A 49,253-nucleotide genomic window follows, 5' to 3' on the forward strand; every position below is an offset into this window, starting at 1 on the left:
GCGTCGGGCCGTGGCGCAGCCTGGTTAGCGCGTCCGTCTGGGGGGCGGAAGGCCGCGAGTTCGAATCTCGCCGGCCCGACCAATCGGAAAACGCCCGTCCCTTCGTGGGGCGGGCGTTTCCTTTTCCCGGCCCGCCCTGCAAGGAGAATTGCATGAATGGTGTTCTGCCCGACAGCGCCCTGCGCGACCTGATCCGGCAAGGCGCGATCCGGTCCGATACCCCGATCCTGCCCGAACAGGTGCAACCCGCCAGCCTTGACCTGCGCCTTGGCAACACCGCCTGGCGGCTGCGCGCCTCGTTCCTGACCGGGCGCGATCACAAGGTCAGCGACCGCCTGCCCGAATTCGAGATGCACCGCATGGATCTGACCGGCGGCGCCGTGCTGGAAAAGGGCTGCGTCTACCTGGTTCCGCTGAACGAACGCCTGACCCTGCCCGCCGGGCTGGACGCGGTGGCAAACGCCAAGTCCTCGACCGGACGGCTGGACCTGCTGACCCGGCTTGTCACCGACAACGGGACCGAGTTCGACCGGCTGCCCGCAGGCTACGACGGCCCGCTTTATGCCGAGATCTGCCCCCGGTCCTTTTCGGTCCTGGTCCGCCCCGGCATGCGGCTGAACCAGTTGCGCCTGCGCCGGGGCCAATCCATCCTGACCGATGCCGAATTGCACAGCCTGCATGCTGCCGAGCCGCTGGTGAACGGCCAGCCCCTGATCGACGAGGGGTTGGGCTTTTCCGTCGACCTGCGCCCCGCCGACGGCAATCTGGTCGGCTATCGCGCGCGGCCCCATACCGGCGTGATCGACCTGGACCGGATCGCCAGCTATGACGCACGCGATTTCTGGGATGAGTTGCGGGCCGAGGACAGCCACCTGATCCTGGATCCCGGCGCCTTCTATATCCTCGTCAGCCGCGAATCGGTGACGATCCCGCCCGATTACGCGGCAGAAATGTCGCCCTATCTGGCGATGGTGGGCGAATTCCGGGTCCATTATGCGGGTTTCTTCGATCCCGGTTTCGGCTATGGCGCCGCCGGTCACGGCGCGCGCGGCGTGCTTGAGGTCCGCTGCCACGAGGCCCCCTTTGCGCTGGAACACGGCCAGATCGTCGGACGGCTGATATACGAGCGCATGGCGCAGCGGCCCGAGACCCTCTATGGCGCTGGAATCGCGTCGAATTATCAGGGGCAGGGGTTGAAGCTGGCCAAGCAGTTCCGCTAGCGCCCCATGCGGCGCAGCAGCCGCGCGGCCTGGCGTCCGCGCTTGACGGCCTCACGCTCGACCCGCGATTGCGGGGTGGGTGAACCCTGTCCCGGCTTGCGCGTCGCCCGGCGAACGCCCCAGTTTACGCCTCGGCGCATCAGCATGCGAAGAAGCATATGGACAAGGCGGTTCATGCTCATGGCGGCTACTCCTTCATTCATCCTCGAACAGGTCGTCGGCGGGGGCGTCGTCCACCTCATCGGGCGTGGTCCCGGCGTCGAACAGGTTCGGTCCCAGCCCCTCGGTCCTCGGGCGCGATTCCAGCAGGCCGGCGGCGCGCAATTCGGCCAGGCCGGGCAGGTCGCGGGCGCTTTCAAGGCCGAAATGGTCAAGAAAGGTCTCGGTCACGACGAAGGTCGCCGGACGGCCCGGCGTCATGCGCCGCCGCCCGACACGCACCCATTCCATCTCGATCAACTGATCCAGCGTGCCACGGTTCACCGCAACGCCGCGAATCTCTTCGATCTCGGCGCGGGTGACGGGTTGGTGATAGGCGATGACGGCCAGCGTCTCGGTCGCGGCGCGGGACAGGCGGCGCGTCTCGACCGCCTCGTCGCGCATCAGGAAGGCCAGGTCGCCAGCCGTGCGGAAGGCCCAGCCATCGCCCACGCGGGCCAGTTGCACGCCACGGTCGCGATAGCGTTCGGACAGGCGCGGCATGACCTCGGCCGGGTCGCATCCGGCGGGCATGCGCGCCGCGATATCGCGCAGCGACATGGGCGCGGCCGAGGCAAAAAGGATCGCCTCGACCATCCGTTCCTGCTCGGGCAGGGGCGGAGGGGGGAAATGCGGCGTCTGATCCACCGGAATATGGGCGTCGTCGTTCACGATTGTCCTGTTATCTCAATGCGGCGCCGGATCGAGATGGGCGCGAAGGTTTCGCCCTGCCGGATCTCGACCGCGCCTTGCCGGGCCAGTTCCAGCGTCGCGGCAAAGGTCGCCGCCGTGGCCGACCGGCGGCGGGTGGGATCGCCCCCCCAGCCTTCGGGCAGGAAATCGGCAAGCTGCGTCCAGTCGCCCGCATAGCCGATCAGGTTGCGCACCCGCTCAAGCGCCTGTTCCATCGTGAAGACATCGCGGCGGTCGAAGGCATAGGGGCGGAATTCGTCGCGGGTGCGCAGCCGCGCATAGGCCCGCATCAGGTCCAGCAGCCCGGCCTGCCAGCGGGTCTGGCGGTGGCGCTGGACATGTTCGGGCGCACCGCGTGCAAATCGCTGCTGGCCCAGCCTGTCGCGGCCCATCAGCCGCGCCGCGGCCTCGCGCATGGCATTCAGGCGTTCGAGTTGAAAGGCCAGATGGGCGGCCATGTCCTCGGCACTTGGCCCTTCGGCCTCGGGGTCGGGGGGCAGCAGCAAGCGCGATTTCAGGAAGGCCAGCCAGGCGGCCATGACCAGGTAATCGGCGGCCAGCTCGATGCGAAGCTGGCGGGCTTCCTCGACAAAGGCCAGATATTGCTCGGCCAGTTCAAGGACCGAGATCTGCATCAGATCGACCTTCTGCACCCGCGCCAGCGTCAGCAGCAGGTCCAGCGGCCCCTCATAGCCCGAGACATCGACGACCAGCACCTCGTCGGCGAGGCGTTTCTCGACCGAGGGTTGCTCGTCGGGAACGGGGGTCAGATAGGGAACCTTGGTCATCGCTGCGCCCTGCGGGTGATCGCCGCAGAATCCGGCATGAAAGGGGCGGAGTCAACCAAGCAGCAGTTGCGCCAGTTCGGCCCGCAGGGCTGCCGCGTCGTGGTCCTGCGCCTGCCCGCGCTGGCGCAGCGCGCGATCGGCCCGCGCGGCGGCGGCGGGGGTCAGGCGACCCGAGGCGGCGACGATCCGCTCCATCTCGGGCAGGGTTTCGTTGCAACTGAGGACGACATCGCAACCCGCGCGGATCGCGGCGGCGGCGCGTTCGCCATGCGTGCCGGACAGCGCCTTCATGCCGATATCGTCGGTCATCAGCAGCCCGTCGAAGCCGATCCTTTCGCGGATCAGCGCGATCACCCGGCCCGAGGCGGTGGCGGGCGCGTCGTCCACCGCGGACAGCCGGACATGGGCGGTCATGGCCAGCGGCAGATCGGCAAGCGCGCGGAAGGGGGCGAAATCGCTGGCCTCGATCTCGGCCAGCGGGGCGTCGATCACGGGCAGGTCGTGGTGGCTGTCCACCTGCGCGCGACCGTGGCCGGGCAGGTGCTTGATGACGGGCAGGACGCCCGCCTGCAACAACCCGTCCGCCGCAACGCGGCCAAGGCGGGCGACGGTCCCGGCGTCCTCGCCAAGGCAGCGGTTGCGCAAAAAGGGATGCGTCGCCGCGCCCGCGATATCCAGGCAGGGCGCGCAATCGGTGTCGATCCCGCAATCGGCCAGTTCGCGGCCCATCAGGTAATGGGTCAGCCAGACCGCACGTTCACCCGCCGCCGCCTGCCGCCGGGGATCAGACCAGTCGGTCCAGTTGGGCGCGCGCAGGCGCTGGACGCGGCCGCCTTCCTGATCGACCAGCACGGGGGCGTCGCGGCCCACCGATTCGCGCAGATCCTGCGTCAGGCGGCGCAGGCGGTCGGGCGTATCGACATTGCGCGCGAAAAGAATGAAGCCCCAGGGATCGGCCTCGCGGAAAAAATCCCGCTCGGACGGGGAAAGGTCGGGACCGGCGATGCCGCCAAGGATGGTCGCGCCGGTCACTGGAACGGTCACTGTGCCGTGGCCGGGATGCAGTCGGTGCCTTGCGCAACCAGCGCCGCGCAGAACTGGCGGGCTTCGTCGCGGCTGTCGAAACCGGCGACGCGCAGGCGCCAGAAGGTGCGGCCACCGCTTTGCGCTTCCTGGATGACCTGCGCCTTGCCGGAAAACAACGATCCGTATTTGCCCGAGATGCGGCCCCATTCGCCTTCGGCCAGCGCGTTGCTGTCAAATGCGCCGATCTGAACCAGCGGCGCGCCCGAGGCCAGCGCATTTGGCGCCACTCGCTGGACCGGAGCCGCCGGGGGTGCAGGCGCCGCCTCGGCAGCCGGAGCAGCGGCGCTTGCCGGCGTCGCGGGTGCGGCCGATGCGACCTGGCGCGGGCGCGGGGCGGGGCGGGGCGAGCTGCTGATGCCGCCTGCCGCCGGTGCCGTGACCCCGGTCACTTCGGCCAGGACGGCGTTGATCGCGTCGGGCGCGGCGACATGGCCGTCAAGGTCGGTCACCGCCTCGTTCACCGGGCCTTCGGTGGCGGGGGCGTCCACGATGGCGGCCTCGACCGCGGCCATTTCGGCGGCGGCAGCGGCGGCTTCGGCATCGCTCAGGGCGACGACGGGGGCGGTGGACTGGTCCAGGGGCAGCTCGGTCTCGCGCGAGGGCTGGCGCGCGGTTGCGCCGAATTCGCCCATCGGCAGGTCCTCATCCCCCAGGCCGGTCGGCTCGGGCGCGATGGCCACCTGATTCGCCGGACCCGAGGCGACGCCCGCCACGACCGAATTCACGGCCAGCCCCGTGCGCGCCGCAAGCTGGCCGCCGGGATCGTCGGGGGCGGTGCGGGCCTCGCCCTCCATCGCGCGAATCACGGGAACGCCGGACACGTCGCGCATGACCAGATCATAACCCCAGAACAGCAGCATCAGCATCAGCCCGACCGAGACGACCGCGCCGACGTAATGCGTCAGCCGCCCCACGCGCCCGATGACCGAGGCATCCTGCGCCACCGGTGCATGTTCATCCGCGTGATAACGATCGTCTTCCCATTGGTCGTCATCCTGCCAATCCTGCGACGACTGATAACGAGGGTCCTGCCCATAGGGATAGTCGCGCACCTGCCGCGGCTGCGCGCCAATGAAACCGCCCGAGCGGAAATCAACCACTGCCATATCCTGCCTGCCTGCCGGTTGATCCGGCTTTAACCTGACTGCTCGTAATCCGGCCCGGCGCCTTTGTCAGCGCATTTCAGTTGCCGGAATTACGCCAAGAATACCAAGACCGGCGGAAATGACAACGCCGACGGCGCGCGCCAATGCGATTTTTGCAGCCGTTTCATCCAGATCGTTTTCCTGAACGAAGCGCAGGGACATCTCGTCATTGCCGCGATTCCACAGCGAATGCAGCTCGGAAGCGATGTCATACAGGAAAAATGCGATGCGATGCGGCTCGTTCGCGCGGGCGGCGATCTCGACGATGCGTGGCCATTCGGCAACCTTGCGCATCAGTTCGATCTCGGCCGGATGGCTGAGGCGGCCCAGTTCGGCGTCGGCCAGCGCCGTATCGGACACGTCCGCGCCCAGTTCCGCCGCGCGCCGCAGGACCGAGTTCACCCGCGCGCTGGCATATTGCACATACCAGACGGGGTTTTCCTTGCTCTGCTCCAGCACGCGCGCGAAATCGAAATCCAGCGCGGCGTCGTTCTTGCGCGTCAGCAGGTGAAAGCGGGTGACGTCGCGCCCCGCCTGTTCCACCACGTCGCGCAGGGTGACAAAGGTGCCGGCGCGCTTGGACATCTTGAACGGCTCGCCGTTCCTGAACAGGCGGACAAGCTGGATCAGCTTGACATCCAGGGCCACTCGCCCGTCCGACAGCGCCTTGACGACCGCTTGCATCCGCTTGACGTAGCCGCCGTGATCGGCGCCAAGCACGTCGATCAGCAGATCGAACCCGCGTTCGATCTTGTCCCAGTGATAGGCGATGTCGGGGGCGAAATAGGTCCACTGGCCGTCCGATTTCCGAATCGCCCGGTCCACGTCGTCGCCGAATCGGGTCGAGCGGAACAGCGTCTGTTCGCGCGGCTCCCAATCGTCCAGGATCTTGCCCTTGGGCGGCTCAAGCACGCCTTCGTAGATCAGCCCCTGCGCGCGCAGCCGGTCGATGGCGCTTTCGATCCTGCCGGTGCCGTAAAGCGCCTTTTCGCTGGAATAGACGTCCATGCTGACGCCCAGCATGGCCAGGTCGCCGCGAATCATCGCCATCATCTCGGCGGTGGCGAATTCGCGGATCTGGGGCAGCCATTCGGCTTCGGGGCGGTCGATCAGGCTGTCGCCATATTGCTCTTTCAGCTTCTGGCCGACGGGAATCAGGTAATCGCCGGGATAAAGCCCCTCGGAAATCGCAGGCTCCAGCCCATTGGCCTCGCGGTAGCGTTCATAGGCCGAGCGCGCCAGCACATCGACCTGCGCGCCGCCGTCGTTGATGTAATATTCGCGCGTGACGTCATGGCCCGCGAAATCCAGAAGCGCGGCCAGCGCATCGCCAAAGACCGCGCCGCGCGTATGGCCGACATGCATCGGCCCGGTCGGGTTGGCGCTGACGAACTCGACGTTGACCTTGCGCCCCTGCCCCATGTCCGAGCGTCCGAAATCCGCCCCCGATTCCAACGCCACGCGCAGGACCTTGCGCCACTCGTCGGCGGCGATGCGCAGGTTCAGAAAGCCCGGCCCGGCAACCTCGGCGGATGTGATGCGGTCGTCGCCTTGCAGCCGCGCGGCCAGCGCCTCGGCGATCTCGCGGGGTTTGCGGCGGGCGGGCTTGGCCAGCACCATCGCGGCATTGGTCGCCATATCGCCGTGGGCGGGGTCGCGGGGCGGCTCGACCGTGACGGCGCCCGTATCCAGGCCCTCGGGCAGTTCGCCCGCTGCCGCCATCCCGGCCAGCGCATCGATCACGCAGGCGCGAATATCAGAGAAGAGGTTCATTTTTTCCATCCACAGGTCGAGATGCGGGATAACGCCCCCGAGGCGGTCCCGTCAACCGCGGGCCGTCTCAGCCGCGTTGATGGCGGGCATGGGCAATCACCTCGGCCACGGATTTCATTTGCAGCTTTTCCAGGATGCGCGCGCGGTGGTGATCGACCGTGCGCGGGCTGATCCCCAGCCGGGCGCCGATTTCCTTGCTGGATATGGCCGAGGGGTTTTCCACCATCCGGTCCACGATTTCGCGTTCGCGCGCGGTCAGCCGGTCGAACAGGGCCGCGGCCTGCCTTTCCTTGCGGCATGTCTGCAATTTCTGCCGGATCAGGTCGAAGCCGGCCTCGATCCGTTCCAGAAGCACCGCCTGGCGGAAGGGCTTTTCCAGGAAGTCGATGGCGCCCTGCTTGATCGCCTGCACCGATTCCGGCACGCCGCCGTGGCCGGTGATGAAGATGACCGCCAGCGGGCAATCCATGCCCGCCAGATGGGCCTGCAACTCAAGCCCCGTCATCCCCGGCATGCCGTAATCCAGCACAAGGCAGCCCGCGCGCCTGCCGTCGTAGCCTTGCAGAAAGGATTCCGCGCAATCATGGCTTTCGACCTGATAGCCGCGCTTGCGCAGGGATCGCGACAGGGCGGTCCTGATGTCGTGGTCGTCATCGACGACGAAAACGGTCAGTTCGATCTCGGTCATGTCCTGGGTTCGTCCAGTGGTTGCGGACCGGCGGCCAGATGCCGGGCGGCATCGTCCGCGGTTTCCCGGTCCTGATTGACGGTAAAGCAGAAACAGGCCCCCGGCGACACGCCCTTTTCGTGCCACAGCCTGCCGCCGTTGGCCTGGATGATGGACCGGCAGATCGACAGGCCAAGGCCCATGCCCTCGGGTTTCGTCGTCTCGAATTGGGAAAAGAGCTTGACGTTCTCCGGCACGCCGGGGCCGGTATCCTCGACGCAGATATGGATCTGCCCGCCCTCGCACCGGCCCCGGATGACGACCGTGCGTTCGTTGCGGCTGATGCTGGCGATGGCCTCGATCGCGTTGCGCAGCAGGTTGACCAGAACCTGCGCGATCTGGACGCGGTTGGCCTTGACGGGCGGCAAGGGGTCCAGTCGGCGGATGACCGCGACGCCTGCCTCGGTGGCCTCGGCCCGGACCAGGTGGCAGGTCTGTTCGATCAGTTCGGCGATGTCGAAAACGGTGTCGCGCCCCTCGTCCTTGCGGATGAAGGCGCGAAGCGCGCGGATGATGTCGCCCGCGCGCAGGGCCTGGCTTTCGATCTCGGTCAGCAATTCGCGCAACTCGGCCTCATCCCGGCGAGGATGCTCCAGCGTCACCAGCGCGCTGTCGGCATTCTGCGCGATGGCGGTCAGCGGCTGGTTCAGTTCATGCGCCAGCCCGGATGCCATCTCGCCCATCGTGTTGCCCCGCGCCAGATGCGACAATTCGCGGCTGAGTTCCGAAATCTGTTCCTCCTGTTCCCTGATATGGGTGATGTCGTCCATCGTCAGCACTGCATGCAGCCGCTTGCCCGCGTGGTCGCGAATGGTGATCGCGTTCACCGAGGCCCGGAACGCCGTGCCATCCTTGCGGACGCAGCGCAATTCCCGGTTGGCGGCGAAATCGTCGGGGATCGTGCCATCCGCAGGGAAAGGGTTGGGATCGTCGGGATGGCACAGGTCGGCAAGCCGCATCCGCAGGATCTCGTCCGCGTCATAGCCCGTGATCTGGCAAAAGCGCGAGTTGGCGCGGATGAACCGCCCCGTTTCCGGTTCCGTCTGCGCCATCCCGCGCGAGGTCATGTCGAAGGTCAGGCCATATTCGCGCTCGGCCTCGCGCCGGGCGACGATCTGCTGGACCAGGTTGTCGTTGGCCTTTTCCAGTTCCTTGTAGGTGCGCGGCAGGGGTTGGGCCGGGTCCACCTCGCCCTGCGCGATCAGCGAGGAACGCACCGCGAAGGCACGGACCGGCTTGTGGATGTAATTGGCCAGCGTCAGCCCCAGCACCGCCGTCACCAGCGAGACCAGCGCCGCGATCCAGACGTTGATCGCCCGGTTGCGCTTGATCGGCTCGGTGAAATCGCGCTCGGGCGCGTAGACGGCGATGGTCCAGGGCAGCATGTCGCTGATGACGGGCAGGATCGCCGCGACATAATCCTCGCCGCCGTGACGGAAGCGGGAATATTGCTCCTGCCCCACCTGCATGGTGCCGTTCGCCAGCAGGTGTGAAAAGGCGGCGCGCGCGATGGGATCGCCGAAATTCCTGATATTGACGAATTGCAGGTTGCCGTTCTCATCCTCGCGCCGCAGCAGTTCCTGGCGGGGATGGGCGATCACGTCGCCGTTTCGGTGGATGATCGCGGCGCGCCCATGCTGCCCGATCTTCAGCAGCGAAAGGAAATCGGACAGGCTGCTGATCTCGATATCGACGCCGACGACCCCCAGCAGTTGATCCTGCTCGCCCATCACCGGAGAGCCGAGCGTGATCCCCGGATTGCGCGAAGTGAAGAAGATGTAGGGATCCGTCCAGATCGTCGTCAGCCGGTCGCGCGCGCTTTCATACCAAGGCCGGGTGCGCGGATCGTATTCGTCCAGCGGGTCGAACACGCTTCGGACCAGTTGGAAATCATAGTCGCGCCAGATCAGTTGGGTCTGGCGAAATCCGTCGCGATGGCTGACGATCTTGGTCTGAAACTCGGCCGGGCCGCGGGCGTCGCGCATGACCATGACGAAATTGCCCTGCTCGTCCCCGAAATACAGGCCGGCGAATTGCGGGGCCAGTTGCAGTTGCTGAAACAGCAGCCGCTCCAGCAAGACGGGATCGTCGCTGGCGATGATGCGGTTCTGCGCCAGCCGCGCGGACAGCTCGGCGGCGACGCGGGCGGGGCTGAGGAAACCCTTGGAATGCTCGATCGCATTGGTGCCGACATCGCGCAGCAGGTCGTGGGCATGGGTGATCAGCGCGCGCTCGGACGTCAGGTAGGACGAAAAGACCACGGCAAGGATCGCCATGAATTGCAGCCCGGCCAGGCAGCAGGCCAGAACGGCACCCAGCGAAAACCTCATGCCGCCCGGCCTTGGGGCGTCGGCGCGCCAGGAACTGGCGAAAAGGCGGTCGGGTCGGGCAAGGGCGTCGGTCCGTCAAGGCGCATGGCAGGGTTGTAGGCAGTATTGCCTAGGTAACAACGCGAACTTACGCAGTGCGCCCGCATATGCAACAAATATCCCGGTAGAGATTGCAGGCGCGGGGCAGCGGCCAATCGTTGCAGGTGCCTGACGGTTATCCAGTGCGTGCGGAAGGCAGGTGGAAAACCTGCCCGATGGTTAACGAGTAATGGGCCATCCAGCGGCCCATCGGTTGGGAGGGGCCGCCGGTTTTACGGTCTCACTCCAGAGCGAAGGCTAGCGGCCTTTCCCTGTTCGCCGTTCCGCGTTCGGGACGGCTTGTTGCCCGGTCGCAGTTGCTACCCCGCGCCGCAGGCCATCCTGTCGGCGCGGTGCTTTCTTTCGGGCGCATTTTAGCGAACATCTTGAACGGTGGCGGCAGTCCTCGCAATATCGGGGCAAAGCACCAGCATGAAAGTCGCCCCTACTTGTCCCTCGTTCCGGTTTTCCTGTCCTGTTTCCTCGTCGATCTGCTGGTCTACGGCATCCTTGGCCGGGCCGTTGGAACGGGGCCGTTCCTTGCCAATACCGCCGCGATGTCGCTGGCCGGGATCGTCGCGCTGGCGGTTTTCTGGCGTGGTAGCCGCCCTTATGGGCAGGCCGGCCGGCGGCGCCCGCTGCTTTGCCTGCTATGGGTCGCCCTGGCCGCGCTGGTGGTGGGGCAGTTGCTGCGGATATGGACCGCGCAGGGCCATTCGCTGGTCCCGGCCAAGGTGTTGGCGGCGCTTGCCTTTGCGGCGCTGACGCCCCTGGTCTTTCGCCGCCTGCTGACGGGAAGGGACGGCAAGGCCGTGCAATTCACCGCCGCCGGGCTTGGCGTGCTGGCGGCGGGATTACTGGGAACCCTGGCGCCGCCTGCCGCATCCCGCGATTCGGGCGAGGGTCTGGGGGCGCTTTACGCCACCCCGCGCACGCTGCCCGACCGGCCCCTGCGCGTCTTTCATCTGGGTCACAGCCTTGTTGCCCGCGACATGCCCGCCATGCTGGCCCAACTGGCGGGCGAAGGGCATCGCTACGAATCCCAGTTGGGATGGGGCACCAGCCTGCGCGAACATTACGAGCCGAACCTGACCATCAACGGATTCGCACAGGAAAACGACCACCCCCGCTATCGCGACGCGCATGAGGCGCTGGCCAGCGGGGAATATGACGTTTTCGTGATGACCGAGATGGTCACGCTCGCCGATGCCATCCGCTACCACGACAGCGCCGATTATGCCGCCCGCTGGGCCGGGGCGGCGGTGGCGGGCAATCCCGATATCCAGGTCTTTCTGTATGAAACCTGGCACTCGACGCAGGACAGCCCCGACTGGCTGGCCCGCCTGCCCGGCGACCTGGACGAATGGAAGGGCCATCTGCTTTGGCCCGCCGCCCGCGCCACCGGCAAGCCGATCCACCTGATCCCGGCGGGACAGGCGATGGCGCATCTGATCGCCCAGGCCGAGGCCGCCCCCGACGGCATCGCCGAGTTGAAATCCCGTCACGACCTCTTTGCGATTTCCCCCGGTGGCGAACGCGACCCGATCCACCTCAACGATCTGGGGAACTATCTGGTCGCGCTGACGCATTATGCCGCGATCTATGGGGAATCGCCCGTCGGATTGCCCCACGAGCTGCTGCGCGCCGATGGCAGCCCCGCACGGGCGCCCTCTGCCGAACTGGCGCGGCGGATGCAGGAAACCGCGTGGGCGGCGGTGCAGGAAACCGAAGCATCACCGTAATAATCAACGGTTTCGTAAGGAATCTCTGCCATCCTGCGGGCCTGACAACGATGATTCTGGACGACATGGCACAGCCGCTGGCAGACGAAACCATCCCGAATGAAGGCGCCGCCGCCGTGGCGCGCGGCCTTTCCCACAACCAGATCATGCGGCGACTGATCGCCCCGCATGCGCGCGAACCCGTCGCGAAACCCGACGAAAGCCCGCGCCTGACAGCCGAACGGCTGGCGACGACGGCGCTTGGCCGCGCAGCGGAATCGCTTTACGGGCTGGCGATTTTTCCCGAATCGGTCTCGATCAGCCCGGTTTCGCTGTCCGAACTGCCCGAATTGCTGCCCGAGCGCGCCCTGCTGGCCATCGTCGAAGGGCGCAGGGATGCCATCGGGGTCGTCGCGCTTTGCCCCAATGTCGTCGCCTCCTTGATCGAGATGCAGGCGATCGGCCGCATATCCTCGCGTCCCGTGCGCATGCGCAAGCCGACGCGGACGGATGCCTCGATCACCGCGGATTTCGTCGGCGCGCTGTTGAAAGAGCTTGCGCGCGACCCCGCGCCCCGGCCCGATCTGCCCGAATTCGCGAATTTCAGCTATGCCAGCTTTCTCGACGATTCCCGCCCGCTGATGCTGATGCTTGAGGAAGGGGCGCATACCCGGATCTCGCTGCGTTTTCGCATGGGCGCGGCGGGGCAGCGCGACGGACAGGTGATGGTGGTTCTGCCCACGCCCCGGACACCGCCTGATCAGGCCAGACCGGATACCGGCCAGCGCCTGCTTGACGACGCCCGCGCGAAAGCCCCCGCCCCGCAACCGCCGCACCCCGACCTGGCCGAGGCTGTCCAGAACGCCAACCTGGACCTGGTGGGCATTCTTTGCCGCAAGACGATGAGCCTGGCCGCCCTGAAATCGCTGTGCGCGGGGTCCGTCATCACCCTGCCCTCCAACACGCTTGACGAGGCGCGCGTGGAAAGTGCGGCGGGCCAGTTGCTGGCCCGGGGGCGATTTGGCGAAACCCACGGCTTTCACGCCATCCGGCTGCGCAAGCCGGCACGGCCACAGGCCGAACCACCCATCGCGTCATCGGCAAACCCGGCCCTGCACGAAATCGACATGACCCAGCCCGACGCCTTCCGGCAGCAACAAGCCAGCCCGCATGCCGAGACCCGGGGACATGGCTGATTCGGCGCGGACCGGCCCCGCGCCGGGTGGTTTGGCGCGAATCGCCCCGCCTTCTGGCCGAACACACCAGATTCTGCTTGAAAAATGCCAGATATGGCATCATGTAGCCTGCATTCGCCCCGACGGGGCTTCCAAACAGGAGAAAACATGGCCAAGGAAGAAATGCTCGAATTTCCTGGCGTCGTGAAGGAACTCCTGCCGAATGCGACGTTCAAGGTCGAGCTGGAAAACGGCCATGAGATCGTCGCACATATGGCAGGGAAGATGCGCAAGAACCGCATCCGTGTTCTGGCCGGCGACCGCGTTCAGGTGGAAATGAACACCTATGACCTTACCAAGGGTCGGATCAATTACCGCTTCAAGTGACATGCCTGCGCTGCCCGCACAGCGGCAAGGCAGCGTGCAGACAACCCAACCGCTGCCCCTGATCCTGGGTTCCGCCAGTCCCCGGCGGCTTGAATTGCTTGCCCAGATCGGCATCCGCCCGGATCGTGTGGCCGCAGCCGATATCGACGAAACCCCTCACCGCGACGAAGCCCCGCGCGATTACGCGCGGCGCATGGCGCGTGAAAAGCTGGCCGCGTTGCAGGGCGGCGACCGCGCAGCCGTGCTTTGCGCCGATACGGTCGTATCGGTCGGGCGCCGCATCCTGGGCAAACCGCAGGACCGGGACGAGGCGCGATTCTTCCTTGGCCTGATGTCTGGACGCCGCCACCGGGTGATGACCGCCGTGGCCCTTGGCGCCCCGTCCCGGCGGGCCGAGCGACTGGTCGAATCCATCGTGCGGTTTCGCCCGCTGGGCCGCGCCGAAATCGAAGCCTATCTGGATTCTCTGGAATGGCAGGGCAAGGCCGGGGGCTATGCGATCCAGGGCCGCGCCGCCGCTTTCATCCCGTGGATGCAGGGGTCCTTTACCGCCATCGTCGGGCTGCCGCTGGCTGAAACCGCGACGCTGCTGGCCAGCATCGGCATCACCGGAGGCGCGCGATGAAGGGCAGACAGATCATTCTTGGCCCGCTTTTCGGACGCGACGCCGCGGCGCTGGTTCAGGACGGCCAGGTTCAGGACCTGGCGTTCGACCCCGGTGCCGATATCCCTGTCGCGCCGGGCGCGATCTGCCGCGCGCGGGTCGAGCGGCTGATCAAGGGCCAGGGCGGCGTCTTCGTGAAACTGCCCGGCGGCGCAAGCGGCTATCTGCGCGACCGCAGCGGCCTGCGCGAAGGCCAGGCGCTTCTTGTCCAGGTCACGGGCGTTGCCGAGGGCGGCAAGGCAATCCCCGTCTCTTCGCGCCTGCTGTTTCGCGGGCGGCACGTCATCATCACGCCGGGCGCGCCGGGCGTGAACGTCTCGCGCCGGATCCGGGACGAACAGTTGCGCGGCTGGCTTGGCGACCTGGGCCAAACCGCGCTGGCGGATGACAGTGCCTCGCTTGGCCTGATCTTTCGCAGCATCGCCGCCCAGGCCGACGCCGAAGATATCACGGCCGAGCTGAACCAGCTTCTTGAAATCGCCAGGGCCATCCTGGCCGACAAGGGTCAGGCGCCCGAGCTTTTGCTGGACGCCCCGACACCCGCCGACATCGCCTGGTGCGATTGGGCCGACGATCAGCCGACCGATGTCGTCGAGGGTCCGCAGGCGATGGAGGATTGCGGCATCGCCCATCAGGTCGAACAGCTTCTGACGCCCCGAACCGCGCTGGACGGCGGGGCGTGGGCGGCGGTCGAGTCTGTCTCGGCCCTGACGGCGATCGACGTGAATACGGGCGCGGATCACAGCCCCGCCGCGGGTCTCAAGGCCAATATCGCGCTGGCCCGCGACCTGCCGCGGCAGTTGCGCCTGCGTGGCATCGGTGGCCAGATCGTCATCGACTTCGCCCCGATGCCCAAGCGCGACCGCGGCACGCTGGAACAGGTTCTCAGATCCGCCTTCAAACGCGAGGCCGCCGAAACCGTGCTGATCGGATGGACCGCGATGGGCCTTTACGAAATCAACCGCAAACGCGACCGCATCCCGCTGACGCGTCTGAGGACCGAAGCATGAGCGCGTCCTGCCCCATCTGCGGCAAGCCCTCGGCAGAGGCATACCGGCCCTTCTGCTCGAAACGCTGCGCCGACGTCGATCTGGCCAAGTGGCTGCGGGGCGATTACCGCATCCCCGCCGAACCCGTCCGTCCGGGCACCGAGGAAGAATGATTTTTTGCCTTTTCGCTCTGGACAGCACCCACAAGCTGGCCTAACAACGCGCCTACGCCAGCCGATGGCAAGGCGCCCGGATAGCTCAGTTGGTAGAGCAGCGGATTGAAAATCCGCGTGTCGGTGGTTCGAATCCGCCTCCGGGCACCATTTTCATTAAAGGAAAACAGGGTCCTAAGGTTTCTGCGTCGTTCGATTACGTTGCGGAATAGCATTTGGGGACACTTTGGGGACACCGGGGCATCTGGCACATCGTCGCCAAAGCGAAGCCGGTCGCCGATGATCGTTCACTGCCTCTCCTGGATCTCGCCCATCTGAAAAACTAGGAGCACGAAATACGAGTCGTCATGGGCAAGCCGAACCAGATCGGCATGCATCTGCTTGGCGGTGCGCCGGTCCTTGCGCTACTTGCGCCGCCCGTCCACCAGCCAGCCTGACAGCTTCCCTGCATACGGGTCCAGTTTGCTTGTCGGCCGTGTCGGTCGATGTGTCTGCACATGGCGCTCGTTTCGACGGAGACAGAAAAGGGATGCCCGGACATCCCGGCCGGAAATCCTGCGCCCTTGCATCAAGGCCCTCCGATCGTCCGGCTCCAATGTGAGTTTCCTTGAGGCAGCAAAGCGCATCCGCGAACAGCAGCGCATCCTCGGACGACTTCTGCCCGCAAGAGCCGTGGGAAGCCCGCTTCTGCTCAAGGCGCTATAAGGTGACGTCGCCGTCATTCTGGACGCGAACGACTTTAATCGCGATGCGGCGAAGAACAGGAAGAACCTCTACGTTGCGATGACCCGGGACTCGCGTAAGCTGGTGATCTGCTCGCCGAGCGCCATGATCGGCTGATCGGGGAGATGCAGGGCGTTCGGCGCGCCACCTACCGCACATAAAGCGGCAAGCATCGCAGGGCCGAAAAAATGCGGGCGGCGGGCCGTCCGATCAGGATTCTGGAAGAGACAGAACTCATGGCGCTGATCGGCGTAGCTGATATGTGACCCGGGCACGTCGTCGGGATGGCGTATTCAGGCGCACTCGCATCAGGTGTCGTCGCCAAAGAACTCTTTCCATTCCGCATCCATGATGGCACCGGCCATATCGCTGCGCGCGCGTTCACGGGTGGGCATCTCGAAAGCTCGGGTCCTGTAAGCCTCTGCGGTCCGCTCGGACCTCTGGCCGCAGGACCGCATGGCCAGCTCCACGCCGCGACTGCCCAGTCGCCCGACGCATCATGCAGGTGGGTTCGGGCCGCATGATAGCCCGTGGCCAACGCCTCGCCCCAGTAATAGCTGACCATGAGCTGATGGGCTGCGCTATCGTCATAGTTGACCAAGAGCAGCCGGTGCTGCTGGAAACATTCCGCACGAATATCCGCGAGATGTTCCGGCCCGCTCCCCTGCAGCACAAGCTGATCAATGAACCAGCCGAAGACCGGGATGACCAGGGCTACGAAACGCCGCTGGGTCTTGGAAACGATCAGGTCAAAGCGATATTCGCCACCATCCCAGAGAATTTGATCCCCAAAGCGCAGCTGCGTATCGGCAGCACGCAACGGGAACGGCGAAAACAGGGTAATTGCCACGGCCATATTCCTCAGCCGCTGTGCCGAGCGCGCATTGCGGGTCATGGCCGCCCGCCCGAGCATGTCGAGCGCCATGCCGAAGATCTGGGAGTAGTCCGGCAAGGTCTGGATCTTCGCCTCTTTCTGCGGAATGGCTCCCTGCGACCTTTTCTCATGAATACGAATGCGGGAAGCCAGGTAAACAAGCAGCTCATTCTCCACACCGATATAGCGGCCCAGGTCACGGATCTGGCGGATGGCCGACAGGATGGTCCTGGCACTCAATGGCTTTTCGCGCGTCCCGAGCGAGCGTTCATAAGCGATGGCTGCAGGAATAGAGAGGTCTTCCGCCAGGCCGGTATCTCGCGCATGCCGGATGAATTCGCAGGCCTTCGCCTTCATGGTCAGGATCATTGCTGGCGACGAGACGGTACCATTTTCGCCCGGATATCCGGCGTCCATATCGCGGAATGCGGCCTGCCAAGGCCCGGGAAGCTCATCCGGAAAAACCGAAAACCGTCGGGCACGACGTGGAGATGGCTTTCGATCCGAGCGACCGTGATTTGCGATGACCCGGTCAATTGCCCGCAGCAACGGCCCATTTTCAAAGATCGCAAACATCGCAGCCCTGGTGTTCCAGAGTTCGACCTTGCTCCAACCTGCGGTGAAATCGGTCACCGTTTCGAAAGCCCGCCCCTTCTCCTGCACATTCAGCATGATCGCGTTCAATCTCTGGAGCGCCGCCACGGTGAATTCGCCATTGCCGATCATTTTTTCGATGCGATCAACATCGCGGATGCCGTCCCAGTGCGGCTGCGTGAGGATGGAGTGGATATTTTCGCGGCGCTGACCGGCTCAAGACGAATTACAGCTCATCGCTGAAACCTCCAAGCTTGGCGACTTCCTGCTTGATATTGCGCATCTCGGCCCCCTCATCGATCCAGGCGTAATACTGGCGCGCCGTTTGCAGCGTATTGCACAGAAGCCTCGCGGCCCCGGCGTAATCACCGGGATGGTATTTGTCGTGCAGTGTTGCCAGGCCGTGCCGCAGATTGCGGGGAGTCATCGGCAGGCCGATTGCGCGGGTGTGATTGGTCAGCCAATCCCCCAAGGTTTTCTGGCCAATCAGGGTGCCGTGATATCCCGGGAACAGGAACGGGGACTGCTCTGCCCAAGGGGTGCGGGGCCGATTTTCATCGATATACCATTGAAGGACCTCAAGATCGCGGGTGGGGCCCTGTGAAATCGGCGCACGGATCGGCCTGCAGTTCTTGACGTCCTGCGCGCCGATCAGGATATGGGCCCGATCGCGAGATCCGTAAGGCAAAACCAGGGTGGGCTGTTTGCCCTGGTGCCGCAACCGGATCAGGTTACCCAGCCGCAGAGGCACAGCCCACAGGCCGACGGCGCAGACTGCCGCCAGCATTCCGAATTGAATGATGCGCTCGTCGTCATATGTGTCGGCGTCAGGCTTCTCGATCAGAGCAAGCGCCTGTTTTCGAACTGCAGGTGGAGCGACAGGAAGGTAAGCTCCGCGCGCCGTTCCCGGACCAGACGGCTGCAAAACAGCCACACATGCTCCGGCATACGCTTGCCATCCTCAAAGCCCTTGCCCATGTTCCGGTTCGCATTGAGCGTCTTGTCCATCAGCGGTATGATCTGGGAATTGAGCCGAACCGCGGCCATACGCAGTATTCCGACATAGGATCTCATCGAACGATCGGATATCTTCTTGGCCGTGTCCGTTTCGGCGATCCAGCCACGCAGAACGGAAACAAAGACATCCCTGGTAAATGCATCGGCGATGTCGCATGTCAGTGGCAGCAGGCCGACCTTCATGGCCGACTAAGTATTTATTGAGCGCGGCCCGATAAGTTCCAAGCGTGGCCGCGCTTTTGCCGTCAAGTTTTTTCATCAAGAACCTCGTCATATACGCCCCCGCCCAGATCCTCGACCAGCCGATCAAGCTGAACCTTCAGATGTTCCGGAAGCGGCATCTGCCCGGAGTGACGAACCTTGGCGAGATCAGGAAGAGGCCCGGACGGCAATAGCGCATCGAGAGCAAGCGAGCTCTGACGCATGATCTCCAAGTTTCGTATTACGTTGCGGACCGACCTCCGTTGCGTTCCGCGCAACGCCTCGCTGAGTCCCATCAGGAATGGCTCGGTCAATTGGTCGGGTTGTTGATCGGCCTTTCGGGACTCATCGGCCAGAAGACGGATCGGTATGAACTTCTGCATGTTGCTGCCTCCCTCCACCTCAAGCAGGGAAACGCAAACATCCAGCAGCTCCGTCCATCCGTCTTTCCGGCTTATGCGCTGTGCCTTTGACGCGAATTCGCCGTTAAACCGTTTGAGGATGGCGATCATCTTCCTGCGCCAAGCCTGATAGGCATCCGGTGTTTTGAAACCCGCAGGAAAGTGATTTCTCTTGAACCGCACAGCAAAAGAATCAACGCTGGACGGGATATCCTCCAGACGATTGGCATTATAGATTCTCGGGCAACGCTCGACTTGCGCCAGATAATCTTTCTCCGTCGTGGAACTATATGGCCTCTTGTCCTGAATCCAGTTCTTGACATCACGCGCGCGATTGCAACCTGACGCAACCACGCCCCGAAGAATGGCTGATGATCGAATGGCGCGACGATGACGCCGAACCGCTCAAGTATTGGCTGTCCGCCTTCCGGCCGACACGCCGCTGGATGAACTCGTCGCCAAGGCGAAGCTGCGCTGGAGGATCGAGCGCGACTATCGCGAACTCAAGCAGGAACTCGGACCGGGTCACTTCGAAGATCGCGGCTGGCGAGGCTTCCACCATCATGCCAGCTTATGCATCGCCGCCTATGGGTTCCTCAGCTCCGAACGGGAGACGATTCCCCCTCAGCGCCAATCGGCCCCCAAAATGGCACGGAACCTCCCATTCCCTGCGGTTCTCGACGCTGATCAGACCCGAGCGCCACGTCTGGAACTCGATCACCACCATCCGCCGACGCCTCGCCGGAGCGCTCGCCCGCAGCTTTCTCCGATGTCCCTGCTGCGCACGAGCCAACCGCGATCCGCAAAGCCGTTTGTGACGCAGTAAGACTAGATACCTGTCTGCTGGCCCTGGCGAAGGCGCATGTCGGCCAGCTTGCCACTTTCGACCGCCAGCTTTCGGCGGCGGCCCAGAATTGAAAAGCCGCGTTGCACCGGATCGGTGACCGCTGAGGGTCGGTTCTGAGCCGGCCAGCATATTCCCAATGCCCGGATCGCGCTCGAGTCGGCTGCAGCCAGGGCGCTGGCGACAGCCTGATCTTGCCCAGAGGCAGATAAAGATCCGCGATAAAGCGCGCAGCATTGATAAACCTTATCGCGACCAAGACGTTCAAGCGTGATTTCGTCCGGCAGGATGGCCGCGCGGTTCGAGTAGCCCGGCAAACCGGCCGCTGGCGGATATCCGGATCCGGGTTTCGCGGCCCTCATTCATAGAACAGCGCCAGGCGGTGGCCGTCGATCTCGCGCACGCGGATCTCCATGTCGTAGATCTCGCGCAGTGCCTGCGTGGTGATGACGGCGTCCGGCGGGCCTTGGCGGACCACCCTGCCGTCCCGCATCGCGACGATATGGTCGGAATAGCGCGAGGCGAAATTGATGTCGTGCAGCACCATGACCACGGTCTTGCCCAATTCGGTCGCGGCGCGGCGCAGAAGCTTCATCATCGCGGCAGAATACTTCATGTCCAGATTGTTCAGCGGCTCATCCAGCAGCACGTAATCGGTGTCCTGACACAGCACCATCGCCACGAAGGCCCGCTGGCGCTGCCCGCCGGAGAGTTCGTCCAGAAAACGGTCGCCGAGATCGTCAAGCGAAAGATAGTCCAGCGCCCCGTCGACATGGTCCTTGTCCTCGATGGTCAGGCGGACCTTGCTGTGCGGATAACGCCCGAAGGTGACCAGATCGCGCACCGTCAGCCGCGCGGTCATGTGGTTGTCCTGCCGCAGGATCGACAGCCGCCGCGCCAGCACGTCGCCCGGCGTGGTGGCCACGTCCAGCCCGTCCACGGTGACGCTGCCCGCATCGGGGCGCGACAACCTGCTGATGATCGACAGCAGGCTGGACTTGCCAGCGCCGTTCGGCCCGATGATCGAGGTCACCCCGCCCGCAGGCAGCGTGACAGTCACGTCATCGACGACCGGCCCCGTGCCATACCGCTTGCTGACCCCGTTTGCGACGATCATCTGGCGGCCCCCCTTATGACCAGGATGATGAAGGTGATGCCGCCCACGAATTCGATGATGATCGACAGGGCGGTGTCGAAGGCGAAGACCCGCTCCATCAGCGTCTGGCCGCCGACAAGGCAGATGACGGCCAGCAGCACCGCCGCGGGCAGGACGTAACGGTGACGGCTGTTGCCGACCAGCCCATGCGCGAGGCTGGCGACCAGCAGGCCGAAGAAGGTGACCGGCCCGACCAGAGCGGTCGAGACCGCCACCAGCACCGAGACGATCATCAGGATCGCGATGACCGCGCGCCGGTAGTTCACGCCAAGGCTGATCGCCTGCGCCCTGCCAAGCGACAGCACGTCGAAGCAATGCCCCATGCGCCACAGCACCAGCGTCAGAACCCCGACGATCCCCCATGACAGCCCCAGCAGCGTCGGGACGATGGTCGAGAAACTGGCGAAGAAGCTGTCCTGCAACACCTGAAAGGCGTTCGGGTCCAGCAGGCGCTGCATGAAATTCGACAGGCTGCGGAAGAAGATGCCGAAGACGATCCCGATCAGCACCACCAGATGCAGGCTGCGCTCTTCGCCCAGAAACAGCCAGCGAAACAGCAGGCCGGAAAAGCCTACCATCAGCGCGACCTCGAGGCCAAAGCGCAGATGCGGGTCCATCAGGGCGAAGGTGCCGGTGCCGAGGAAAAAGACGATCGAGGTCTGGACGAGGATGAACAGCGCGTCGAACCCCATGATCGAAGGGGTCAGGATGCGGTTGCTCGTCACCGTCTGGAACAGCACCGTCGAAACCGCGACCGAACAGGCGACCAGCAGCAGCCCGGCCAGCTTCTGCCCGCAGAATTGCAGCACGAAACCCCAGTTGCCGCGAACGCCCAACGTCATGAAACAGGCGATGCTGACCAGCGCCAGCGCCGCCAGCACCAGCAGGACCATGCGCGGGCGGTCAAGCGGCATTCGGGCGCCTCCGCAGTAGAAGCGCGATGAAAACACCGCTGCCGATCACGCCGACCACCACGCTGATCGGCACTTCGTAGGGGTAGCGCACCAGCCGCCCCAATATGTCACCCGCCAGCACGAAAGCTGCGCCGCCGATGGTGACCCAGGGCACCGCGCGGCGCATGTTGTCGCCGATCATCAGGCTGACCACGTTCGGCACCACCAGCCCCAGAAACGGGATCGCCCCGACGGACACGAGACAGACCGCCGCGATGACCGAAACGATGGCCAGCCCCATGACTATCAGCCGCTGGTAGTTCAGGCCAAGGTTCGTCGTGAACTCGCGCCCCATGCCAGCGACCGTGAAGCGGTCGGCGGCAAGCCCGGCGACCAGCGTGCAGACCAGCCCCAGCCACAGCAGTTCATAGCGCCCGCGCAGCACGCCCGAGAAATCCCCCATGCTCCAGACAAGGACCGAGGGCAGCAGGTTGTAGCGATAGGCGACGAAACCGGTCACCGCCCCGATCACCCCGGCCAGCATGATGCCGACCAGCGGCACCAGAACGACCTCGCGCAAAGGCACGAATTTCAGCAGGCGCAGGAACAGCAGCGTGCCCAGAAACGCAAAGCCGCCGCCACCGCCATCTTGGCCATGACCGGCCAGCCGGGGGCCAGCAGGGTCACCGTCAGAAAGCCCAGCATGGCGGATTCGGTGGTCCCGGTCGTGGACGGTTCCACGAAGCGGTTGCGCACGATCATCTGCATGACCAGCCCGGCGATGCCGAGCGACGATCCCGCCCGCATGATCGCCAGGGTCCGGGGAATGCGGCTGATCTGCAAGACCTGCGCCGCCTGATCCTCGCCGGAAAACAGCGCCGACAGGGACATGTCGGCGGCCCCGATGGTCAGGCTGATCAGGGCGAGGATGGCTGTGACGACGATGCCGAAGGCAAGGGAATACACTGGCTTTGCCTGTCTGGAGGGAGGCGCTGCCCGGTCACACGACCGGGCGCGCGGTCTCATTTCATATCATAGGCCTCGATCACCTGATCCAGCAGCAGCATCAGCGCGTCATAACCCTTCATCGTCACGTAAGAGGCGGCGGGGTCCAGATAGACGACCCGGTCGTTCTGCCAGAAATTCGTCTGATGGATCAGATCATTGTCCAGAAGCCGATGCGCGGATTCGCCACCCGAGCCGACACCGGCATCGCGATCGACCACGAACAGCCAGTCGGGATTGGCTTGCAGCAGATATTCGAAGGTGATCGCATCGCGGTCGTCCACCTCATCAAAGACCGAGGGCACGTCCAGCGTGTTGTAAAGCCACGACACGCGCGATTCGGGACCATAGATCCCGATCTTGCCGCCATTCGTTACGATCACCAGCGCCGTGCCCTTGCCAGCGGCTGCGGCCCTGGCTTCCTCGACCTTCGCGTCGAGGTTCGCGATCAACTCGCCGGCCTGATCTTCGCGGTCGAAGGCCTTGCCCAGCATCGCGATATTGGCCTTCGCCCCGTCGATCACCGCCCCGCTGTCACGGAAATGTCGATCACCGGCGCCAGTCGCGAGATGGTGCCGTAGGATGTGCGCGACCGTCCCCCGATGATCACCAGATCCGGCGCGGCAGCCGCGATCCCTTCGATATCGGGCTCCTGCAACGAACCGATGCGCTGCATCTCATCCGTCACCTTGTCCGCCAGATGGCCGGGTGCCACCGACGCGGGCACGCCCTCAACCGGGACGCCAAGGGCCGTCAGAATGTCGAAAGCGGCCCAGTCGGTGACCATGACGGATTGCGGCACCGCTTGCAGGACGGTTTCGCCTTGGGCATGTGTTACCGCGATTTCTTCCGCCAGGGCCGCACCGGCAACCGCATGGATGGTCATAAGCGCGAACGCGAAGGGCTTTATCATCGAATATCCTCACCAGAGAGGGAGACAGCTTTGAAAGCGGCACGAATGCCGCTTGATATGCCATTCTCTAATTCAGAGGATATTCGAGGTCAATAAAGCCTGAGTAAATTTTTAGATATTTTTGATCCGAATTGGAATACAAACGCATAACCGCGCGCAATCTAATGGAGTGCACGGTAAAATCTTATGGAAGATCTCCAGGCAGAGAAATTCCGCCGGATCGCTTTTGCCAAGCTGAATATTCGGTCCGTTTTCTCTCCCATCATCGGCAAGGCGGCACTCGTTTCCAACCTCTCTTCGCCTGCCTTGCAGCTTTCAGGGGCCGTAGCAACAAGTAGTAATGACTGCGGCCAGCCACTCGCCGAGGGACCGTTCTTCGCTGCAGGAATCTGGCTTTCCGTTCCTGCAAGGTTGTCTTTCCCCTTTCTGTAAAACAACATAATGTCCAGCGGGACGCATAGCGGAGCAGGAAGTGGCGTTGTTTCGAATCACGGCCTATCTCGATACCCCTGTCTGCCTGGGAAAGACCTACCTGACGCTGGATGCGGTTCTTTATGGGATATTGTCGGAAATTCGGGATCTGCGGGGCATCGATACCGATCCGGTCGGGGATATTCCCCTGATGCACGTCGATGGCCTGTTTCGCGCAAGCCGTGCTTATTTCGACAACCCGGTCCATTACGGCGGGGTCAAGACCGGAGGAATCCGGCTGGCAAAGGATCTTGCGGATGCACCGCTGTTCCTGCAACCGTCGCGGGGCCGTTATTACAAGGTCAGCACGGTGAAAGGGCCGATGAAAGCCCATCTGTCCCGTTACCGCTGCATCGGCGCGGAATCGGTTTCATGGATCGCCGAGGGCGACGCATCCCGCGTCCAGAGCCTGCTCGAATCCGCAGGCGCAATCGGGGCGCGGCGCAAGGATGGGCACGGCGCATTGCGGCGGATCGAGGTCGAACCGGCCAAGGGGCTTTCCCCCCTGATCGACGAGATGGGCGAGGTCAGGCGTCCGATTCCGGTGCGATTGTCGGGTTTTGCGAAACCGACCACGGGCTTGCTAACCGCTGTGGATACCTGGCGCCCGCCATACTGGGACGCCTTCGGCGCGGACGAGTGTTACATTCCCCGGCCCGCCTGATCCCAAAGGGCAACGGCCCCGCCATGAGGGCAGGGCCGCAAAAGAAGGGCCGCGTCATCTGCCCTGATCGACCCCTGCCGAAAGGCGGGGCTGTTCTGCTTGGTGATGATGTTCACCACGCCGCCGTTTTCGACCCCTGCTGGCAAGCGGGGCTGCGCGACGGTCCTGCGCATTACGCCGGGCGTCACCCTGTTTTCGACCCTGCCCAAGGGCAGGGCCGTGCCACTATTCCTTTTGCCGCAGAGAATTTCAAGTGTCCTGCGGGTCTGGCCCGATCTGGAAGCGGGGCGCCGAACCGGCGATCTTCCTGAAACGCCCCGGCACCGCGTTCAGCATGGCCCCCGACCAGGGCCTTGGCTGATCCAGCAGAAGCGTGTCGGCCTCGTGCTGGTTCAGAGGCCAGCGCGGATCCCCGATCCAGATCGTCACGCTGTCGTCATGCGCGCGGATGCCGCGCCCGATGCCCTGCCGCGAGCGCCTGCGCGCCTCGGCCAGCCGCCTGCCGAAGACGGCGGCCCGGCCCGCCCTTTCGCCGCCGGTCGCCTGGGCCAGATAGCGTTGCAGCACGCTGTCCTCGAATGTCTGCGGGCGGATGGGAAAGCGCGGGATGATCACATGGGCGATGGCATGGGGCAGGCTGACTCCCTCCCACGCCGAGGCAGACAGCCAGATCGCATCGGGCTTAGACAGGAAGCGGGTGATGGCGAGGTTCATCGGCAGGCCGGGAAGCTGGGCGACCAGCCGCGAATCGTCCGGATCGAACAGGTGCGACAGCGCCAAGACGTCGCGCATCGCGGGCAGCAGGATCAGGCTGCGGCCGCCCTCGCGGCTGGCGGCCTCGACCATCGCCTTCCAATAGGCCAGGGCGGCATCGTCAAGCTGCGCAGGCGCATCCTCCGGGTCGTTACTGCCCGGCGCGAAGGCCGGCGGGGCGTCAAGCGATGGCCGAACAAAGCGCATGGTCCCGAACCGCTCGGGCGCGATCAGGGCGCAGGAAGCGGCGTCGATCCTGTCCGCCTCGAATCTGCAGCTTGCAATGAACCCGGCCATCGCCCGGCGCGCATCCGTGCCCTCGCCCTGCGCCAGCGTCGAAAGCGTGGCCAAGGTGAACAGCAGCCCGCCAACCGGCGAAGCAGGCGCGGACCCAGATCCATCCAGTGCCCACGGCTGACCGCGTAACCGATCAGTTCCCTTTTGAAATAGATCGGTTTGGTGAAGGTGATGTCGTTGATATGTGTCCCGCCCCGATAAGGGTCGTTCAGCACCAGCACGTCGCCTTCGCGGATGTTTTCGGCACCGATGCCCTTGACGGCTTCCTCGGCCGAGAACTTCATCGCGGCAAGGTGGACCGGGCAGTTCGCCGCCTGGCTCAGCAGGTGTAGATCCGCGTCGTAGATGGCGTTGGAAAAATCCAGCATATCCGCGAGGATCGGCGAGAATGACGACCTCTGCATCACCGTTGCCATCCGGTCAGAGGCGAACTCAAAAAATGCTGCGCATCACCTCGAAGGTGATCGGGTCGATGTCGATGTCGTGTTGGCTCATGTCTTTCCCCTCCCTTCAGATTTCGATGTCGATGACCAGCGCACCCATCGCGTTGACATGGGCATGGGTCCGGGGCGGCAGCACCGTGCAGGCGTGATCATATTCGATGATCGCCGGGCCGTTGATACGGTGATGGGTGGTCAGCGCCTCGCCCTCATAGACATCGCAGCGGTTCCATTCGCCGTCGAAATAGACCTCGCGCTGGCCCTTGATGGCGGCCTTGTCGTCCTCGGAATAGTGCAATTCGACCGGGGGCGGATCATCCATCCCGCCAATCGCGGTCACGCTGAAGGATACGAAGGCGGGCGCGAAGTCGTCCGAGCTGACGCCGAATTCCTGCAAGTGGACGCCGTGGAACGCGTCCTCGATGCCTGGCAGGTGGCCGGTGGTCAAACGACCGTTCGGCAGCGGCGTATCCACCTCGTAGGACTGCCCCACATAGCGCATCTGAGCGCTGCGCGTGATCTGGATCTCGGCCTCATTGGTAAAGCCCTGCGCCTCCAACTCCTTTTTCGCCCGGGCCTCCAGGTCGTCAAGGATCGCATTCACGCGGTCCAGGTCGGCATTTTTCACCGGCGAATAATAGAACTGCTCGATATCCTGCCGCAGATCCATGACGGTGGCACCGAAGGCCGAGGCGACGCCGGCATGGGGCGGAACAATGACTTTCGGAATGTTCATCGACCGGGCCACGAAGCAAGCTGCGAGCGCACCGGCGCCGCCGAAGCTGGCATAGACGAAGTCGCGCGGGTCGCGGCCGCGGGCAATCAGCACCTTTTTGACGGCCTGCGCCATGTATTCGCAACCGATGCTGATCATGCCTTCTGCTGTTTCCAGCGTCGGCAGGCCGATCTGCTCGGCCAGCTTCTGCATGGCGGTCGTGGCGCCTTCGAGGTCCAGATCCAGCTTGCCGTTCAAGGTAGGGTCAAGCCGGCCAAGGATCAGGTTGGCGTCGGTGATCGTCGGCTGTGTGCCGCCACGGCCATAGCAGACCGGACCGGGTTCGGAACCGGCGCTCTTCGGGCCGACGCGCAGGCTGCCGCCGGCATCGACCCAGCCGATGGAGCCGCCGCCCGAACCGACGCTGTGGATGTCCAGCATCGGCACGACGATCGGGACTTCCCATTCCAGTTCGTGATCGCGGGTAATCAGGCCCTTGCCGTCTTCCACGATGGACACGTCAAAGCTGGTGCCGCCGACATCGGTGTGCAGGATGCGATCGAAGCCGCTTTGCTGGGTCAGGTAGCTGCCATAGGCCACGCCCCCGGCCGGACCGGATTCCAGCATGTCCTCGGGGTGGTTCCGCGCCGCCTCGGCCGACATGACCCCGCCGCTGCTTTTCAGGATCAGCAGCTTTCCGGTGAACCCGCTGGCCGCAAGGCGGTTTTCCAGGTCGTCCATGTATTTGACCATGACCGGCATGCAGGCCGCACGCACGGCGGTGGTGACGAAGCGGCCGTGTTCCCGGAAGATCGGGCGCGTCTCCGATGACAGGACGATATGCACGTCTGGGCATTCCTGGCGCAGGATGTCGCGCATCTGCGCCTCGTGCGCACCGCTGGCGTAAGAGTTGATGAAACCGATGGCGACCGACTGGATGCCGGCATCCCGGATCTTGCGCGCCACATCGCGCGCGGCGTCCACATCCAGCGGGCGTTCGGTCTGGCCGTGAACATTAGTGCGCTCGGGCACGGTATAGCGGTAGCGGCGCTTGATGACCGGCTTCGGCTTGGTCTGGTAGGGATCATAAAGATTCTGGCGGTGCTGACGCCCGATCTCGATCGTGTCGCGGAAACCCTCGGCGGTAATGAGGGCCGCGTCCGGGTAGCTGCGTTCGATCAGCGCATTCGTCGCCGTCGTCGTGCCGTGCATCAGATACGAGATATCCGAAATCTCGATCCCGGCCTTCTTGATGGATTCAAGAACGGCAATGGACCGATCCTGTTTCGTCGTAAGAACCTTGGCGGTAACTTGCTTGCCGGTGTTTTCCTCCCAGGCAAACAGGTCTGTGAACGTGCCGCCCACGTCGATCCCGACCCTCCACATTGCGTCTCCTCCTTCACTCGTGGATATCTGATTGAGGCACTCCTGCAGATGCGGACGGCAGCAAGCAATCAGTCGAAAACAGGATTCTTGTGATAGAGTTTGTGTGATCGACTTATGAAATGTGCGCTCGAACGCTGGCTTCGGTTGAAACCAGTCTCCCATCATGGCCGTCGAAGCCGCAGACAAAGGCGACGACTTTGACCCGTGACCTTGCTCATGATCGCGGTTCGATGAATGAGTGACCGCTCTTGCGTCTTTTCTGCGGTTGCAGTGATCCGTCACAGCTGGCGACTTGTCCGCCCATCACGACCACTGCGCCGCACCTGCGAACGGCGTTGTTGCAGAAATGCGTCCTGAGAGGTGAACTGCCCCTTCTCCTTCAACGTTAGGCGACACGGACGTTCTCGGCGAAGCCGAGATCGAACACGAGGCATGAGGATACTGGGGAAAGGACGCGGCTCAACACATGCTGACTTTTGCAACAATGCCGATCGCATGGATAACGTAAGGGTTTTCATCAGCGGATTTTACAAGCTTACGCCTTCATAGGAAAAGGTAACCGAACGTCCTGATCCCCTGGAGCATCTGTCCGCCACGGACCACAGATTTTCATCGAGAAGCCCAGTTGCCAGGAATGAACCCCTGAATCTCACACAATCCGCCGACTCCTCCACCTGAAAGATGAAGCCTGGGACGGTCTGGGTTAAAAAAAACTGACCTTCACGCCCTTGAAGACGGCCTCGAAAGCGTTGCCGGAATTTCTGGTGACCTCCCACCCGGGCAGGATATGCGTCATTCCGGCATTCAGCCTCGACACCGCGGTCTTCCAGTGACCCTGATGTCTTGCCATATCCAGATTTTCTCTCGCAAACTTCGGAAGATATGCCTGTATCTGAGCTGCTATGGTTATCCTGGAAGTAAGTTCGGCACGATCATAAGCCTTTTGATAGAAAACGAGGCCTCCGACAACCATACCCAAGCCCACGGCAATAACCAGAACCACCTCGATAAGGGTGAACCCCCTCACCCGCTTGCTGAGGCCCATGACCTGCTTCACCGACCGGAGTTTTATTGATTTCACAGATGAGCTCTTGGAAGGTTTCTCATTTATCTGAATATATGGTGCAGATATGAAGATTCATACGACCAAGACCGGTCAGCTATGAGGAATATGTGGATAACCTACATAGTGCTCAAAGGCCTCTCTCCATAGCCGAATAACAACCGATATTCAGGCAAATTGCACATAAAAGTAATTGGGAAAAACTTTGGCTACGGCTCAAACACGCGGCAAACCATGATGCATTTGACGCTGTGATGGATGGTGACCTCTCAGGCGGTCGGTCAGGAGCATTCAACCTTGACCGATCCCCTTCCAAAATTACGTAGCGTGACACCAGGGGCCGTCAGTTCGCGAGTGGCTGGAGGGAACCATCTCAGGATCGTATCGGATGTTCCCCAGTTCTCCGTGAGCCATTGGTCACCCCAGTATCCACGCGAGGTCAAAGCATGGTTGACCAGCACCTTTGGCCCGGTCACCACCAGCGGCGTGCCGGAATGGTTTTTTTGCGGATAGATCGTGACAGTGGTGTCCGGCCCCACTGCAAGGCTGTCGAACGTGCCATTATCCGCACGATGGAATGGGCCAGGTTCGGCGATAGTCCCGTATGAATCCGGATAGTCTCCGGAACTTACGATGGATCCACCCGCGATAATCGTCTCGTATTCATCCTCCCAGTCATTCCATCTGTCTATCGTGTAAGTCATGGAGACGTCGCCGATTTTAAGCTTGTTATATACCCACTCGGACGGGGGTTCTGTAACATTGGCCGATCCGATCGGACTGACCCAGAAAAAGCATCTGTCATCCTGGCGACCGTCACAGCCGGATACGGAGATGTGAGGCATATTTGAAAAGTTGTTCAGGAACGATCCGTTTCCCGAATGCCATTGCTGTGGGCTCCCGGTTGGAACCATGAGCGGGTTTGACCCGTCATTCCTGACCACCCTGCATACCCCGTGGCGGTCGATCTTCTGACTTGCGCCCTGCGCCACCATGAAAATCCCGGGCTGCATCTCCTGGGCAGATGCTTGGCCTGCACCGGCAGAGAGGGCCACAGCCGAAATTGCGGCAAGGAGCTTTCTGGTTTTCATGGTTTTACCTCGGTGGAATGCTTGATCTTCCGGGATTATATAAGGAGGCGACGAAAATCCCTATCGGCAACCCGGCTGATTTATCCTGAAAATGTGGATAACCTCTGTGAGGCGGCATAAGTAGGCGAATTATTCGAAATACATTATCGATAACATCCTGGAGTCCGGCGGACCCGGATCAAATGGTCATGCAGGCGATCTCACCCTATTCCATGGGTGCTGTGGGCGCTCAACCCTGTGGAGTTCGAAGCCCGCGCTATACTGGCTTAACCTTTAGCCCACGAAACCTGCAGCAGCTCATAGATGCCGACACACGGATCAGTGCCGGGCCATGGGCCTGACATGCCTGTCCGTCTTCCGCGAGGCGCCGGAGCGGGCGGTAAACGACGTTTCCATCGCCCATATCTGGGGCATTTCCAGCGTGCAGGCGCTGAAAATGGTGATGCTGAAATACCGCCGCACTGGCGCAAAGGTCGACGTCGTCCGTCTGAACGCGGCTTCTGAAATGATCGTCAACAGGCTGGGCATCCACGCCGCCTGCTCGAAGGCCAGGAACAGAATTGCCTCGACGACGTCACCCTCTATTACCGGGCCGACCGACTGGTTCACCGGCAGGGTCCGCATCACTGTTCGCGTCCGAGGCATCCGGCCGCGCCATCGGCGCCCATGCCATCTTCGAGGCAAGCGCGCGCACGGCATGGCACAGGCATCCCGCTGGCCAGACCCTAATCGTCATCTTTGATCGTGGCCGCGTCCAGCGTCAGGGCGACGTGGTCTGGTTCCCCGCCGGCGAAAAGCACTGGCACGGCGCCGCGCCCGACACCGCCATGAGCCATATCGCCATCCAGGAAGCCATCAACGGATCGGCGGTAACATGGATGGAAAAGGTCGCCGAAAGGGATTGCGCCGGCTGACAGGCCCCAGATTGAGGAGCGGGCACCAATGCCCTGCTGCTGGGATCCTGCGCGATCGAAAGGAGTCGGGACGCTCACCTAATCCGGCGACGGACCTCTTTCGAGAAAGGTCGAGAGGGCGATGTAACTGCGCACGGAGCGGACGCCTTCGAGGCTCTGGATCTCCATCAGGAAGGTTTCCAGCGATTCGGTATCGGCCGCACGCACCTTGGCCAGAACGCAGCCGTCCCCCGCCACAGTGTGGAGTTCCTCGACTTCAGGCCTGTCGGCGAAGGTCAGCAATTCACGCGTGGCCTTGTAGCTGCTGGTGTCGACCACGAGGAAGGTCAGCAGCGTCCGGCCCAGCTTGCAGCCGTCCAGAACGGCGACGGTGGCCTTGATGACGCCATCGCGTTTCAGGCGCTTCACCCGGTCATGCACGGCGGGCGCGGAGAGGTTCACGATCTTGCTGAGTTCGGCATAGCTGCGCGACGCATCCTCGGCCAGCGCGCCTAATATCCTTCGGTCGATCACGTCCAGTTCAGCCGGATGGTGGCGCACCTGCCGAACCATATCTGTTTCTTTGTCCAAAGCCGCCATCTTGGGTTTATCTCCGAACATCATGTCTTATCTGGGCAGTCTAGCCGAACATCGTTCGGGTTGAAACATCGCAATCGGAGACCTCCCCATGCCAGTCGCATTGTTCGCGCTGGCGATCGGCGCATTCGGTATCGGCCTGACCGAATTCGTCATCGCCGGCATCCTGCCGCAGATCGCCAGGGATTTCGGCGTCGACATCCCCGCCGCCGGGCTGATGGCCACCACCTACGCCCTGGGCGTGTTCGTGGGTGCGCCGATCCTGACCATCCTGGGCGCGAAAGTCCCACGCAAGACGATGCTGATCGGCCTCGCCCTGATCTTCACCCTAGGCAATGCGATGACCGCCCTTGCGCCCTCGCTGCCCATCGCGCTGGCGGGCCGCGTCCTGACGGCGTTCAACCACGGCACGTTCTTCGGCATCGGCTCGATCATCGCCGCCTCTCTGGTCGCGAAGGACCGGCAGGCGAGCGCCATCGCCTTCATGTTCTCGGGGCTGACCATGGCGAACCTGGTCGGCGTTCCGGCCGGCACCTGGCTGGCGCAGGTCTACGACTGGCGGCTGGTGTTCTGGCTGATCGCAGGGATCGGGCTTGTCACCGCGTTGAGCGTCGCGCTGCTGGTGCCCCGGATCGAGGCCGGCAAGGCCATCGCGCTGAAGACCGAACTGCGCGCCTTCATGGATCCGCAGGTGCTGCTGGCCATGGGCATCACGATCTTCGGCCCTGCCGCCTTCTTCACCTCCATCACCTATATCGCGCCGATGATGGTCGAGGAGACGGGCCTCTCGGAAGCGGGTGTCGCGCGGATCATGGTCCTGTTCGGGCTGGGGCTGGTGGTCGGCAACTGGATCGGCGGCCGCTTTGCCGACCGTTCGCTGTTCGGGACGTTGTTCGTGACGCTTGCGGCCCAGGCTGCGGTGCTGTTCGTCTTCTGGATCGGCGTCGGCAGCCCGGTTGTGGCTTCGGTTTCGGTGTTCCTGATGGCGGCCTTCGGCTTCGCCACCGTGTCGCCGATCCAGAAACTGGTCATGGATCGCGCCAGCCGCGCGGGCGCGCCGACCATGGCTGCATCGGTGAACATCGGCATGTTCAACCTCGGCAACGCTATCGGGGCATGGGCCGGCGGCGCGACCATCGCGGCCGGGTTCGGTCTGGCCTCGCCGAACTGGGCCGGCGCACTCCTTTCGCTCGTGGCCCTGGGCCTAGCCGTGGTCGCTTGGGCGAGCGCCGGACGGGAATATGCGGCGGTGCCGGCGGAATAGGCTCGGGCTCGACGGTGCATCGAGCGAGGCAGGCGACTTCGGGCTCACGCCTCGGTATCGATCCTGGTCGCCATTCTGATTAAGTGGGCTTCTCCTTGCTCGTGGCCGCAGGTCTGGCGCGCATCGAAGGATAGCCGGCCCAGGGCTTTACGTTGAAACCTGGCAAGACGGGGCGGAGGCGGCTCCATTTCGGCGCGCGAAGCTCCGGTTTTTTCTACGCAGGCATTCCACATTCTCGCGCATCTCCGCGCGATCCGTCCTCGTTACGGGCCTCATCAGAAGGAATGCGCGTATGACCCGTGGCGGTGCTGCGGGGTTTTTCATGGAAGCGTGATCGGGGCTGGGGTCTGGTCCACAAGAAGCGTGATCGCCGTCACGATCGTTCCATCCCGTGTCGGCTGTATGAAACAGCGGGGAGCGGTTCAATTGAGAGGTTATTTTGAAGCGATGAGAGCCGGCATTATGTTGCCGCCTCCCCCCGCGTTTTAGCATTTATCTTAGGGGCTGGCGTTCGCGCTACCCCTTCGACAAACGACAGGGATGGTGGTGAGCATTCTGTCGATGGCCGGACTCAATTCTTGCTGATATAGTGGTTTTCTGAGCCAATGGTGGTGGCTGAACACCCACCACCATGCCACCTTAATGCGGCCAAGGGACGTCCGCCGCATCTCTTACATCCTGTAAGATCGTTTGCATCTGTTTTCCTTTCTTATGTCCTCTCACAAACCGGACGGGCTTTATTCCCCGTTGAGTGTTTCCAGATAAGCGATGACATCGGCGCGCTCGTCATCCTTTTTCAGGCCTGCGAAAGCCATCCTGTTACCAGGCACCGTGCCGCGAGGGTCTTTCAGAAAGCGGTCGAGTTCCTCGGGTGTCCAGACATGGCCTTCCTCACCGAGCTGTGCCATCGCGTCGGAATAGCGAAACCCGTCGGCCTGCGCGGTCACGCTTCCTACGATACCGTGCAGGTTCGGCCCCATGCGGGATGCACCGCCGCTGTCCACCGTATGGCAGGCAGCGAATTTCCTGAAGGCTTTTTGACCATTCAACGGATCGCCATCGGCAAGCGCGGGAACGGCCATCAGGGTCATCAGAACTGCGGTTGCGAGTCCTTGCGAGATGCTGGGCATGGTTTTTCCTTTCTATCGTGTTGCTTGGGTGGTCGTAATTCTGCATTGATTGGTCGAGCCGATGATGCTCGAAACCTTCGCGGGCTCTGGAATGTCATGCATGACGGACCGCGCCTTTCCTTGGGGCATCGAACGCCGCGTAGTCCGAGGCCCCGCAAGGTCCGATCGGCAGGATGACCGGATGGCCTGAAGCCGTCGTCAGGAATTCGGCCTCGATCCCATAGACCTCCGCCAGCGCGGGGGGCGTCACCACCGAACCGAACGGGCCTTCGGCATGGATGCGGCCGCCATGCAGAAGGCACAGCCTTTCGCAATGCCGCCCGGCCAGGTTCAGGTCATGCACGGCGACCACCACCAACGCGCCGCTGCGCTCGACATAGGCGCGCAGGCGCTGGAAGACCTGCATCTGGTGGCGGATATCCAGCGCACTTGTGGCCTCGTCCAGAAGCAGCAGGTCCGGTTCGCGCAGCAGCCGCTGCGCCAGCAACACCAGTTGCTGCTGACCACCAGAAAGCGTCGCCATGCTGCGGACGTGCAGATGAGCAATGCCCAGCTCTTCCAGCACGCCCAGGGCGCGGTCCAGCGCGGTGGTATCGACCTTCCAGCCTAGTCCTTCGTAGCGACCGAGCAGCACGGTCTCGATCACGGTCAGGTTTGCCGCCACGCGGGCGTTCTGCGGCATGTAGCCGATCCGCTCCAGCACGACTGGGGCCCCCTTCCAACGCACGCGCCCCCGGCAGGGCTGCAACCCCGCGATGGCATTGAGCAGGGTCGATTTGCCGGTGCCGTTCGGCCCGACCAGCCCCACGATCTGCCCCGGCGCGAGCCGTGCATTCACCGAAGCCAGGATGCCTGCCCGGCCCCGCGTGACGGCGAGTTCCTCGATTTCCAGCATCTCAACCTCCTGTCCGGCTGTTGTGGCGCAGGATGATGCCGAACAGCATCGGCACCCCGGCGACCGCGGTGATGATTCCCACCGGAATGACCGCGCCGGGCGAGATCAGCTTGCCGATCACCGAGGCGGCGATCAGCACCACGCTGCCCGTCACCGCCGCCAGCGGCAGGGCGAAGCGGTGATCCTCGCCCACCAGGCTGCGCGCGGGGCGATCAGGCCGACGAAGCCGACGGTGCCGACGAAGGACACGGCCGCCGCCGTCAGCAGCGCGACCACTACGAAGCTGCGCCGCCGCAGCGCATCCACGCGCAGGCCGAGGCTGCGGGCATTGCCATCGCCAAGCCGCAGCGTGGTCAGCGCCCAGGTGTCGCGGATCACGAAGGGCAGGCAGGCCAGAAGGATGACCCCGCAGACCAGAACGCTGGTCCAGCTTGTCTTCAGCATGCTGCCGAACAGCCAGAAGACGATCTGCTGCAAGACTTCGGGTGCGGCCATGTATTGCAGCAGCGACTGGATCGCCTGAAAGAAAAACAGCACCGCGATGCCGCCCAGCACCAGGATTTCCGGCACGGAACCGCGCCGCCGCGCCAGAAGATAGATCAGCCCGCAGGCGGCCAGCGTCATCGCGAAAGCCGAGGTCGGCACGATGGCCCAGGCGGGCAAGGCGATCGCGCCGCCGAACATGATCGCCAGCGCCGCGCCAAATCCCGCTGCGGCCGAGAATCCCAGCATAAAGGGGCTGGCCAGCGGGTTGTTGAGGATCGTCTGCATCATCAGCCCGGCCATCCCGAGGCAAGCCCCGACCAGCACGCCCATGAAGGTCTGAGGCATGCGCAGCTGCCACAGGATCGCGGCGATGGTGCGATCCTCGCCATCCGGGCCAGCCCATATGCCGCGCATGACATTGCGCAGCGGCAGGCCGGACGGGCCGAAGGACAGGTCCAGCACCATCAGACAGGCGAGAAGCACCGGCGCACCGACTAGCCAGATTTGCCGTGACCTCGACGCGCGGCGATAGTCGCCGCGCATCTGGTCTGGCAGGAATACCGCGTCGGTCATTCCTCTATACTCAGCATGAAGGTGCCACCGGCGTTGATCGGCAGCCATTTGGCGTAGAAGTCGCGGAGATTGGCCTGCGGGTCCACATCCGCGAAGGTTTCGGGATAGAGTTGCTTCGCGATGAACTGGACATAGGTGTAATCGGCCAGCGTGCGCGCGCCTCCGTGGTTGATGTCATAGACCCTCCCTTCCCTGACGGCGGGAAGCTCGGACCAGCCCGGGCGGGACAGGTAGGCCGCCATGCGCTCGCGCGCCGTAGCCTCGCCGGCGCCAAGGCCGAGGGTGACGGCTTCCGAGGCGTTCTGCCAGTCCGATCCGCCCAGGCAAATCAATTCGGGCTGTTGCGCCAGCATATATTCGGGCGAGAGCGGCCCCCAGTTGCTGATCTGTCCGTCCGCGATGTTCTGGCCGCCCAGACTGTCGATCAGCGCGCCCCACATGGTATCGGAATAGCTGTTGCCGATCTCGGACGGGCCGGCCTTGGCAAGCTCGACATAGACCTTTTTGCCCTTCGCCTCGGTCGAGGCCGCGATGCGGGCGTGGATGTCGGCCATTGCCTCTTCGTAGTTCCGGGCCAGTTCCCCGGCGCGATCCTCGGTCCCCAGCACCTTGCCAAGCGCGAGGGTCGAGGCGATGTGCCTTTCCACGGTCTGCGCGTTGTAATCCAGCGTCACCACCGGAATGCCAGCGTTCTCGATCTGGGTCACCGCTTCGGACATGGACTTGTAATCGCCCGCCGCCAGCAGAAGCAGATCGGGGCGCAGCGCGATCACCTTCTCGGCCGAGAAATCGCCCTCCTCGGCATAGCCGACATCGGGCATTTCGCCAATGCGCGGGATCACCTTTTCATAGGCGGCGAACTGGTTGGGGCGCCAGCTTGCCCAGGGAAAGCGCGACAGGCCGACCAACCTGTCGGTCGCCTCGGGACCGCCGACGGCGATGTAATCCTCGAAATAGAAGCCCAGAACGATCCGCTCGGGCAAGCCGGGCAGCGTGACCTCGCGCCCCTCGACATCGGTGACGGTGATTTCGGCCAGTGCAGCCGAGGGCAGAAGAGTGGCGGCAAGCAGCGCCGCGATACGGAGATGTTTCATGGCTTGTCCTATGGGAAAGGGCCTGTTGCAACCCGTGCCGCAGGCGATCATCCAGGCCCGCGCAGCGTTGCGCGGAACGGCGGATCAAACCGGTGGAGGCCCCCGCACGGCGCGCGAAGGATCATGTATCCGGCGCGGAGCGGGGATTTTTCCGCAGCAGGCGGACGTTCCACGACCAGGACCGGGATCAGGGTCGCAAGGCGCAGGCCGACCGGCTCGGGGGTAATGAGATTGACCAGGCGGCAGGCCGGGCAATCGCCTTGCCTGCCATCGGTCGTATCACCGCAGATGTCGTGGATGGACCCGCCCATCGCGACGACCATCTGTTGCATCTGTTCCGACTGGCTCGGAACGCGATGCGCAAAGCCCATCGCCGTCAGGCCGACGGCGAGGACCAGGGCGATCAGCAGTCCCGCAGCCCGGTTCTGGAAAAGGAGCAAGCGCCATCCGTCCCTCCGGTCGAACCGGAAGGTCACCTGCCTGCCGTTCGGGGCGACGGGCCGCGCGGGGGCGACACTGGCCGCGCAGGCTGGCTTCGGTGAAGGACTGGCCGTCGGTTGTCACCAACAGGTAGTCGCCTTGCCCGAGCGTATCGGTGACTTGCGCCTCCGGCGGTGATCCGGGCATGAGAAGCCAGGTCGCGCCGAGACCGATCGCGACGACCGCCCCCCAGAGCGCGATCCGCAGTTTTCTCAGAAAGGGATTTGCAGCCATGTCAGTGCCCACCCTCCTGATCGACATGCATGACGCCGTCGAAAGATGCGAAACGCGCCACCTGTTCGGGCGGCAGCGCGGCCTCCTCCTGCGCTTGGATGGCGGCCAGCCGGGTGGCGGCCTCCGGTTCGACCCCGAGCGCGGCCATGTTTGCCTCGCCCTTCAGCCCATCCCCGGCGCAAAGGCTGACGCGCCAGAATCCTTGCGCATCACGCCGCAGCAGGGCGCGGCCGCCGCGGTCCTCCTGCGACCAGCCGATCACGGCCGTATCGCCCTCGATTAGGATCGGTGCGACGGACAGCGGCGCATTCTCCGTCTCGAACATGTCCTTCAGCAGGCCGGTGATCCGGGCCTCGTCCCCCTCGACGCGGGCCTGGTCGAAACCCGCGCCGTCATGGGACATGCCGTGACCCTCGCGATCACCTGCGGGGGCGGCATGACCTGTGTGATCCTCTGCCATGCCGCGTGTATTCAGGGCAAGGATGTCGAACCGCACCGTTACCTCGCCCGCCTTCTCGAACCGCAGGACCATGTCCATGCTTTTGCCCTCGACCAGCCTTTCGGTCAGGCCCATCACCATCAGATGCAGCCCGCCCGGTTCCAGCACGACTGTCCTGCCCGCCGGGATGGGCAGCCCGCCGACAAGCTGCCGCATGGTCATCACGCCGTCCGTATTGGCCATTTCATGGATCTGCACCTCTTTGCCGACGGGTGCGGTGACCGAGACCAGCCGGTCATCCTCTGTGCCTTGGTTGGCAATGGTCAGGTAGCCGCCACCCACCGGGGCACGCGGCAGCGTGGCGCGCAGGAACGCCCCCGAGATCGCGAGCTCCCCCGCCTGCACCTCGGCTGCGGAATGGGAGGCATGATCGGCAAGCCCTGGCGTCGTCGCCAGCGCCGTGCCGAGAAGAAGGGCTTGAAGCATCCGTTTCATATCGTTCTCTCTCACCTGATTTCGATTTCCGTGCCCAGCCTGACCAGCTTGAATCGTGTCAGCCGGACGCCAAGTTCGACCGACCATTGCCCCGGCAGCGGCAGCACCAGGTCGGATATGGTCCAGACACCGTCCTGCCCCTCGACGGGACTTGCCTCGCGGGTCAGTCGCTCGATCCCGCGATCCGGCAGCGCTAGGTCGAGCGTCACTGCCAGCGGCTGGACCGGCGCCATGTCGCCATCCGTCACCTGTATCTCGATTGTGACCGGCCCGGCGGCACCGGGAGTGATGATCACGTTCGCCATGACCTCGCCTGAATGCAGGTGGGCATAGGCGGCCGGAGCGGCGGCAACGGCCTGCGCCAGCGCGCGCGGCGGCGGGGTGAAACGCCAGCCTGCGGCCAGCCCGAGGATGGCGAGCGCCAGCACCAGTTCGGCGCCGATGCAACTGCACCATCGCCAGCGTTACGCCCGAAACCAGCAGCACGCTCACCGCGAAGGGGATGGCTGCCGAGAACCGGCGTAGCGGTTCGGGGCCCTTCCCAAGGATCAGCGGGATCAGCGCACCGATCTAGAAGCTCAGCGCCAGCAGATGCAGGACCACCATCGGGCGGGTCAGCCATCGCGGCTCTGCCGCACTGGCATGGCCGCTGACCGCATAAGAGATGCCGAGGATGATAAGCGCGACCCATGCCAGTCAGGGAAGCAAACGCCAGAACCGCAGCCGCCATTGCCATGACGATGCTCGGCCCGAAGCTCGTGGCCCATGCGGTCGCCCAGGGGGCGGCGGTGACGAGCGCGGCAAAGCTCAGCCCGAGCGCATCCAGCCCGTGCAGGCCCAGATAGAGCGGTGCCGCGACAAGTCCGGTGACGGCCGCCAGCATGATCGGTCGCCGTGCCCGTTCCACAGGTCCGGCGAATGCGGAAAACGCGACGCCGCCGACTCCAAGGACAAGGCCAGCCATCATCAGGAAACGGGCGAACCACAGGGTTGCCCGCACTGCCGGATCGCCCTCGGCCGCCCGAGCCGCGCGGATCGCCCGCGTAAATTGGACTTCATCTGCACCGGCACTGGCGCGGATCACGACATCGCCGACCACGATCTTCACCTCCGAGGGAGCGCGGGGCGGCGGCGCAGGCGCAGCCCCGCTCTCGGCAACCAGTTCCGCAAACATCGGCAGGGACGCTACGCTCTCGGGCACCATCAAGTGCCCCATCCGCAGCTTGTTGCGCCAATTATAAATCTGCCAACGTGTCGTTCCGTGTTTGCGGGCGATGTCGGCCACCCGCATCCCCGAGATCAGGCTTTCTGCCGCGATCCGCGCCCGCTCCGCTTCTGTTCGCTGCCGCCGACCACTCGGTCCCTCGATCATCTCCAGCCGGGAAACCGAACCATTGCAGGAGCCGTCCAAATGGACGCCCACTTCTTTGCCTCTTGCCAAATCCCAAGCCCCTAAACCGACACACGCCAACAAGGGCCGGTTCAGCTTAGCAATGGCAGGACGGGATCGGCGTCGCGCTTACACATGATGGTCAAGGCCTTCGCCCAGATCGACAAGGAGGAGATCGACCCCATCCTCAGCATAACCACAAAAGCCGCCTGATCATGCCCTCGGGCCATCCGGGAAATTACACCACCTTGACAGACGGGAGCTAGGGTTACCTTATAGCGGGCCGAATCCGCGATATTCTGCGGCGGGGCGGACCGTCGCGCCGGAGGCGGCAACGACGCCCTTTCAAGTGTTTTCCAGCAGCCCATCCGATGAGCCGCTGCAGCAACGCCAAAGATGCGGCGGAACCGGTGATGTCACGCAGTCTCAGCCCAAGGCCGCATTGGTCGCATCATAGGCGTAAACCCATGCAGGATCTTCCGGTTCTTTCAGCCAGGTATTGGCATTGGAAATGGTTTGCACCTTTGTGGCGCGCTCCCGCCGGGTTACCTCGTAAAGTTCAAACGCATCCCGATAGCTGCCGGGACCCAATTCGGTCAGACAACGCGTCAGCACCGCCGCATCCTCGATCGCCATGCAGGCGCCTTGCGCCATATGCGGGCGCATCGGGTGACAGGCATCGCCCAGAAGCACCATCCGGCCGCGGCTCCACAGGTTGAGCGGATCCCGGTTCCAGAATGGCCATTTCGTCACCGTTTCGGTCGCATTGATCAGCGCATTGACCACCGGATGCGAATTTCCGAAAATTGCTTCCATTTCATCACGCGAACTGTCAACGAAACTTGCATCATGGTCCCAGCTATTCGCTGGCACGCCGGTGACATAATAGTATTCGCTGCCATCCGCCTTGGTCGAATAGGCCATGATGTGACGAGATTGCTCCCACCACCACTTGACGCACCGCTCAAACTCCAGTCCCGAAGCACGCAACTTGTCCATATTTAGCAGGGCGCGGTGCCCGATCCAGCCACTATAACGCGGTTTTTCGGGCCCGAGCAACTTTTCCCGGATCAACGAGTTGACGCCATCCGCACCGATCACCAGGCGCGTTCGGATGGTCTTGCCATTCGCGAACTTCATAACAACGTGATCGTCTTCCTCATGGATATCGGTCAGGCAATGATCGTAATGCAACCGATCCTGCGGCAGAGCACTTACTTGCTCGGCATGAAGATCGCCGCGATGGATGGTAATATAGGGTGCGCCATATTCTTTTCGTGCATAGTCTCCCAGCTTGATGCGTGACAGATACGCGCCGGTTTTCCCATCGCGTGAGAACCAATGATCGGGATGGGCGCCAATTACGCTCAATCGTTCCTCAAGGCCGATCTTGCGGAAGATCTTCATGACATTGGGACCGATATGGATGCCGGCTCCCAATCGCGCAAAGGCAGGCGCCTGATCGAAAACATGAGCCTTGAAGCTCGCTTCGTTCAACAGCGCCGCAACCGCTGCACCGCCGAGGCCAGCACCAATCACGGCAATATCGAGAGTATCGTCAGGGATCATCTGTACCATCTCTAGTTTATTTGTATACATACAAACAAACGCAAAAGATCGTGTCAAGTGTAAACTTGTCTTTTCACTTTGCAGATCACGTGACCGGAATCACCTCTGCGCACAAGTTGTTAGGACAATCCCGATAGGCTTCTGTTGCTGGCCCGAGAGTTGAACGACTCACGCGGGCCATGAGCGACCAAGACAAGCGATATTTTTAGGCTCAGGACTCGTTGTGGATCATAGCCAGAACAGGACGATTGCGGCGACGAGGATGGCAGAGAAGAGGGTCTGTGGGCAACGGTCGTATCGGGTGGCGACACGCCTCCAATCCTTCAAGCGCCCGAACATGATCTCAATGCGGTTGCGCCGTTTGTAGCGCCGCTTGTCGTATTTCACCGCCTTCTTGCGAGACGTTCGGCCGGGGATGCAGACCTTTATCCCCTCAATGTCTTGCCGGAATCGAAAGTTTTAGCTCCCCACCCTACCGCCGGAGCCAAAATCGACTAGCCAGCGTAAACGCATGGGGCAGCCCCTACCTGTGGCATGCCCCCGCGATTTTGTATCTCGACACGATCAAAGTGGAGCTCCAGGATTTCCGATGACTTTTACTTCGGGCAATTAGCCCTCAGCTTTGCTGGGCGCGTTTAATCCGTTCGTAGATGTCTGCCAGCTTTTCCAGGGCTTGTCGCTGCGGATCTTCCGCAATGCCGGTCAGATCAATGTCTGCAAGGTAGGCATCCACCGCCCGGCTGGACTCTTCTCGGCGATGGTCCGTCCGGTGGCCCAGAATACGGTCGATTGTTGACAGCTCCACGCCAACCGAGCGCGTGATGGTGGCCGATGTCCGGCGCAAATCGTGGCGATGCCATCCGGCCGTTCTGGTCTCGCGCATGATTGCGCCAGTGTGCCGCATTAAGATTGCCTGCGGCGGCACGGATCTCGACCATGGCCTCAGCTGCGCGGATGCCCGGATGCGCGCGCCTCCTTGAGAGACACCTGCGGATATGTCCCGAGAGTGACACGCTGCTTGGAGCCGTCCGAGACCGTTCTCGGACCGCCCAGGACTTCGTCCCGGCAGGGCTGACCCTCAGTGACAAGCCTGGTGCCTTTGCATCGAGAAAATCTGTCCGCTTCTCAACGGAGAGCTTCCGAACAAAGTGGTCGGTGAGTTCGAGCTTGGCCATATCGGGTCCTATCCTGCTAGGTAGCGACACCATATTGGGGACACCGTGGGGACACCAGATCATGCCGGACCTTATCCACAAAATAGCGCATCCGGCCGACTCCATGCTCGGAAACGGACTTGACCCTCCGAGGCGAACTCATTTAGTTGATTGATTATATGTAAATAATTCTGAACACAGAGAGAGTTATACGGATTTCTCATTTTGCAGGACGAACGCGACGGCAGGATTGAAAATCCGCGTGTCGGTGGTTCGAATCCGCCTCCGGGCACCATTTCATCATGAAATATCGGATCGGGCCATGTCGCCCGAAAGCGCTGCCGTCCGCTAATGACCCAGCCCGACGCCCATCGGTTTCAGCAGCATCCACAGCGCCATCGCGACCATCATCAGGTTCTCGGTCAGCGAGACGAAGCCCAGGGGCACGTTGCTGTCGCCGCCGACGCAGGCGCATTTCAGCTCGCGCCTGTCGATATAGACCGCCTTGAAGACCGAGACCGCGCCAACCGTTCCGATGAACAGCGCGAGCGGGATCGACAGCCACATCAGCGCGCCGGCCATCATCAGCACCCCCGCCAGCCCTTCGGCGAAGGGATAGACGTAACCATAGCGCACCCATCGCTGCGCCAGCAGGTCGTAGTTGAGGAACATGGTCGAGAAACCCTCGACATCCTTCAGCTTTTGCAGCGCCAACAGGCACATGGCGATGGCGACGAACCATTCGGCGGCCTGCACGGTCGTCAGGCTGCCGAGGGCGGCCCAGCTTGTCGCCAGCGCCATCAGCGCGGCCATGCCGAACAGCGCGATCACCGGGGTATAGGTCGGCGTGTCCTTGTCCTTCACCTACTTGCCGAAGAAGGCCAGAAGGTCGTCGCCGGCCGTCGATGAAGGTCTGGGGCGTGGTCTCGACACCGTGCCGCGCCTTGAAGGCGTCGATTTCAGCGCGGTCGGTCAGGTGGTGGTCCTCGACCGCGTAGCCCTCGCGCTTCAGCAGATCCAGCGATTTCAGCCCCCAGGGGCAAGAGTGTTCCGCCGTCACCATGCGGTAGAGTTCGGCGCGTTTCGGGGTATCTGCCATGATCGTCTCCTTTCAGGACCGCCGGGCGACAGGCAGGCGATCATGTTCGGGTGAGCCGGACCCTCGTGCAAAGGCAATCGGTCCGGGCGCCGGGCCGTTCCCAGAAACATGCCGAAAAAGGGGCAGGGCCGTGCCCCAACATGGCCCTGCCCGTTCTCAGCCTGCGGTGGCGGGATAGCCCGCTGCATCCAGCGCCTTCACGACCTCAGATTCGGGGGCGGTGGTCTCGACCGTGATGGTCCGCGTGGCGGTATCGGCCTGGACGCTGGCCTGGGGGTCCAGCAAGGCGATGGCCCTGGTAATCGACTGCGCACAACCGCCGCAGGCCATATCGGGGACGTGGAATCTCATGAAAACCCTCTTGATTTGCGTTTCAGGCCGCAAAATTAGGGCTGCCTGCCGTTGGAAGGTCAAGGGGCCGAGCAGGACAAACGCGAATATGACCGGCGGCATCATCCCGGATCGGGCCGGTCCAGCGTCAATTGCAGCAAGGTCAGGTCAAGCCATTTTCCGAACTTGGTTCCGACCTGCTTCAGGTGGCCGACCTGCTCGAACCCCAGTTTTTCGTGCAACCGGATCGAGGCGAGATTTCCCGATTCAAGCGCACCGACCATCACATGCTTGCCCAGGCGGCGGGCGCGTCCGATCAGCGCCAGCATGAGCGCGCATCCGATCCCCGCGCCCCGCTGATCGGCGCGGACATAGACGGAATGCTCGACGGTATGCCGATACCCCTCGAACGCCCGCCAGTCGCCGAAGGACGCATAGCCCAGCACCCCGCTTGATGCGTCCACCGCGACCAGGACCGGGTAACCGGCGCGGCGGCGGTCGGTCAGCCAGGACAGGCGGTTGGCAGCATCGACCTGCGTAGCGTTCCAGGTCGCGGTTGTATGCGCAACGGCATCGTTGTAGATCGCCGTGATCCCGGCAATGTCACGCTCAACTGCGTCGCGAATCTCCATCCCGCACCCCCTGGTTGCCGACATGCCCGCAGGTTCCGCCAATTCCGGCAGGCGGTCAACGCGCGACCGTCCGGTGCGCTTCTGTTCGCTGCGCACGGTCGAGGGCGTGGCCGAAGTGGTCGCCGAAATCCGCAGGCTGGGCGGGTTGCGCCCTCATACCCCCGGCGGGAGGCGCGCGGTGAATTCCTGTGCCAGGTCATAGGCATGGCCCAGTTCCAGCACGGCACGGTCGGCCTGCGGGCGGCCGATGATCTGCAACCCCATCGGCAGGCCCGAGGGGCCGAAACCGGCGGGCACGGCAAGCGCGGGCGCCCCGGCAAGGGTGGCGGGGATGACGACCTCCATCCAGCGGTGATAGCTGTCCATGACGCGCCCGGCGATCTCGCGCGGCCAATGCTGCGTGGCGTCGAAGGGGAACAATTGCGCCGTGGGCAGGGCAAGGAAGTCGTGTTCGTCGAACAGGCGCAGCATCTCGTGATACCAGGCCGTGCGGATGACCGAGGCATCGAAGACCGCCTCGGCCCGCAGGGTCAGGCCATGCTCGATCTCCCACTGCATTTCCGGCTTGAGCATGTCGCGCAGGCGCGGATTGGCGCGGATCGGGGCAAGGGTGCCCGTGATCTGGAACTGCCGCAGCACGCACCACGCACGCCACAGCGCGTCCAGGTCGAAGCGGGTCCGGGCGGGGGCGACATGGCATCCCATCCCCTCGAAGATGCGCAGGGCGGATTCGCAGGTCTCGATCACGCCGGGCTGCATGGGCAGGTGGCCCCCCAGATCGCTCAGCCAGCCGATCCGCAGGCCCGCGGGGTCGCGGCCCAGCGGGGGCGCAAACCCGGATCCGTCGCCCGCCAGCGACAGGGGAACGCGCGGGTCGCGGCCCGCCTGCGTGGCCAGCAACATCGCCAGGTCGGCCATGTCGCGCGCCATCGGCCCCTCGGTCCCCAACTGGCTCAGGAAACCCTCGGGACCGGGACCGCCCGGCACCCGGCCCATGCTGGGACGAAAGCCGTAGACGTTGTTCCACCCCGCCGGATTGCGAAGCGAACCCATCATGTCGCTGCCATCGGCCACCGGCAACAGCCGCATCGCCAGCGCCACCGCCGCCCCGCCCGAACTGCCCCCCGCGCTGAACCGCCGGTCGTAGGCGTTCAGCGTCGTGCCGAAAACGTCGTTATAGGTATGCGAGCCAAGGCCGAATTCCGGCGTATTGGTCTTGCCGATCAGGATCGCGCCCGCTTCCCGCGCGCGCTGGACGACAAAGGCGTCGCGCGGCGGCCGGTGGGCCTTCAGGCCGGAAAATCCCATCGTCGTCGGGATATCGCAGGTCGCGGCCAGATCCTTGGGCGCCTGCGGTATTCCGTGCAGCCACCCGTCCGACACCCCCCGCGCCAGCCGCGCATCCGCCCGAAGCGCCGCCTTCATCAACACCTCGCGCGGCTGGACCGAGACGATGGCGCAAAAGGCCGGGTTGACCGCCTCGATCCGGTCGAGGAAAGCCGCCATCACCTCATGGCAGGACAGGCGGCGGGCGTGGATCGCCCGGCTCAGCTCCAGCGCCGAAAGGCTGGTGATGGCGCAAGCGCCCGTCGTTTCCGTCATCCTCACCCCCGTCGTTTCGCCCAGACTAGCAGCGCCGCCCGATCGCGGCCACCATGTCGAAGATACCGGCATGGCCCTGCCGGAAGCAGCCGGCGAAACAATGCGCCACCGCCCGATATGCGACGGGGCCGGAACATTTTCGCGCCCTGCCGGTTCACGCCTTCCCGCAACCCACCAGACAGGAGCATCAGATGAAGACCCTGCTTGCCAGCACCGCCGTCGCCGCCGCCCTTGGCCTTGCCGCCGCGCAGGCCCAGCAACCCGACACCCCGCCCCCCGATCAGGACATGAACGCCCCCGACACCCAGCCCGGCAGCGCGGAGGAAGCGGTGTCAGAGGCGGACGCGCCTGCCTCGTCCGAACAACCGGACGAGCCGGCAGACGCCGCATCCGAACAGCCCGACGAACCGGCGGACAGTGCGCCGATGGACCAGGACGCCGCTGCGGACACGGCCACCATGCCGCCCGTCACCCCGCCCGATGGCTATGTCTCCAGCGATTCGGCCCCCACCTCGGGCAATCTTCTGGGCGCGACGGTCCATGACGCGGGCGGTGCCGAGATCGGCACGGTCGAGGGCGTCGTTTTCGTCAACGGCTCGACCCGGATGCAAGGGTCGGACGATGCGTCCGGGGACATTGCCGCCGCCACACCGGACGAGGCTACTGATGCCCCCGCCGGGACCGCAGAGGGCCTGACCGGAACCGGCAGCGAAACCGTCGAGGCGCCCTCGGCCACCTCGCAACCCGGACAATCGCCCGACCGCCCGGCGGAAACCGATCCCGCCGACCTCAGCCACGCCGTCATCGACGTGGGCGGCTTTCTGGGCATGGGCAATCACCGTGTCGCCATCGCGGTCGAGGAGTTGCAGATCTATCGCAGCGGCACCGAAAGCATGATCTACCTGCCCTGGACGCGCGAACAGGTCGAGGCCCTGCCCGAATTCGACGCGGAAGGCCCTGCCGAAACCGCACCCTGACGCTGCGGGCCGCTCAGGCGGCGGCGGTCCACAGGCGGAAACGGCCCCGCCCGGTGATCTCGCGCAGGATGCCCAGTTGCTGCAAGCGCGACAGCCCGCGTTCGGCGCTGTCGCGCGAGATGTTCAGGTGCCGCTCGCAGTCCTCGGTGCCGACAAGGGGGCTGCGCAGGGCCACCCCGATCAGCCGGGCCGGGGTGTCGCCCTTCATCCGGGCCACCGCCGCCAGCGAATCCTGCGACCAGCGTTCCAGCCGCCGCAATTCGGCCCGCGCATCGCGCGCACCGTCGCGCAGCGCGGCCAGCCACGCCTCCAACCGCTGCCCGGCCGTGCCCCCCGCCCGCCACGCCTTGCGCCCATGCCGCCCAAGCGGGGTGAAGGGCAGGCAGGGCATCGCGCGCGCCGCATGCAGGGTGACGAAGCTGCCCACCTCGATCACGTCTTCGACCGGCGACAGCCCCGCCAGCCGCCAGAGCGGCAGCGCCACGCCCGCCTGCGCCAGCGGGTGAAGCCCCGACATGGCCGCAAGCGCCTGCACGAAACCTTGCGCGGCATGGTCGAAATCGTCGCCGCAAGGGCGCTGGACCAGCGATTCGTCCAGCCCCGCGCGGGCCACGCGATGCAGCCCCAGAAAGGTGCGCAGATCGCCGGGCGGCGCCACGCGCGGGGCCGAGGGGTCGAAATCACCGCCCGGACACAGTCGCCGCACCGCCCAACGCGCCTGGACCAGCCCCTGCATGTCCGATCCGGCCCGCGCGGCCATCAGGTCGCGGCCGATCTCTTCCCGGCGCAGGATGATGCCCTGGGACCACAGCATCGCCTCGGCCTCGATCAGGGCAAGGCGGGGCACGATCCAGGGCGCGGATTCGACGGCGGCATCCAACGCGCCAAGGGCGATGGCCGCATCGGCCAGCGGCGCGGCAAGCCCCGCCTGCGCCCGGACCCAGGGGCCGGGATCGGTCAGGTCGGGCAGCGCCCCATCCGCCTGAAAACTGTCGAGACCGCCGGAAAGCATGTCCTCTCATAGCCAGCCCGGCCCGTGCGCACCAGCGGCAAAGCTGCGACAGGGCCTTGCGCTTGGGCCGAAAACCCGCTCAATTCCGCGCCATCAGCAGGGGGCACCGAAAATGGACCAACCAGGCGCAAGCATCATCGACGGCAAGGGCTTTGCCGCCACCGTAAGGCAGAAGGTCGCGGGCCATGTCGCGACGCTGCGCGCGGATCACGGCATCACCCCCGGCCTTGCGGTGGTGCTGGTGGGCGAGGACCCGGCCA

At 64.0% G+C, this 49,253-nt stretch carries 46 protein-coding genes, 2 tRNA genes and 9 pseudogenes; 17 read left to right on the forward strand and 40 right to left on the reverse strand.

Going from position 1 to position 49,253, the window contains the following annotated elements; all coding sequences use genetic code 11:
* Positions 1 to 4: 4 nt before the first annotated feature.
* Positions 5 to 82 (forward strand) — tRNA-Pro (locus Q0O97_RS10120).
* Between the two features lie 70 nt (positions 83 to 152).
* Complete coding sequence (locus tag Q0O97_RS10125) at positions 153 to 1,220, forward strand: 2'-deoxycytidine 5'-triphosphate deaminase (protein WP_294928306.1); 1,068 nt, start codon at positions 153 to 155, stop codon at positions 1,218 to 1,220.
* Here Q0O97_RS10125 and Q0O97_RS10130 read toward each other — a convergent pair.
* The 8 genes from Q0O97_RS10130 to Q0O97_RS10165 form a co-directional block, all read right to left on the reverse strand.
* Positions 1,217 to 1,402 (reverse strand): hypothetical protein, encoded by a 186-nt coding sequence (locus Q0O97_RS10130; RefSeq protein WP_294928308.1) that lies wholly within the window; start codon positions 1,400 to 1,402, stop codon positions 1,217 to 1,219. The two genes, Q0O97_RS10125 and Q0O97_RS10130, sit on opposite strands and share 4 nt — an antisense overlap.
* 13 nt (positions 1,403 to 1,415) lie before the next feature.
* The gene (gene scpB, locus Q0O97_RS10135) at positions 1,416 to 2,015 is read right to left on the reverse strand and encodes an SMC-Scp complex subunit ScpB (RefSeq protein WP_294928443.1); all 600 of its coding nucleotides are present in this window, start codon (positions 2,013 to 2,015) and stop codon (positions 1,416 to 1,418) included.
* 71 nt (positions 2,016 to 2,086) lie between these two features.
* Positions 2,087 to 2,899 (reverse strand): ScpA family protein, encoded by an 813-nt coding sequence (locus tag Q0O97_RS10140; RefSeq protein ID WP_294928311.1) that lies wholly within the window; start codon positions 2,897 to 2,899, stop codon positions 2,087 to 2,089.
* A 51-nt stretch (positions 2,900 to 2,950) separates the two neighbouring features.
* Positions 2,951 to 3,931 carry a glycoside hydrolase family 3 protein gene (locus tag Q0O97_RS10145; protein WP_294928314.1) on the reverse strand — a complete coding sequence of 327 codons (981 nt, stop codon included), beginning with the start codon at positions 3,929 to 3,931 and terminating at the stop codon, positions 2,951 to 2,953.
* Positions 3,932 to 3,939: 8 nt separating this feature from the next.
* Positions 3,940 to 5,091, reverse strand: a complete 1,152-nt coding sequence (locus tag Q0O97_RS10150) for an SPOR domain-containing protein (RefSeq protein ID WP_294928317.1) — start codon at positions 5,089 to 5,091, stop codon at positions 3,940 to 3,942.
* A gap of 66 nt (positions 5,092 to 5,157) precedes the next feature.
* Complete coding sequence (gene argS / locus Q0O97_RS10155) at positions 5,158 to 6,903, reverse strand: arginine--tRNA ligase (protein WP_294928320.1); 1,746 nt, start codon at positions 6,901 to 6,903, stop codon at positions 5,158 to 5,160.
* 67 nt (positions 6,904 to 6,970) lie between these two features.
* Positions 6,971 to 7,591 carry a response regulator gene (locus Q0O97_RS10160; RefSeq protein WP_294928323.1) on the reverse strand — a complete coding sequence of 207 codons (621 nt, stop codon included), beginning with the start codon at positions 7,589 to 7,591 and terminating at the stop codon, positions 6,971 to 6,973.
* Complete coding sequence (locus Q0O97_RS10165; protein WP_294928326.1) at positions 7,588 to 9,960, reverse strand: cache domain-containing protein; 2,373 nt, start codon at positions 9,958 to 9,960, stop codon at positions 7,588 to 7,590. The genes Q0O97_RS10160 and Q0O97_RS10165 overlap by 4 nt, the downstream gene beginning before the upstream one ends.
* 527 nt (positions 9,961 to 10,487) lie before the next feature.
* Here Q0O97_RS10165 and Q0O97_RS10170 point away from each other — a divergent pair.
* From Q0O97_RS10170 to Q0O97_RS10200, 7 genes are all read left to right on the forward strand, one after another.
* Positions 10,488 to 11,780, forward strand: a complete 1,293-nt coding sequence (locus tag Q0O97_RS10170; RefSeq protein ID WP_294928329.1) for a hypothetical protein — start codon at positions 10,488 to 10,490, stop codon at positions 11,778 to 11,780.
* Between the two features lie 50 nt (positions 11,781 to 11,830).
* A complete protein-coding gene (locus tag Q0O97_RS10175; RefSeq protein WP_294928332.1) occupies positions 11,831 to 12,955 on the forward strand; it encodes a FliM/FliN family flagellar motor C-terminal domain-containing protein in 1,125 nt (374 codons plus the stop codon).
* Positions 12,956 to 13,102: 147 nt separating this feature from the next.
* A complete protein-coding gene (gene infA, locus Q0O97_RS10180; protein ID WP_294928335.1) occupies positions 13,103 to 13,321 on the forward strand; it encodes a translation initiation factor IF-1 in 219 nt (72 codons plus the stop codon).
* A 34-nt stretch (positions 13,322 to 13,355) separates the two neighbouring features.
* Positions 13,356 to 13,946, forward strand: coding sequence for a Maf family protein (locus tag Q0O97_RS10185; protein WP_294928338.1), 591 nt, complete (start codon positions 13,356 to 13,358; stop codon positions 13,944 to 13,946).
* Positions 13,943 to 14,995, forward strand: a complete 1,053-nt coding sequence (locus tag Q0O97_RS10190) for a ribonuclease E/G (protein ID WP_294928341.1) — start codon at positions 13,943 to 13,945, stop codon at positions 14,993 to 14,995. Before Q0O97_RS10185 ends, Q0O97_RS10190 begins: the two co-directional genes overlap by 4 nt.
* Complete coding sequence (gene yacG, locus Q0O97_RS10195; RefSeq protein WP_294928344.1) at positions 14,992 to 15,147, forward strand: DNA gyrase inhibitor YacG; 156 nt, start codon at positions 14,992 to 14,994, stop codon at positions 15,145 to 15,147. Before Q0O97_RS10190 ends, yacG begins: the two co-directional genes overlap by 4 nt.
* Positions 15,148 to 15,221: 74 nt before the next feature.
* A tRNA-Phe gene (locus Q0O97_RS10200) sits at positions 15,222 to 15,297 on the forward strand.
* A gap of 721 nt (positions 15,298 to 16,018) precedes the next feature.
* Here the strand turns inward: Q0O97_RS10200 and Q0O97_RS10205 are convergent.
* From Q0O97_RS10205 to Q0O97_RS10220, 4 genes are all read right to left on the reverse strand, one after another.
* A complete protein-coding gene (locus Q0O97_RS10205) occupies positions 16,019 to 17,470 on the reverse strand; it encodes a hypothetical protein (protein ID WP_294928347.1) in 1,452 nt (483 codons plus the stop codon).
* Between the two features lie 94 nt (positions 17,471 to 17,564).
* On the reverse strand, positions 17,565 to 18,125 hold the full coding sequence (locus Q0O97_RS10210) for a hypothetical protein (RefSeq protein ID WP_294928350.1): 561 nt from the start codon (positions 18,123 to 18,125) through the stop codon (positions 17,565 to 17,567).
* 53 nt (positions 18,126 to 18,178) lie between these two features.
* A complete protein-coding gene (locus tag Q0O97_RS10215) occupies positions 18,179 to 18,538 on the reverse strand; it encodes a hypothetical protein (RefSeq protein WP_294928353.1) in 360 nt (119 codons plus the stop codon).
* Between the two features lie 62 nt (positions 18,539 to 18,600).
* Positions 18,601 to 19,068 (reverse strand): hypothetical protein, encoded by a 468-nt coding sequence (locus Q0O97_RS10220; protein WP_294928356.1) that lies wholly within the window; start codon positions 19,066 to 19,068, stop codon positions 18,601 to 18,603.
* 242 nt (positions 19,069 to 19,310) lie between these two features.
* On the opposite strand from Q0O97_RS10220, the pseudogene Q0O97_RS10225 reads away from it, so the two are divergent.
* A pseudogene (locus Q0O97_RS10225) lies at positions 19,311 to 19,567 on the forward strand (transposase); the annotation flags it as partial.
* Positions 19,568 to 19,785: 218 nt separating this feature from the next.
* Here Q0O97_RS10225 and Q0O97_RS10230 read toward each other — a convergent pair.
* The 6 genes and pseudogenes from Q0O97_RS10230 to Q0O97_RS10260 all read right to left on the reverse strand — a co-directional run bounded on the left by Q0O97_RS10230 (position 19,786) and on the right by Q0O97_RS10260 (position 23,768).
* Entirely contained in the window at positions 19,786 to 20,163 is a 378-nt protein-coding gene (locus Q0O97_RS10230) for a hypothetical protein (RefSeq protein WP_294928359.1), read from the reverse strand.
* Complete coding sequence (locus Q0O97_RS10235) at positions 20,160 to 20,918, reverse strand: ABC transporter ATP-binding protein (protein ID WP_294928362.1); 759 nt, start codon at positions 20,916 to 20,918, stop codon at positions 20,160 to 20,162. Before Q0O97_RS10235 ends, Q0O97_RS10230 begins: the two co-directional genes overlap by 4 nt.
* A complete protein-coding gene (locus Q0O97_RS10240) occupies positions 20,915 to 21,871 on the reverse strand; it encodes an iron chelate uptake ABC transporter family permease subunit (RefSeq protein ID WP_294928365.1) in 957 nt (318 codons plus the stop codon). The genes Q0O97_RS10235 and Q0O97_RS10240 overlap by 4 nt, the downstream gene beginning before the upstream one ends.
* Positions 21,861 to 22,876: pseudogene (locus tag Q0O97_RS17475) on the reverse strand (iron chelate uptake ABC transporter family permease subunit). Before Q0O97_RS17475 ends, Q0O97_RS10240 begins: the two are co-directional and overlap by 11 nt.
* Entirely contained in the window at positions 22,873 to 23,379 is a 507-nt protein-coding gene (locus tag Q0O97_RS10255) for an ABC transporter substrate-binding protein (protein ID WP_294928374.1), read from the reverse strand. Before Q0O97_RS10255 ends, Q0O97_RS17475 begins: the two are co-directional and overlap by 4 nt.
* Positions 23,376 to 23,768, reverse strand: coding sequence for an ABC transporter substrate-binding protein (locus Q0O97_RS10260; protein WP_294928377.1), 393 nt, complete (start codon positions 23,766 to 23,768; stop codon positions 23,376 to 23,378). The genes Q0O97_RS10255 and Q0O97_RS10260 overlap by 4 nt, the downstream gene beginning before the upstream one ends.
* A 186-nt stretch (positions 23,769 to 23,954) precedes the next feature.
* On the opposite strand from Q0O97_RS10260, the gene Q0O97_RS10265 reads away from it, so the two are divergent.
* Entirely contained in the window at positions 23,955 to 24,200 is a 246-nt protein-coding gene (locus Q0O97_RS10265) for a hypothetical protein (RefSeq protein WP_294928380.1), read from the forward strand.
* A gap of 46 nt (positions 24,201 to 24,246) precedes the next feature.
* The gene (locus Q0O97_RS10270; RefSeq protein WP_294928383.1) at positions 24,247 to 24,903 is read left to right on the forward strand and encodes a hypothetical protein; all 657 of its coding nucleotides are present in this window, start codon (positions 24,247 to 24,249) and stop codon (positions 24,901 to 24,903) included.
* A 249-nt stretch (positions 24,904 to 25,152) separates the two neighbouring features.
* Here the strand turns inward: Q0O97_RS10270 and Q0O97_RS10275 are convergent, their stop codons facing one another.
* The 5 genes and pseudogenes from Q0O97_RS10275 to Q0O97_RS10295 form a co-directional block, all read right to left on the reverse strand.
* Complete coding sequence (locus Q0O97_RS10275; protein ID WP_294928386.1) at positions 25,153 to 25,863, reverse strand: helicase C-terminal domain-containing protein; 711 nt, start codon at positions 25,861 to 25,863, stop codon at positions 25,153 to 25,155.
* Between the two features lie 23 nt (positions 25,864 to 25,886).
* Positions 25,887 to 26,378: pseudogene (locus Q0O97_RS10280) on the reverse strand (hydantoinase B/oxoprolinase family protein); the annotation flags it as partial.
* Between the two features lie 85 nt (positions 26,379 to 26,463).
* Complete coding sequence (locus tag Q0O97_RS10285) at positions 26,464 to 28,776, reverse strand: hydantoinase/oxoprolinase family protein (protein ID WP_294928389.1); 2,313 nt, start codon at positions 28,774 to 28,776, stop codon at positions 26,464 to 26,466.
* A gap of 421 nt (positions 28,777 to 29,197) precedes the next feature.
* On the reverse strand, positions 29,198 to 29,539 hold the full coding sequence (locus Q0O97_RS10290) for a type II secretion system protein (protein ID WP_294928391.1): 342 nt from the start codon (positions 29,537 to 29,539) through the stop codon (positions 29,198 to 29,200).
* 299 nt (positions 29,540 to 29,838) lie between these two features.
* Positions 29,839 to 30,648 (reverse strand): hypothetical protein, encoded by an 810-nt coding sequence (locus tag Q0O97_RS10295; RefSeq protein ID WP_294928394.1) that lies wholly within the window; start codon positions 30,646 to 30,648, stop codon positions 29,839 to 29,841.
* Positions 30,649 to 31,003: 355 nt separating this feature from the next.
* Between Q0O97_RS10295 and Q0O97_RS10300 the strand changes: the two are divergent.
* Positions 31,004 to 31,180 (forward strand): annotated as a pseudogene (locus Q0O97_RS10300) (sodium-independent anion transporter); the annotation flags it as partial.
* A 238-nt stretch (positions 31,181 to 31,418) separates the two neighbouring features.
* Entirely contained in the window at positions 31,419 to 31,562 is a 144-nt protein-coding gene (locus tag Q0O97_RS17480) for a hypothetical protein (protein WP_366125253.1), read from the forward strand.
* Positions 31,563 to 31,640: 78 nt separating this feature from the next.
* Here Q0O97_RS17480 and Q0O97_RS10310 read toward each other — a convergent pair whose 3' ends face one another.
* On the reverse strand, positions 31,641 to 32,165 hold the full coding sequence (locus tag Q0O97_RS10310) for an Lrp/AsnC family transcriptional regulator (RefSeq protein WP_294928398.1): 525 nt from the start codon (positions 32,163 to 32,165) through the stop codon (positions 31,641 to 31,643).
* A gap of 64 nt (positions 32,166 to 32,229) precedes the next feature.
* Between Q0O97_RS10310 and Q0O97_RS10315 the strand changes: the two genes are divergently transcribed.
* A complete protein-coding gene (locus Q0O97_RS10315) occupies positions 32,230 to 33,402 on the forward strand; it encodes an MFS transporter (RefSeq protein WP_294928401.1) in 1,173 nt (390 codons plus the stop codon).
* A 737-nt stretch (positions 33,403 to 34,139) separates the two neighbouring features.
* Here Q0O97_RS10315 and Q0O97_RS10320 read toward each other — a convergent pair.
* From Q0O97_RS10320 to Q0O97_RS10395, 15 genes and pseudogenes are all read right to left on the reverse strand, one after another.
* Complete coding sequence (locus Q0O97_RS10320; RefSeq protein ID WP_294928405.1) at positions 34,140 to 34,532, reverse strand: cytochrome c family protein; 393 nt, start codon at positions 34,530 to 34,532, stop codon at positions 34,140 to 34,142.
* A gap of 94 nt (positions 34,533 to 34,626) precedes the next feature.
* On the reverse strand, positions 34,627 to 35,427 hold the full coding sequence (locus Q0O97_RS10325; protein WP_294928408.1) for an ABC transporter ATP-binding protein: 801 nt from the start codon (positions 35,425 to 35,427) through the stop codon (positions 34,627 to 34,629).
* A gap of 1 nt (position 35,428) precedes the next feature.
* Positions 35,429 to 36,534, reverse strand: a pseudogene (locus Q0O97_RS10335) (iron ABC transporter permease).
* Entirely contained in the window at positions 36,483 to 37,580 is a 1,098-nt protein-coding gene (locus Q0O97_RS10340; protein ID WP_294928417.1) for an ABC transporter substrate-binding protein, read from the reverse strand. Before Q0O97_RS10340 ends, Q0O97_RS10335 begins: the two are co-directional and overlap by 52 nt.
* Before the next feature lie 47 nt (positions 37,581 to 37,627).
* Complete coding sequence (locus tag Q0O97_RS10345) at positions 37,628 to 38,056, reverse strand: hypothetical protein (protein WP_294928418.1); 429 nt, start codon at positions 38,054 to 38,056, stop codon at positions 37,628 to 37,630.
* Between the two features lie 239 nt (positions 38,057 to 38,295).
* Positions 38,296 to 39,228: a copper uptake system-associated protein gene (locus Q0O97_RS10350; RefSeq protein WP_294928420.1), complete on the reverse strand. Its 933-nt coding sequence runs from the start codon at positions 39,226 to 39,228 to the stop codon at positions 38,296 to 38,298.
* Positions 39,229 to 39,239: 11 nt separating this feature from the next.
* Positions 39,240 to 39,656, reverse strand: coding sequence for a hypothetical protein (locus Q0O97_RS10355; RefSeq protein ID WP_294928446.1), 417 nt, complete (start codon positions 39,654 to 39,656; stop codon positions 39,240 to 39,242).
* Positions 39,657 to 40,426: 770 nt separating this feature from the next.
* Positions 40,427 to 40,600: pseudogene (locus Q0O97_RS10360) on the reverse strand (transposase); the annotation flags it as partial.
* A 444-nt stretch (positions 40,601 to 41,044) separates the two neighbouring features.
* Positions 41,045 to 42,187, reverse strand: a complete 1,143-nt coding sequence (locus tag Q0O97_RS10365) for an FAD-dependent monooxygenase (RefSeq protein WP_294928423.1) — start codon at positions 42,185 to 42,187, stop codon at positions 41,045 to 41,047.
* Between the two features lie 228 nt (positions 42,188 to 42,415).
* Positions 42,416 to 42,622, reverse strand: a pseudogene (locus Q0O97_RS10370) (transposase); the annotation flags it as partial.
* Positions 42,623 to 42,803: 181 nt separating this feature from the next.
* Entirely contained in the window at positions 42,804 to 43,070 is a 267-nt protein-coding gene (locus Q0O97_RS10375) for a hypothetical protein (protein ID WP_294928426.1), read from the reverse strand.
* A gap of 619 nt (positions 43,071 to 43,689) precedes the next feature.
* Positions 43,690 to 44,440: pseudogene (locus Q0O97_RS10380) on the reverse strand (glutaredoxin).
* Between the two features lie 156 nt (positions 44,441 to 44,596).
* Positions 44,597 to 44,791 carry a heavy-metal-associated domain-containing protein gene (locus tag Q0O97_RS10385; RefSeq protein WP_294928429.1) on the reverse strand — a complete coding sequence of 65 codons (195 nt, stop codon included), beginning with the start codon at positions 44,789 to 44,791 and terminating at the stop codon, positions 44,597 to 44,599.
* Between the two features lie 101 nt (positions 44,792 to 44,892).
* A complete protein-coding gene (locus Q0O97_RS10390; protein ID WP_294928431.1) occupies positions 44,893 to 45,402 on the reverse strand; it encodes a GNAT family N-acetyltransferase in 510 nt (169 codons plus the stop codon).
* Between the two features lie 153 nt (positions 45,403 to 45,555).
* Positions 45,556 to 47,004, reverse strand: a complete 1,449-nt coding sequence (locus tag Q0O97_RS10395) for an amidase (RefSeq protein ID WP_294928434.1) — start codon at positions 47,002 to 47,004, stop codon at positions 45,556 to 45,558.
* 191 nt (positions 47,005 to 47,195) lie between these two features.
* Here Q0O97_RS10395 and Q0O97_RS10400 point away from each other — a divergent pair, with 191 nt between their 5' ends.
* Complete coding sequence (locus Q0O97_RS10400) at positions 47,196 to 47,981, forward strand: hypothetical protein (RefSeq protein WP_294928437.1); 786 nt, start codon at positions 47,196 to 47,198, stop codon at positions 47,979 to 47,981.
* Positions 47,982 to 47,994: 13 nt separating this feature from the next.
* Here the strand turns inward: Q0O97_RS10400 and Q0O97_RS10405 are convergent, their stop codons facing one another.
* Positions 47,995 to 48,993: a helix-turn-helix domain-containing protein gene (locus tag Q0O97_RS10405; protein ID WP_294928440.1), complete on the reverse strand. Its 999-nt coding sequence runs from the start codon at positions 48,991 to 48,993 to the stop codon at positions 47,995 to 47,997.
* 112 nt (positions 48,994 to 49,105) lie between these two features.
* Between Q0O97_RS10405 and Q0O97_RS10410 the strand changes: the two are divergent.
* Positions 49,106 to 49,253 (forward strand): annotated as a pseudogene (locus Q0O97_RS10410) (bifunctional methylenetetrahydrofolate dehydrogenase/methenyltetrahydrofolate cyclohydrolase); the annotation flags it as partial.

Source organism: uncultured Paracoccus sp. (assembly GCF_945915435.1).
Classification (GTDB): Bacteria; Pseudomonadota; Alphaproteobacteria; order Rhodobacterales; family Rhodobacteraceae; genus Paracoccus.

Coding starts and splice junctions, on each gene's coding strand:
- Q0O97_RS10350 (WP_294928420.1), bottom strand. CDS start 39,228: ATGAAACGGATGCTTCAAGCCCTTCTTCTCGGCACGGCGCTGGCGACG.
- Q0O97_RS10390 (WP_294928431.1), bottom strand. CDS start 45,402: ATGGAGATTCGCGACGCAGTTGAGCGTGACATTGCCGGGATCACGGCG.
- Q0O97_RS10405 (WP_294928440.1), bottom strand. CDS start 48,993: ATGCTTTCCGGCGGTCTCGACAGTTTTCAGGCGGATGGGGCGCTGCCC.
- Q0O97_RS10400 (WP_294928437.1), top strand. CDS start 47,196: ATGAAGACCCTGCTTGCCAGCACCGCCGTCGCCGCCGCCCTTGGCCTT.
- Q0O97_RS10290 (WP_294928391.1), bottom strand. CDS start 29,539: ATGGGCCTCAGCAAGCGGGTGAGGGGGTTCACCCTTATCGAGGTGGTT.
- Q0O97_RS10165 (WP_294928326.1), bottom strand. CDS start 9,960: ATGAGGTTTTCGCTGGGTGCCGTTCTGGCCTGCTGCCTGGCCGGGCTG.
- argS (WP_294928320.1), bottom strand. CDS start 6,903: ATGAACCTCTTCTCTGATATTCGCGCCTGCGTGATCGATGCGCTGGCC.
- Q0O97_RS10140 (WP_294928311.1), bottom strand. CDS start 2,899: ATGACCAAGGTTCCCTATCTGACCCCCGTTCCCGACGAGCAACCCTCG.
- Q0O97_RS10125 (WP_294928306.1), top strand. CDS start 153: ATGAATGGTGTTCTGCCCGACAGCGCCCTGCGCGACCTGATCCGGCAA.
- Q0O97_RS10240 (WP_294928365.1), bottom strand. CDS start 21,871: ATGCCGCTTGACCGCCCGCGCATGGTCCTGCTGGTGCTGGCGGCGCTG.
- scpB (WP_294928443.1), bottom strand. CDS start 2,015: ATGGTCGAGGCGATCCTTTTTGCCTCGGCCGCGCCCATGTCGCTGCGC.
- Q0O97_RS10215 (WP_294928353.1), bottom strand. CDS start 18,538: ATGAAGGTCGGCCTGCTGCCACTGACATGCGACATCGCCGATGCATTT.
- Q0O97_RS10220 (WP_294928356.1), bottom strand. CDS start 19,068: ATGATCGCCATCCTCAAACGGTTTAACGGCGAATTCGCGTCAAAGGCA.
- Q0O97_RS10365 (WP_294928423.1), bottom strand. CDS start 42,187: ATGATCCCTGACGATACTCTCGATATTGCCGTGATTGGTGCTGGCCTC.
- Q0O97_RS10175 (WP_294928332.1), top strand. CDS start 11,831: ATGATTCTGGACGACATGGCACAGCCGCTGGCAGACGAAACCATCCCG.
- Q0O97_RS10190 (WP_294928341.1), top strand. CDS start 13,943: ATGAAGGGCAGACAGATCATTCTTGGCCCGCTTTTCGGACGCGACGCC.
- Q0O97_RS10310 (WP_294928398.1), bottom strand. CDS start 32,165: ATGATGTTCGGAGATAAACCCAAGATGGCGGCTTTGGACAAAGAAACA.
- Q0O97_RS10150 (WP_294928317.1), bottom strand. CDS start 5,091: ATGGCAGTGGTTGATTTCCGCTCGGGCGGTTTCATTGGCGCGCAGCCG.
- Q0O97_RS10130 (WP_294928308.1), bottom strand. CDS start 1,402: ATGAGCATGAACCGCCTTGTCCATATGCTTCTTCGCATGCTGATGCGC.
- Q0O97_RS10385 (WP_294928429.1), bottom strand. CDS start 44,791: ATGAGATTCCACGTCCCCGATATGGCCTGCGGCGGTTGTGCGCAGTCG.
- Q0O97_RS10395 (WP_294928434.1), bottom strand. CDS start 47,004: ATGACGGAAACGACGGGCGCTTGCGCCATCACCAGCCTTTCGGCGCTG.
- Q0O97_RS10230 (WP_294928359.1), bottom strand. CDS start 20,163: ATGAGGGCCGCGAAACCCGGATCCGGATATCCGCCAGCGGCCGGTTTG.
- Q0O97_RS10210 (WP_294928350.1), bottom strand. CDS start 18,125: ATGCTGGCGGCAGTCTGCGCCGTCGGCCTGTGGGCTGTGCCTCTGCGG.
- Q0O97_RS10315 (WP_294928401.1), top strand. CDS start 32,230: ATGCCAGTCGCATTGTTCGCGCTGGCGATCGGCGCATTCGGTATCGGC.
- Q0O97_RS10275 (WP_294928386.1), bottom strand. CDS start 25,863: ATGCGCTTTGTTCGGCCATCGCTTGACGCCCCGCCGGCCTTCGCGCCG.
- Q0O97_RS10235 (WP_294928362.1), bottom strand. CDS start 20,918: ATGATCGTCGCAAACGGGGTCAGCAAGCGGTATGGCACGGGGCCGGTC.
- Q0O97_RS10325 (WP_294928408.1), bottom strand. CDS start 35,427: ATGCTGGAAATCGAGGAACTCGCCGTCACGCGGGGCCGGGCAGGCATC.
- Q0O97_RS10265 (WP_294928380.1), top strand. CDS start 23,955: ATGGAAGATCTCCAGGCAGAGAAATTCCGCCGGATCGCTTTTGCCAAG.
- Q0O97_RS10375 (WP_294928426.1), bottom strand. CDS start 43,070: ATGCGCGAGACCAGAACGGCCGGATGGCATCGCCACGATTTGCGCCGG.
- yacG (WP_294928344.1), top strand. CDS start 14,992: ATGAGCGCGTCCTGCCCCATCTGCGGCAAGCCCTCGGCAGAGGCATAC.
- Q0O97_RS10295 (WP_294928394.1), bottom strand. CDS start 30,648: ATGAAAACCAGAAAGCTCCTTGCCGCAATTTCGGCTGTGGCCCTCTCT.
- Q0O97_RS10260 (WP_294928377.1), bottom strand. CDS start 23,768: ATGATAAAGCCCTTCGCGTTCGCGCTTATGACCATCCATGCGGTTGCC.
- infA (WP_294928335.1), top strand. CDS start 13,103: ATGGCCAAGGAAGAAATGCTCGAATTTCCTGGCGTCGTGAAGGAACTC.
- Q0O97_RS10160 (WP_294928323.1), bottom strand. CDS start 7,591: ATGACCGAGATCGAACTGACCGTTTTCGTCGTCGATGACGACCACGAC.
- Q0O97_RS10340 (WP_294928417.1), bottom strand. CDS start 37,580: ATGAAACATCTCCGTATCGCGGCGCTGCTTGCCGCCACTCTTCTGCCC.
- Q0O97_RS10205 (WP_294928347.1), bottom strand. CDS start 17,470: ATGATCGGCAATGGCGAATTCACCGTGGCGGCGCTCCAGAGATTGAAC.
- Q0O97_RS10320 (WP_294928405.1), bottom strand. CDS start 34,532: ATGCCCAGCATCTCGCAAGGACTCGCAACCGCAGTTCTGATGACCCTG.